The organism is Microbulbifer litoralis (assembly GCF_023634065.1).
In the GTDB taxonomy this organism is placed as follows: domain Bacteria; phylum Pseudomonadota; class Gammaproteobacteria; order Pseudomonadales; family Cellvibrionaceae; genus Microbulbifer; species Microbulbifer litoralis.
Genome location: NZ_JALKCV010000003.1, coordinates 115343 through 173013 on the forward strand (window position 1 = coordinate 115343; position 57671 = coordinate 173013).

The window sequence follows — 57671 nt, forward strand, 5'->3', positions numbered from 1 at the left end:
GCGGCCACCGGCCTGCATCGCGGCGACCAGGGCCGAGCCCGGCGTGACCGGGGGGGCGCTGTAGAAGGCGGTATTCGGCTCGATGGTGAGCTGGTACCAGGAGATATGTTCCGGCTGCAGGGCCACTGCGCGGCGCAGGTCCGCCAGCGCCTCGGCCTCGGTCTGTTGCGGCAGGCCGTGCATCAGGTCCAGGTTGATGTTGTCGAAGCCGGCGCGGCGCGCCATCTGCAGCGCGCCCGAGGCCTCGTCACCGGAGTGGATGCGGCCCAGGTTCTGCAACTGGCGCGGGTCGAAACTCTGCACCCCGATGGACAGGCGGTTGACCCCGGCGGCGTGGTAGCCGGCAAACTTGTCCTGCTCAAAGGTGCCGGGATTGGCCTCCAGCGTGATTTCGATATCCGCGGCAAAGCCCACCAGCTGCTCCGCAGCCTCCAGGATCGCACTGATCGCCGCCGGCGAAAACAGGCTGGGCGTGCCTCCGCCAAAGAAGATCGACGCCAGCCTGCGCCCCTGCACCCAGGGCAGCTGGCTGCGCAGGTCGCGCCGCAACTGCTCGACATATTCGCGTTCCGGCAGGCCGTAGCCGGCGGAGCCGGCTCCCACGGCCTCGTGCGAACCGGCTCGCGAAGTGCGGGAGGCGGTGTCGGTACCCGCTGCCACTTGATGGGAGTTGAAGTCGCAGTATGGGCATTTGCGCACACACCAGGGGATATGCACATAGAGCCCCAGCGGCGGCAGTGCCAGCTCCGCGACGGTGCCAGTCAAGGTTGCGCCCCGCCCTGCATCTGCTCGCGCCACAGGCCGGCAAACTGCCGCACCGCGCGGGCGCGGTGGCTGATCTCGTTCTTTACCTCGCGCGCCAGTTGCGCCGAGGTCATGCCCCGGCGCTCGACGTAGAACAGCGGGTCGTAGCCGAACCCCTGCTGACCGGCCGGCTCGCGCAGAATGCGCCCGCTCCAGCGGGCGCTGCACACCAGCGGCACCGGGTCCCCGGCGCTGCGCACGAACGCCAGCGCACAGTGAAAACTGGCGCCGCGCTCGCCGTCCGGCACCTTCGCCAGGGCCTCCAGCAACTTGCGGTTGTTGTCCGCATCGGTGGCGCCGGGGCCCGCATAGCGCGCCGAGTAGATACCCGGCGCGCCGCCGAGCGCATCCACCGCCAGTCCCGAATCGTCCGCCAGCGCCGGCAGCCCGCTGATGCGGCTTGCGTGGCGCGCCTTGATCAGCGCGTTCTCGATAAAACTGAGGCCGGTTTCATCCGCCTCGGGCACATCGAATTCGGACTGCGGCACCACTTCGATATCCCAGTCGGCAAACAGCTGGGAGAACTCGCGCAGTTTCCCGGCATTGCCGCTGGCCAGTACAATTTTTTTCAACGGTTTACTCATTTTCCTGTGCCAATAAAAAAGCGAGCGCGCTGCGCTCGCTTTTTGCGGTATCGCCTGAATTTACTTTTCCAGCTTGCGGCGGAAGCTGATCTGCTCGGTGTTGCCACCCGGCAGCTTCACGTCGATATTGAAGGTCAGGGTCTCCTCGTGGTCGAAGCGCAGCGGCGCCAGGTAGTAGACGGCATCCCCTTCATTGATCTCGACAAACTTCAGTGGCCTCGACTGCTGGATCAGGTTGGTGGCAGTGCCGGACATCTCCGAGCTCAACCCCTTCTGCCCCCCCTCCTTCTTCACCACCGAGACATTGACGAACACCCGGTCCGCAGCGCGCACCAGATTGTAGCGCTGCGCGATTTCCGGCTTGACAAACTCGCTGTTGAAAACCGAGTAGATCACCCGGTAGTCGCCGAAATCCTGGTGGCTCTTGATGACCCTGGCTTCCTGCTGCGCCGCGGCGCCGGCTGCCCACAGTAGCATCGCGGCGGCGGCGATCGCTGTCAGTATGCGCTTCACGGTTCACCTCCTGTTGAGAACTGGGACCGGTGCGACCGGGGGCCGTCCGGCTGGCGCCTGAATACTTTCACTAAGTTTAGTCTAGCGGGTGAGATGGTAAATCGCCGTCTCGCCAAACAGGTTGGGGAGAAGATCCTTGAAAGCGGCGCTGATGGCAGACTCGGATACTACCTGGCGGTGCAGAATAGTCCAGCCGTTCTCCCGACAGAGCACCTCGAAGTCGCGGAAAGTACAAAAGTGAATATTGGGTGTGTCGTACCATTCGTATGGTAATAAATCCGATACCGGCATGCGCCCGGAAAACGCCAGGTGCCAGCGCGCCTTCCACTGGCCAAAGTTGGGAAAGGTGATGATGCACTCGCGGCCGACACGCAGCATTTCCCGCACCACCAGATGCGGCTGGCGCAGTGTCTGCAGCGCCTGGGTCATGACCACGGTGTCGAAACTGTCATCGCCGAAGTTGCCCAACCCCCGGTCGAGGTTCTGTTCCACCACATTGACGCCCCGCTGCAGGCAGCGCTCAATCTGCCGGTGGTCTATCTCCAGGCCATAACCGCTGACCCGTTTGTTGTCTGCCAGTTGCTCGAGCAGCAGGCCGTCACCACAGCCCAGGTCGAGCACGCGGCTTTCGGGGGCAATCCACTCCTGGATGATGTCCAGATCAACGCGCATCAGTTCAATCCTCCCGCATTTTCCGCAGCGACACTGTCCATGTAGGCGGAGAAGACCCGCCAATAGCGCTCGTTCGGCAGCAGGAAGGCATCGTGGCCCATGGCGGACTCGATCTCCGCGTAGCTCACCGGCCGGTTGGCGTGCATCAGGGCATCCACGATTTCCCGCGAGCGCTCCGGGGCAAAGCGCCAGTCGGAAGTAAACGACAGCAGCAGGAATCTGCAGCGGGCATGGGAGAAGGCCGCCACCGGGTCGTGATCGTACTCCCGCGCCAGGTCGAAGTAGTCGAGCGCACGGGTCATCAGGATATAGGTATTGGGGTCGAAACTGCCGGAGAAGGTATCCCCCTGGTAGCGCAGGTAACTCTGCACCTGGAATTCCACCTCTTCTTCCGCTCCCAGGGCAAAGGACCCGGAGCGCAGTTCGCGGCCGAATTTCCTACCCAGGCCGTCGTCGGACAGGTAGGTGATATGGCCGATCATGCGCGCTACCGCCAAGCCGCGGCGCGGCAGCCGGTCCTGTTCCAGATAGCGGCCACCACAGAAGTCCGGGTCCGAGGTAATCGCCTGGCGCGCGGTTTCGTTGAAGGCAATATTCTGCGCGGACAGCTTCATTGCCGAGGCGATTACCACGCAGTGGCGCAGCCGCTCGGGGTATTCCAGCGCCCAGCGCATCGCCTGCATACCGCCCAGGCTGCCGCCGATCACCGCCGCCCACTGCTCGATACCCAACAGGTCGGCCAGGCGCGCCTGGCTGTGGACCCAGTCCCGCACCCGCAGCATGGGGAAATCCCGGCCCCACGGTTTGCCGGTATCCGGATTGATCGAAGAGGGCCCGGTGGAACCGTGGCAGCCGCCGAGGTTGTTCACGGAGACGACGAAGAACCTGTCGGTGTCGATGGGCTTGCCGGGGCCGATATAGTTGTCCCACCAGCCCGGGCGCTTGTCGTCGGGCCTGTGGCGACCGGCGGCGTGGTGATGCCCGGACAGGGCGTGACAGATCAGCACCGCGTTGCTTCTGTCCGCATTGAGCTCGCCGTAGGTCTCGTATACCAGCGTGTAATCCCGCAGGGTGCGCCCGCAGGCGAGCGCCAGGGGCCGGTCAAACCTGGCGCTCTGGGGGACGACAACGCCGACCGAGCCGGCGGGTTGGATCTGTTCGGATGGATTGACTGTTTCCGACGGCACTGAATGGTTCCGCAACGCTGAAAGGAGAAGCAGTGTACGGGAAAACACCCCGGGGAAAAATCCGGCGCTACCCGCGACAGCGCACCGCAAACAGCGGCAGACTGCGGCGCCAACATTAGAACATTTTGCTCACACTTTAAACCTGATGGCATTACCATCCGGAGAATCAAGGAAGGTCCCAGGCCGGAGAGGTACAATGCTGCACTACCAGAAAATCGATACGCCACTCTGCTCACTGATCGCCGTCGTCGACAGTGAAGTCCTGATTACGGTGCGCCTGGCACCTGCCGGCTGCCCGCCGGAGCCGGAGCCCGGCTGGGAAAATGGGGCTCCGCCATTACTGGCCCGCTGTATCGAACAGTTGCAGCAATATTTCCGGCGGGAGCGTCGCGAGCTGTCGATACCCTGTCGCCCGCCGGGCACGGATTTCCAGCGGAGCGTGTGGCAGGCCCTGCGGGAAATCCCCTTCGGCCAGACCTGGACCTACGGCCAGCTTGCCGAAAGGCTCGGCCGGCCAGAGGCCGTGCGCGCGGTGGGTCAGGCGATCCGCGCCAACCCGGCGCCGATTTTTATTCCCTGTCACCGCGTCGTCGGCAGTGACAACAGTATCAAGGGCCACCCGGGCGGCGCAGACATGAAAAGGGCACTGCTGGAATTCGAGGCATTCGGCTGAACGGCGATCCACCCGCACAGCGACAACCGGAGGGCCCGGGTCAGGCCGGGCGGTTCCGTCCCATGCGCTCGTGTGCCTGGGCAAACTGGTCCGAAGCCATCGCCGCCATGGTCGAGAGTTCCAGGCCCATACAATAGGCGGCGATACACTCCGCAAAACGCATTGCCTTGCCACTGCCCGCACATCCCATCAGCTCCAGGCACTCCCGCTGCTGCGGCACCCCGGTGCCCCCGCCGACGGTGCCGACAACCAGGCACGGCAGCGTGATACTCGCATAAACGCTGTCGTCGCCCTGCAGCTCCAGATAGAAAACCCCGATAGAGGACTCGTGCACGCAGGCGATGTCCTGGCCAGTGGCCACAAACACCGCGGCGATGGAATTGGCGATATTTGTAGAGCAGCCGATACTGCCGGCCGCCGCTTCGGAAGCGGAGATCAGGCGGAAATAGCGGTCGAGTGCCGACGGCTCCACCTTCAGTACATCGCGCACCACCTCCGCGGGCAGAGTACACTCGGCGGTCACCCTGGTGCCGCGACCGCGGGTGAAGGTCTGGCCGGTGACCCTCTTGTCGCCCGACAGCCCCGCCTCGATCGCAAAACCCGCCAGCGGCATGTCCTTGCTCGCCGCCAGCGCCTCCCTTATCCAGTTGCAGGCAGACCAGGTACAGGCGGTAACCATATTCTGGCCGCTGGCATCGCCACTGCGGTACGCGAATGTCAGGTGCACACAGCGCCCGATCGGCGTGGGTTCAAGGGACACCAGCTCGGCGTGGGAAGAGGGCTTAAGAGCCTGCTCACGGATTTCCGCTTCATTGTCCCCGACCCACTGGCAGAAGCGCTGCGCGGCCACCAGGTCGAAAAATTCAAAATAAGGGGCGCGCAACACCCGCTGGGAAATGGCCCAAGCGGTCACACCGCCGGCGCGGGTCAGCGCAGTGGCCCCCCGGTTGAGGGATGCCACCAGCGCACCCTCGGTGGTCGCGCAGGGCACATAGACCGTATCGTCCACATACGCTCCCCTGACCCTGACCGGCCCCACCACCGCCAGCGGCACTTCCACACTGCCGACCAGGGATTCGATATTGTTTTTCAGTGTTTCCGGTTCATAGGAGCAGCGCTCCACACCATCCAGCGCCAGCCCGCTCCTTTTGCGCAGGAACTCCAGGCGCTGCTGCCTTGCGACCTCCGAATACTCTCCCTTGGCGGGAATACGCAGTTTGTCCAACTTCTTTTCCGTTTCAAGCTTGGGATCCATATTGATTCACTCCTGTATAACAGCTACCCGGCAGCATTGCTGAAGATTCACGATAAGGGCCTATTTATTTCTCTGCGATTACCCTTCCAGATTTATTTCCAAAGCCCTATACGGTAAGCAGAACAGGAATGAATTTACCGCCGCTCTAAAAATGAACTGCCAAGAAATCCGGTATCGAATGATATCTCGGAGTCACTTTCTATTTTGAAATTTTTCGGTGATGGAAAGGTTTTCCAGTTTTACAAAAAATGACTAAATGGCATCTACCTCTAACTCTCGCATTATCCCATTCGATTTCTATCGATTTAGTCGACCCACATTTCCAGGAAAATTCATACAGGCCAACAACGACATTCAATAAACAGCCCCAGAACACCCTAAACAGTTAGCAATTTTTAAATGAGAAACACGCCTCAGGAAAAATAATACTTGCTCCATACATCCGACCTGCCGGTAGATAGCGTATGGCGGTATGAGTTGTTGTGAGGTCACGATATGAAGCAGGAAATCGGGGATCGCTATTTAAAAAAATTGGATGACCTGATTGAAAATGAATTCCCCCGGATTACCGATGGTGAAGCCGCATCCGTCGATTATTTTCCAATAGGAAATCCGTCGCTGAAACGCACTGGCATTGAAAGGGGAGGTCGTCCAGTTGCCATATCCGGTTTTGTACCGGCATCGCGCGCCGCACTGGCCTCGGTTCGCCGTGAGCTGGAGCAGGCAGATGACCTGGAAAGGGTCGGATCGCGTATCGATTCTCTGGAGTGCCAGTTGCTCTCGCGCACGGCCGATCTCCTCGGTTATGGCAGGCACGATGTCAGCGGTATTTTTTCTCTCAGCCATACACTCATCCAGTGGTATGGCTGCAGGCTGGTGACCGGCATGAGCCCGGCACCTGCCAAATCGCCCGAGCGCCGGATTCTTGTTTCCACGGGCAGCGCCGAACTGCTACAACCGGGCCAGCCACTCCACGGCCTCGAGGGTATCGACACGGCCTTGAGCCCTGCGAATTCAGACGGCAGTCTCGATCTGGACCGGCTGTGCACCTTTGTCGAAAACTGCTATCGACGCGGCTTGCACGCCGATGGAATGGTGCTGACGCTGGGCCAGAAATACACCGGTGTGTCGGACCCGGTAGCGACGATACAGCGGGAGATAACCCGCCTGCGACAGGCCTACGGTGTCCTCGACCGCCCGCATATCCATGTGGATATCCCGCTGCACTGGCCTCTGCTGCTGTTTGGCGACTACGACGCCGCTATCAATCCGCTGCATTTATCGCTGGAGTCCATCCAGCCATCCATGCTGACAGCTGCAGACGCCGCCGCCAGTGACAGCTGTTCGATCGACCTCGGCAGTTGGGGTTATACACCGTTGCCACTGTCGCTGCTGATCGTCAAAAATCACAAGGATCTGCTGCCGCTGCTGCCGGCCGCGGCGATACCCAGGCTGGAGACGGACAGCACTGCCGGAATCGCGCAGGGCGCTGACATCGCCAGGCTCTACAGCCTGCAGGCCCTGTTGGCGTCACTGGGGGCTCTGGGGGAGGGCGGCCTGCGGCTGCTGGCGGCCCGCAGTGTGGACAGTGCGGACTACCTGAAGGAGCGTCTGCGGGAATGCGGCAGTGCCGGGGTGGTGCACAGTGTCGGCAGCGGACCGGGCGTCAGTTTCCGGCGCTATCACCCGGACCTGGGGCCGGCTACCGACAGGATATATCGGGCGGAGATAGAGGCGGCCCGCGGCGGTGACTACGGTCCCCTGCACACCAACAGTCATTGGCACCGACGGCAGCTTGTACAGCGGGAACCCTGCGGCCTGCACACCGCCTGGCAACCGGCAGCCACTTACCTGCTTAACGAACCCACACGGCGCGGCGAGCCCCTTGCCGCCGAGGTGGCAATGCTGCTGCACCCCCACACCACTGCGGCAGATATCGATCTGTTTTTGCAGCAGTGGGTGGACCGACGGCGGGTGGCGGAGCCACCCGCGGACTACTGAGTGGCGGGAGCTTTCAGCGGGGTCACATTGCTGGCCCGCGGCGCGGGCGCCAGCGGCTGCGGTGCCGCAGCGCTCTGGCGCAGCAGGTCTTCCAGCGAGGCCAGGGCGCTGTCATTGCGCAGGATTTCCTCTTCCAGCGCACGCAGGTCGGTGCGCTTGGTCTGGGTTTTCTGCTTCAGCTCGGTGAGTTTGATCACATGCCGGTTGAGCAGGTGCTTCTGGTACTGCACATGCTGCTTGAGGGGTTCCAGCGACTGGTCCAGCCAGCCGTCCGCGGCGGAAATAAGCTGGCTGTAGAGGCGCCCCACTTCGCTCGCCAGTGTGGACAGGAAGCGCTCGGTCAGGCGGTTGCGCCGCGCCAGTAACAGCTGTGGCGAACGCCGCAGCTGCGCGGCCTGCCGGTGCAGGCCGCGCATCGCCAGGCGGAAACTGCTGATATTGAAATGCTGTTCGCTGGAATCCAGGTTACAGAGACTGGAACGCTCGAAAATCGCGTCCACCAGCCGGTTGGCCTGCTCCACTTCGCGCTCCAGGTTGGCCAGCTGGTGGTCGACCCCCTCCATAAAGGTATCGATGGCCTTGGCCAGACCCAGCGGCGTCCAGCGTTCGTGCAGGGCGCGACTGGTGTCGTCGATCAACAACTGCAGTTGCTGGCTGGAAACCGGTGCCAGCAGCGAGGTGCGCTGGCGGGCCAGCATGCGGTGACTGGATTTCAGTGTCAGCAGCTCCTGGTGGCAGACCTTGTGCTGCTCGCGGGCGGTCTGCTGCAGCTGCGCCAGCTCGTCGAGCTGTTCACTGCTGGTGGTGGCGTTCTTCTGCAGGTGGGTGAGCGCGGCGCGGCCGCTGTTCAGGCGGCGCTTGAGCAGGTCGCGGGTATCTGCCATCAGCGTCAGCGCCTGGTGCAGGGAGCGGTGTTCGGCCACTTTCTGGCGGTGCTCCATCAACCGCTGCACCAGTATCGTTTCAAATTCCGAAAAGCGGCTCTGGGTCAGCAGTGCCGGATCCTGTTGCTGGCGGGCCAGCAGCGCTTTCTTGGCCGATACGCCGACGACGCTCTCCTGCGGCAGCTCCAGCAATTTGGCCACCTGGGCGCGCATGCCGCGCAACAGCCCCTCCGGATCCTCATCCGGGTCGTCCCAGAGGGCATCGATCTTGTTCAGCAGTACCATCACCGCAGTGCCCCGGTGCTGCCGCAGCGGCACCAGGTGCGTCTCCCACATATTCAGGTCGGTGCCGCTGACGCCGGCGTCGGCCGCCAGCAGGAAAGCCACGGCCTGGGCCCCCGGCAGGGTCGACAGGGTCAGTTCCGGCTCGTTGCCGAGTGCGTTCAGCCCCGGCGTGTCGATGATACGCAGCCCCTGCGCCAGCAACGGGTGCGGCAGGCTGATCAGTGCGTAGCGCCAGGCCGGGATCTGCACCAGGTTGCCCTTACCGTCCAGGTGGCGGCGATCGAAACCGTAGCGGGCCGCCTCGTCCGGGGTCACGGACTTGCTCGCCGCGACCTTGAGCAGCGCTTCGCGGGTGGCATCGGCGTCCTGGGCATCGAATTCGTGAGTCACCCATTTCTGCGGTATGCGACGGAAACTCTCCAGGCTGGTATTGGTGCCCAGGGTCTCGATCGGCAACAGCCGCAGGCTGGCCTGCTCGCCGCCGTCGCTGAAGATCTCGGTGGGGCACATGGTGGTGCGGCCCGGCTTGGACGGCAGCAGCCGCTTGCCGTAGGTGTGCGACAACAGCGCGTTGATCAGTTCGGTCTTGCCGCGCGAGAACTCGCCCACCAGCGCCAGAGTGAACTGGTCCTCGGCGAGCAGAGCGCGCGCCTGCTGTACAACCTGGCGCGCACCGGCAGAGTTGGGGAAATGCTCCTGGAGCCAGTCATTGAAACTGGCGAACTGGCGATCCAGGGACTTCTTCCAGCGGTCGTAGTCGGCGATATGCTGGCGCAAGATGGCGTCTTCCATGTAATTGGATTCTTTTTATTACTGCACAATTTCCAACCGGCTATTGTCGGCCAGTCGCGGCGATTATAGAAGGTCTGGTCCGCCGAAAGTGCGAACCAGTACGGGAAGACGTGGACCGGCGTCGAATTAGAAGCCGGGGATATGCCAGAAGAGGTTGTAGACGAAACCGGGCATGTTCGCCATCTGGGCGAACCCGAGCAGTAGTTTGTCCGCCACCGTCAGCAGGATGAAGACGAAGATCGGGCTGATGTCGATCATGCCCAGCGGTGGTATCAGCCGCCGCACCGGCGCACAGAAGGGTTCCAGCAGCTGGCGCAGCAGCATCAGTGCCGGATGGCCGCTCTGCGGGGCGATCCAGCTGAACACGATGGAAATCAGCATACCGACGAAGACGATCGCAATCACCGTCGAGACGCAGCCGATCAGCGACCACAGCAGTGCACTGAGCGGATTGAACAGGCCCGCGCCAGCCAGCAGCCCGCAGCCGAGGATCATTATCCAGCCCACCAGCACCGCCAGCACCACCGACGCCATATCCACACCGAGCAGACCCGGTACCACCTTGCGCAGCGGCAGCAACAACGGATTGGTCACTTTTACGATGCCCTGGGAGATGGGATTGTAGAAATCCGCCCGCGCAAGTTGCAGCAGGAAGCGCATCAGCACTGCGAACAGGAACAGGATGCCGAGAGTGGCCGCCAGAAAGACGCCGATATTGCTGAAGGTATTGACCATCGAAAATCCCTTTTGGGTAACAGGAACACAGCACCTTTTCGAGGGCGCCGCACAATCAAATCAGTTATCCAGTTCTTTCGCCATTTCGGCTGCGCGCGCGGCGCAGTCACTCATCGCGCGCTCCACCAGTTCCGGCAAGCCGCCGTTCTGGAAGCGTACGATGGCGCGCTCGGTGGTGCCATTGGGGGACATCACGTTGCGCTTCAACTGGGCCACATCCACATCGCTGGCGACCGCCAGTTTCGCCGCCCCCAGGGCGGTTTGCAAGGTGAGCCGCTCGGCGTCCGCGCGCGCCATGCCCGCTTTTTCCGCCGCGTCGATCATGGATTCCATAAACTGGAAATAGTAGGCGGGACCGGAGCCGGAGACCGCGATCACCCGGTCGATGCCGGATTCCTCATCGACCCAGATGGCGATGCCGACCGCCTCGGCCATTTTTTCCGCAACCTGCCTCTGCGCGTCGGTGACGCCGTCACCGGCATACAGGCCGGTGACACCGGTACCCACCAGCGCCGGCGTATTGGGCATGGCGCGCACGATCGGCACGCCGGTGCCCAGCCAGCGACGGTAGGCCGCCAGCGGGATGCCCGCGGCCAAGGTGACGACCAGCGGCTTGCGCGCCGCAACCTGCGGGGCGATGGAGACGCACAGCTCTTTCATCATCTGTGGCTTCACCGACAGTACCAGCACATCCGCCTCCCCCACCGCGGCACCGTTATCGGTGCCGACCTGAACTCCGGTTTTGGCGGCGAAATCGGCCAGTTTCTGTTCGTCGCGGCCGGTGGCCAGGATCCTGTCCGCCGGGTAACCACTGGCCACCAGGCCGCCGATCACCGCGCCGGCCATATTGCCGGCACCACCGATAAACACCATTTTTGCTTCTGACATCTGATACTCCTGTCTGTTGTCCGCACCCGGCGCCGCGGGCAGCCTGCCCCGCTCCCGTTGTCAGTCCCGCGTCCCGAAAATGTCGGTGCCGACGCGCACCATCGTCGCGCCGCTGCCAATGGCCGCCTCCAGGTCTCCGGACATGCCCATGGACAGGGTGTCCAGTGGCTGACCCGGCAGCTCTGTGCGCAGCTGCGCCAGCAACTGCGCCAGTTGCTCGAAGGGTTCGCGCTGCGCTTCCGGGTGCCGCGGTGCCGGTATCGCCATCAGGCCACGCAATACCAACCCCGGCAGCGCCGCCACCGCCGCGGCCAGCGCCGGCAGCCCATCCGGCAGCACCCCGGATTTGCTCTGCTCGCCATCGATATTCACCTGCAGGCAGATATTCAGCGGCGGCCTGCCCCGCGGCCGCTGGGCGGACAGGCGCTGGGCAATTTTCAGGCGATCAACACTGTGCATCCAGTCAAAGCGCTCCGCCACCGCACGGGTCTTGTTCGACTGCAGCGGGCCGATGAAGTGCCACTCGATGGCCAGGTCCGCCAGCTGCCCCTGTTTCTCCAGCGCCTCCTGCAGGTAGTTTTCGCCGAAACACCGCTGCCCCGCATCGAAAGCGGCGCGCAGGTCCCCCGCCGGGCGGGTCTTGGACACGGCCAGCAGCTGTACCCCACCCGGATCGCGGCCACAGGCCTCGCAGCATGTGACGATCCGCTCACGCACGGCACGGAGGTTTTCGACGATGGTCCCTTTGCGCATATACTGGTGCCCTTACCGAACTAGGCGGGCAATTCTAACCGAGGCCCCCACAAGAACCATAAGGTAGCAGTATGGACATCACAGAACTCCTCGCCTTCAGTGCCAAGCAGAACGCCTCCGACCTGCACCTCTCCGCCGGCCTGCCGCCGATGATCCGTGTGGACGGCGACGTGCGGCGTATCAACCTGCCGCCGATGGAGCACAAGCAGGTGCACCAGCTGATCTACGAGATCATGAACGACAAGCAGCGCAAGGACTACGAGGAGTTCCTGGAGACGGACTTCTCCTTCGAGGTGCCGGGCGTGGCGCGCTTCCGGGTCAACGCCTTCAACCACAACCGCGGTGCCGGTGCCGTATTCCGGACGATTCCGTCCAAGGTGCTGACGATGGAAGACCTGGGCATGGGCCAGGTGTTCAAGCAGATATCCGACACGCCGCGCGGCCTGGTACTGGTGACCGGCCCGACCGGTTCCGGTAAGTCCACCACCCTGGCGGCGATGATGGACTACATCAACGACAACAAGTACGAGCATATCCTCACGGTCGAGGACCCGATCGAATTCGTGCACGAGTCCAAGAAATGCCTGGTCAACCAGCGGGAAGTGCACCGCGACACCCACGGCTTCTCCGAGGCGCTGCGCTCGGCGCTGCGGGAAGACCCGGACATCATCCTGGTGGGCGAGCTGCGGGACCTGGAGACCATCCGCCTGGCGCTGACCGCGGCCGAGACCGGGCACCTGGTATTCGGCACCCTGCACACCACCTCCGCCGCCAAGACCATCGACCGGGTAGTGGACGTCTTCCCGGCCGAGGAGAAATCCATGGTGCGCTCGATGCTGTCGGAATCCCTGCAGGCGGTAGTCTCGCAGACGCTGATGAAGCGCAGCGGCGGCGGCCGCGTGGCGGCGCACGAAATCATGCGCGGCACCCCGGCGATCCGCAACCTGATCCGCGAAGACAAGGTGGCGCAGATGTACTCCGCCATCCAGACCGGCGCCAGCGTCGGCATGCAGACCATGGACCAGTGCCTGCTGGAGCTGGTGGAGAAGCGCATCATCACCCGCGAAGTCGCGCGCGAAAAAGCCAAGATGCCGGAGAATTTTTAAAAACGGGACTCGGGACTCGGGACTCGGGACTCGGGACTCGGGACTCGGAAAAGGCTAAATCCCGGGGCCGCGGAGCTCCAGCTCGGCTCCCGGGCCGCAGGCCCGCCACAACACACGAATAACAAGCGGTAACACCATGGAAATCGAAAGACTGCTACAACTTGTCGTCGAAAAAGGCGCATCCGACCTCTTCGTCACCGCCGGCGTACCGCCATCCATCAAGGTGCACGGCAAGGTGATCCCCGCCAGCAGCAGCGCGCTGACACCGGAAAAGGCGCGCGAGTTGGTGGTCGGCATCATGAACGAAAAGCAGCGGCGCGAATTCGCCGAGAAGAAGGAGCTGAACTTCGCCATCGCCGTGCGCAACGTGGGCCGCTTCCGGGTGTCCGCCTTCTTCCAGCGCAACCTGGTGGGCATGGTACTGCGCCGCATCGAGACCAAGATCCCCACCGTCGACGGCCTGGGCCTGCCGGAGATCCTCAAGGAACTGGCGATGACCAAGCGCGGGCTGATCATCTTCGTCGGCGCCACCGGTACCGGTAAGTCCACCTCGCTCGCCTCCCTGATCGGCCACCGCAACGAAAACTCCAAGGGCCATATCATCTCCATCGAGGACCCGATCGAATTCGTGCACCAGCACCGCGGCTGTATCGTCACCCAACGCGAGGTGGGCCTGGATACCGAATCCTTCGAGATAGCCCTGAAGAATACCCTGCGCCAGGCGCCGGACGTGATCCTGATCGGCGAGGTGCGCTCGCGCGAGACCATGGAACACGCCATCGCCTTCGCCGAGACCGGCCACCTGTGCCTGTGCACCCTGCACGCCAACAACGCCAACCAGGCGCTCGACCGCATCATCCACTTCTTCCCCGCGGACCGCCACAATCAGTTATGGATGGACCTGTCCCTGAACCTCAAAGCCATGGTCGCCCAGCAATTGGTGCCGACGCCGGATGGCGACGGCCGCCGCGCCTGCCTGGAGATCATGATCAACACCCCGCTGATGTCGGACCTGATCCGCAAGGGCGAGGTGCACAAGATGAAGGAGTTGATGAAACGTTCCAACGAACAGGGTATGCAGACCTTCGACCAGGCCCTGTACGAACTCTACGACCGCGGCGAAATCACCTACGAAGACGCCCTCGCCCACGCCGACTCCGCCAACGACCTGCGCCTGATGATCAAGCTCAAGTCCGAGTCGGACGCCGAGTACCTGAACAGCGCGGCCGGGGAGCTGAGCCTGCAGAACGATTCTGAATATGGAGACGGTGGGCCGCAGTTGTACTGAGCTGCGCTGCACGGCAATCCCACCATGAAAGAAGTTGCACGGGTCACAGGCGGCCTCTGACAACACTACCGGAGACAGATGATGACTCTGTTCAGCGCCTTCTCACTGTTCACCGCCATGCTGTTACTGGCCGTCATCCCCGGCCCCGGGGTCATTGTGGTAATGGCGCGCTCGGTCAGTGGCGGGTTTGTACAGGGCGCGGTGACCACACTGGGTATCGTGCTCGGCGACTACGTCTTTATCGCCCTGTGCCTGTCCGGCCTGGCCTTTGTTGCCGAAGCCATGGGCGGGACCTTTGTCATCATCAAATATCTGGGTGCAGCCTATCTGATATGGATGGGCATCGGACTGATTCGCAGCCCAGCCGCTCCCGAAACAGCGGCAACGCCCCGGAAAAGCTCACTCAGCTCCGCCCTGCTGGTCGGCCTGGGCACCACCCTCGGCAATCCCAAGGCCATCCTGTTTTACCTGAGCATCTTCCCCGCTTTTCTGCCGCTGGAGCAGATCACGGCCGTCGATGTCTCTGCAATTCTGGCGATTACGGCGGTGTCCGTCGGCAGCGTCATGCTCTGCTACGCCTGGCTGGCGGCGCGAGCGGGCACAGTGTTGCAGAAGTCGGCCGGTGCGCGCTCTTTCAACCTGGTCGGCGGCAGCGTGCTGATCGGTGGCGGCGCCCTGCTGGCTGCCCGCGCCTAGTGGGCCAGAGCACGAAGCTCGCGCCGTCATTCACGCCATTTCCTCGATCAACGATTTCACCCCCGACAGCAGCCGCCGGCTGACCTGTGGCCGCTCTTCGACACCGTCGAGCAACACGCGGTAGTTGGCGCCGTCGCGCTGCAGGCCGCTGATGAAGGCTACCGCCACCAGCGCGTTGCGGTGTACACGCACAAAGCGATCGCCGAATTCACTCTCCAGTTCCTTCAGCGATTCGTCCAGGATCGTCTCGCCGCCGGCGTGGTGTGCGACCACGTACTTGCTGTCGGCGACAAAGCAGCGCACCGATGCCACCGGCAGCAGTTCCACGCCGCGGCGGCTGACCGCCTTGATCTGGCGGCGACCGACTGTGTCTGCCGGTGTATCGGTTGTCGACGCCGCTTTCAGTTGCGGCTTGCTGAGGCTGCGCGCGCGGCGGATCGCGGCGGCCAGCTGTTCGCCGGCAACCGGCTTCAGCAGGTAACCCACGGCAGCGGTAGCGAAAGCCGGCAGGGCGAATTCGTCGTGGGCGGTGCAGAAGATGATCGCCGGTGGCGCGGCCATACCCGACAGTGTTTCCGCGAGTTCCAGGCCGCTGCGGCCCGGCATTTCGATATCCAGCAACACCAGGTCGGGGTCCAGCCGCTGCACCTGCTCCAGCGCCGATTCCGCTTCGCCCGCCTCACCCAGCAGTTCGCACTCGTCCAGGTCCTGCAGCTGGCGCGCCAGGCGCGCGCGGGCCAGGGGTTCGTCGTCGACGATCAGTACTTTCAGCGGGCTCACTGCGCCACCTCCACTCGATCCATTGTCCGTTCCGGGGTTTCTGTCGCCGGCAGTTCCAGCGCCACACGATAACCTCGGCCCTCGCGGCCATGCTCAAAGCGGTAGCGGCCACCGTAATGGGCGGCGAGACGCTGGCGGATATTCTCCAGCGCCATGCCGTTGTGCGCGCGGCCGCTAACGCCCGCGTCCCCGGGCAGGGGGTTGTCGATGGTCAGTTGCAGGCGACCGCGCTCGAGCGACAGGTTGACGGCGATCTCGCCGCCGTCGCGCAACCGGGCGACGCCGTGCAGCACCGCGTTCTCGAGCAGCGGCTGCAGCAACAGGCTGGGCACCTCGATATCTGCCGTTCCGCCGGCGATCTCCCAACGTTGCCGCAGCCGCTCGCCCAGGCGCAGCCCTTCAATATCCAGGTAGCGCCGCGCCAGTGCCAGCTCCTGTTCCAGTGGCACCAGTTTGGGGTCCGCCAGGCTGGCGCGGAACAGGGCCGACAGGTCCTCCACCAGCCGCTCGGCACGCTGCGGGTCGATTGAAATCAGGCTGGCGAGACTGTTCATGCTGTTGAACAGGAAGTGCGGGCGGATGCGCGACTGCAATGCCTCGATACGCGCACCCAGCTCGGCGCGCTGCTGGTTGTGCAGCTGCTGCTGTACATAGGCGTAACGCAGTACCACCCCGGCACAGATGGCGCCCACCAGGCAGTCGCCAAGCCAGCGCCAGTAGTCGAACGGCAGTTGCGTCACATAGGCAAGCCAGCCGCGCTGGACCGCCATCACCGCGACCAACACGGCCATCACCGCGGCGAAACTGAGCCCGCCGGCCAGCCTGGCAGGCATGCCCGCCAGGCGCGGTCGCAGCCGGCACAGCAGCGCCGCGGATGGCAGTATCACCCACTGGATGGTCAGGGACACCAGCCCCAGGCGCTGCCAGCTGAATGCGGGCAGGCCGTCCACGCTCAGCACCAGCACCAGCGCCAGCAGCTCTCCCATCAACACCAGCGCCGCCAGCGCGGAGACGCTGCACAGGTTCGGCAGGAAAGGAGCGGGCACGGCAGAAGGTGACGCAGAATCTTTGTCTTCTGCGCCATTTTCGCGAAGCTGCTGCGTTATAATGCCCGCCGGCCGCACGGGCTGTGGGGAATTCATACCACTTGTTATTCTTGCTTTCCCGAATAGATAACCGGGAAGATACCACCAAGCCCGCATAGCTCACAAAGATCCGTAGCGAGGCGGTTCCAGAGTGTGGCATTTCACCCTTCCATTCAGCGATCCAGGGACACCATGAGCAACGACAACGCCTCCCCAAATTCCGCCGCCAACCCCGCTGCCAAGCTGTGGGGCGGCCGATTCAGTGAAGCCACCGACGCCTTTGTGGAGCGCTTCACCGCCTCCGTGATGTTCGACCAGCGTATGGCGCAGGAGGATATCCGCGGCTCCCTGGCCCACGCACAGATGCTGTCGGAAGTGGGCGTGCTAACAGAGGGCGAGTACCGGCAGATCGCCGACGGCCTGCAGGCGATTGCCGCCGAGATCGAGGCCGGCGAATTCCCCTGGTCGGTGGAGCTCGAAGACGTACACATGAATATCGAGGCGCGCCTGACCGACCGTATCGGCGCCACCGGCAAGAAGCTGCACACCGGCCGCTCTCGCAACGACCAGGTGGCTACCGACATCCGCCTGTGGCTGCGCGGCCGTATCGACCAGATCGCGGCCGAGCTGACCCGCCTGCAGAGCGGCCTGGTGGAACTGGCCGAGCGCGAGGCGGACACCATCATGCCCGGCTTCACCCACCTGCAGAGCGCGCAGCCGGTCACCTTCGGCCATCACCTGCTGGCCTGGAACGAGATGCTGGGGCGCGACTACGAACGGCTGATGGACTGCCGCAAGCGCGTCAACCGTTCGCCGCTGGGCGCCGCGGCGCTGGCCGGCACCAGCTACCCGATCAATCGCGCGCGCACCGCCGAGCTGCTGGGATTCGACGCGCCCACGGAAAACTCGCTGGATTCGGTCAGCGATCGCGATTTCGCCATCGAGTTCTGCGCCTTCGCCGCGCTGCTGCTGACGCACCTGTCCCGCGCCAGCGAGGAGCTGGTGCTGTGGACCTCGAGCCAATTCGATTTCATCGACCTGCCGGACCGCTTCTGCACCGGTTCCTCGATCATGCCGCAGAAGAAAAACCCGGACGTGCCGGAGCTGGTGCGCGGCAAGACCGGCCGCGTCAACGGCCACCTGGTTTCACTGCTGACGCTGATGAAGAGCCAGCCGCTGGCCTACAACAAGGACAACCAGGAAGACAAGGAGCCGCTGTTCGACGCCGCCGATACCGCGCTCGACTGCCTGCGCGCCTTCGCCGATATGGCGCCGGCACTGGAAGCCAAAAAAGAAAATATGTACGCGGCCGCGGCCAAGGGCTTCTCCACCGCCACCGACCTGGCGGACTACCTGGTGCGCAAGGGTGTGGCCTTCCGCGATGCCCACGAGATCGTCGGCCAGTCGGTGTCGTTTGCGATCGAACAGGAAAAGGACCTGGCGGAACTGGGCCTGGCGCAGCTGCAGCAGTTTTCCGACCAGATTGGCGAGGATGTATTCGATGTGCTGACGCTGGAAGGGTCCGTGGCCGCGCGCGACCATATCGGCGGCACGGCGCCGGCTCAGGTGCGCGCGGCCTGCGCGCGGGCGAAGAAATTGATCGCGGGGCGCTGAGTTTCGGGAACCTGTTGCCGTCGCCACCACATCCCGGATTCCGGCGCTGCGCGCCTGCATCCGGGCTACGAACTGGGTATCGCGGCTCGGGCAATGGGTAGCCCGGATGGAGCGAAGCGGAATCCGGGAACCTGGCCGTCGCCACCGCTACGGACCGCGGACGGGGTGCCGGGCTTACTCCAGGTTGAGGGAAACGGTTTCGCCCTGCTGCTCGGTGAGGACGCGATCCAGCAGCGTCGGCAGGTCCTCGCCGGTGGTGGTGCACTTCCAGCCCGGCGGCTTGACCCCGGTATTGTCAAAGGAGAGGTGGTAGCCGCCGGAGCGGGCCGCCACCCACAGCTCGCGGTTGGCGGTCTGGCGGGACAGGATCACCTGGCTGCCGTTATCTTCCAGCGTCAGGGTCAGCACTGCGTCCGCGCGCTCGTAATCGATATCCCACTCGCACTCGTCGAGCGCATCTTCAATCGCGATCAGGGTGCGTTCAATGGCCGCTTCGAATTCCGTCTGGCTCATAAAATCGTTACTTCTGTTACCGTTGGCTGTGCTGGGCTCGAGAGCCCGTTATACTAACAGGCTTTTCTTCAAACCACGCCGCAGGACGCTGTCGATGTCGAAAACTCTGCTCCTCTGTCCGGCCCTGGCCCTGCTGCTGAGCGCATGCGGACAGAAAGGCCCCCTCTACCTGCCCCAGGAAGCCGCCTCGCCGGCGCCCGGCGCCGCCACAGTGCCCGCGGCCGCCCCTCCGGCAGCCACCGGGACAAAACAGTCAACCCCATCCGCGGACAAAGAATCCGACCCCGAAAACGAAGAGGAGCCGGCAGTCGAGGAGCCTAAAGTAGAAAAATGAGCGATTTCCATTACCGAGAAGGCGGCCTCTGGGCCGAAGCAGTGCCACTGACGCAGATCGCAGAACAGTTCGGTACCCCCACTTATGTCTACAGCCGCGCGCACTTTGAAAGCCAGTACCGCGCCTACGCCGATGCGCTGGGCGACTATCCGGGGCTGATCTGCTACGCGGTCAAGGCCAACAGCAATCTCGGCATCCTGTCGCTGCTCGCGCAGCTGGGTGCCGGTTTCGACATCGTCTCCGGCGGCGAGCTGGAGCGGGTACTGATGGCCGGCGGCGACCCGGCACGGGTGGTCTTTTCCGGTGTGGGCAAAACCGCGCAGGAAATGCGCCGCGCGCTGGAGGTGGGCGTGCACTGCTTCAATGTCGAATCCACCGCGGAACTGGATCGCCTCGAGGGCGTGGCCGCGGAGATGGGCGTGAAGGCCCCGGTATCCCTGCGGGTGAACCCGGATGTGGATGCCAAGACCCACCCGTACATTTCCACCGGTCTGAAGGAAAACAAATTCGGCATCGCCATCGACAGCGCCCTGTACGCCTACCGCCGCGCGGCGGCATCCGGGCATCTGGACGTGGTCGGCGTGGACTGCCATATCGGCTCGCAACTGACCGAACTGTCGCCGTTTCTCGACGCGCTGGAACGGCTGCTGCTGCTGATCGACCAGTTGGCCGAAGAGGGGATCAAGCTGAAACACCTGGACCTGGGCGGCGGCCTGGGGGTGCGCTACCGCGGCGAGGAGCCGCCGCCGGTAAGCGACTACCTGGGCGCGGTAAAAGAGCGCCTCGACGGGCGCGACCTGGCGCTGGTGCTGGAGCCGGGCCGCTCCATCGCCGCCAACGGCGGCCTGCTGCTGACGCAGGTGGAATTTCTCAAACGCACCGAGGAGCACAACTTCGCCATCGTCGACGCGGCCATGAACGACAACCTGCGCCCGGCGCTCTACCAGGCGTGGCAGGATATCGTCGCCGTGGAACCGGACAACGGCGAGGTGGAGAGCTGGGATATCGTCGGCCCGGTCTGCGAGACCGGCGACTTCCTCGGCAAGCGCCGCGAGCTGGCGCTGCAGCCGGGGCAGCTGCTGGCCATGCTGTCCACCGGGGCCTACGGTTTCAGCATGAGTTCGAATTACAATTCCCGTCCGCGCGCCGCGGAAGTACTGGTGGACGGCGAGCGAACCTTCCTGGTCCGCGCCCGCGAGAGCCTCGCCGACCTGGTGCGCGGCGAGAGTCCGGTACCGGAGAAGAGTTAAAAACGGGACTCGGGACTCAGAAAAGAATACCGGCAGCGGGGCCGACACCGAGTCGGCTTACTGGCTCGGAATTAACAACCCGGCCTTCAAGCGCGGCCATCCGCAGAATACAAGAGAAAGGGAATGCGCCTCAGATTCACCAAAATGCACGGCCTCGGCAACGACTTCGTAATGCTCGACGGCATCAGCCAGCGGGTCAAACTGTCGCCGGAAAAGATCCGCCACCTGGCCGACCGCAACCTGGGCGTGGGCTGTGACCAGGTATTGCTGGTGGAATCGCCGCGCAACCCGGACACCGACTTCCGCTACCGCATCTTCAACGCCGACGGCGGCGAGGTGGAGAATTGCGGCAACGGTGCACGCTGTTTTGCCCGCTTCGTGCGCGAGCGTCGCCTGACCGGCAAGAGCCGGCTGCTGGTGGAAACCGCCGCGGGCATCCTGACCCTGAACCTGCTCGACGACGGCCAGGTCGGTGTCGATATGGGTGCACCGGTACTGGAACCGGAGCAGGTGCCCTTCGCCGCCGATGTGCGCGCCGACAGCTATCCGCTGGAAGTGGACGGCGAGACCTATATGATCGGCGCCGTATCCATGGGCAACCCCCACGCGGTACTGCTGGTGGACAATGTGGACTCGGCACCGGTCGCCGAGCTGGGCCCGAAGATCGAGCACCACGAGCGCTTCCCGCAGCGGGTCAATGTGGGCTTCCTGCAGATCCAGTCCCGCACCGCGGCGCGCCTGCGGGTATTCGAGCGCGGCGTCGGCGAGACCCGCGCCTGCGGCACCGGTGCCTGTGGCGCCATGGTGGCCGCGCGCCTGCGCGACCTGGTCGACGAGGAGGTACGGATCCAGCTCCCCGGCGGCACCCTGACAATCCACTGGAGCGGACCGGGGCAGCCGGTTACCATGACCGGACCTGCGAGTACGGTGTTCCACGGGCAGATAGTGCTCTGACTTCCACCGGTTCAAACCGGAGACGAGAGTCCCGCAGGCAAAACAGACAGGAGTCATCGCAGTCATTCGCCTGCGGGCGGGCTCCCATACAGCGCAACGACAGAATTCTTATGACGGATCACAGCGACGCCACCCAGTCTCCTGACAGCTCGACACAGGCCGGCCCACAGGCAGACCAGCGCAGCAAGAAGCTGCTGGCGCGCCAGGTGGCCCGTTACCTGATCCAGAATCCGGAGTTCTTCGCCGACCATCTGGAACTGCTGGAAACCATCAAGCTGCCGCGGGAAGACGGGCGCACCGTGTCGCTGATGACACACCAGACCAACCTGCTGCGCGAGCGCAATATCGAAATGCGCCAGCGCCTGGACCAGCTGCTGCACAACGCCCGCGACAACGACCAGCTGTTCCTGCACAGCCGCCGCCTGATACTGGCGCTGCTGGAGGCGGAGAATGTGTCCGAGGCCAGTGGCGCCCTGTACCAGAGCTTTCGCGAGGATTTCGGCGTCGAAGTCACCTCGCTGACCCTGTTCGGTCCGCTGCCCGACGGGCACGGCCCCACCGGCGATGTGCGCACCAGCTCCCGCGCCGGCGCAGAGGCTGCCGTCGGCGCCATCCTGCGCAACGGCCGCACCGTGTGTGGCGTGCTGCGCCCGGCGGAAAAGGACTACCTGTTCGGCCGGGACGCGGAAAAAGTCGCCTCCGCCGCCGTGGTGCCGCTGGCCAACCAACTGGGTATCCTCGCCGTGGGTTCCAGCGATCCACAGCACTACCGCTCCAGCCTGGGAACCCTGTTCCTGTCGTATATCGGCGAAGTGCTCGAACGGCTGCTGCCGCGGCTGCTGGAGGGCTGACCTTCAATCCGCGTGCCGGGAAATACGGTGCCACTCGCTTCCCGGATTCCGCTGCGCTCCATCCAGGCTACACGGCCAAGCCCGCTGCCAAGCTGTGGGGCCCACCTCCATGACCGTATCGGCGTAGCCCGGATATAGGCATGCATCGCCGGAATCCGGGAATACGCGGCATTGGTACTCGGGCGTGTATCAGATAGGGCGGCTGCCGTACTTGGGCTGGGGCTTGCGCGGCGGGTCGGCGGTGACTTCCGGATCCACCTCACTGATGGCGCCACCCCGGGCGAGAAATTCCTCGACGTCGGAGCTCAACTGGCTCCTGGCGCGCTGGCGGGAAGTGATACTGCGCTCTTCGGCAAAGTCTTCGGTATCCTTGGTGCGGGAGCTGTTGCCGTGTTCCTGATTACCATCTTTCATAGTCGAGACCCTGTAACTGCTACTCCTGTTACAGAGGAAGTACCCCTGTGCCGGTCAGACCGGGCGCTGTCTGTTTCTGGATAGCCTGAATGCGTTTCGCCGCCGGCGATTCGCTTTCCGGTACGCGCCTCAGTAAGTCGCGGCGAATAATATATAGGCACTGCACGACAGTGCCGCCAGCGGATGGCGGCATCGAGCGTAGAGTTTTTTGTTGCGGAAACCCGGCGATTTATTGCACCTGGTTATTAATTGCACAATGGTGGATATTACCGCCAATGGCGCCCGGGTGAATCCTGCCGACAGGTCTCCGCAGGGAGATGTTTTGTGGCTCCAATACAAGCCACAGAAACAGAAAAAGCCCCGGATGGGGCTTCAGGGAGGGTGCGGCGGTGTTTTCCTCCGCCGCACAGACACCGCGCGGGGTGGCCTATACCGCCTCGCTGCCGGTCTCGCCGGTGCGGATACGAATGACTTCTTCCAGCGCGGTGATGAAGATTTTACCGTCACCGATCTTGCCGGTCTGCGCGGCCTTGGTGATGGCCTCCACGGCGCTGTCCACCATGCTGTCGTCCACCGCCAGCTCCAGCTTGACCTTGGGCAGGAAGTCCACCACATACTCGGCGCCGCGGTAGAGTTCTGTGTGGCCCTTCTGGCGACCAAAGCCCTTGACCTCGGTCACTGTCATGCCCTGCACGCCCACTTCGGAAAGCGCGGTGCGCACGTCATCCAGTTTGAAGGGCTTTACCACAGCCGTTATCAATTTCATTTTGCACTATCCCCTTTTTATGAGGCTCTGGGTTGTTCGCGGTTTGCGGGAGCCCGGGCGGGCCCCCGCTTCGATGAGCAGACTTATTTACCCATGAATTCCGGGTAAGCTTCCATTCCACACTCGACCAAGTCAACACCTTCCTGCTCTTCCTCTTCGCTGACGCGAATACCGGTGACGGCCTTGAGCAGGAACCATACGGCAAAGGAGGCGGCGAAGACCCAGACGAAGATGGTGGCGGCGCCGATCAACTGGCCACTGAAGCTGGAGCCGTCGTTGGTGAGCGGCACCAGCATCAGGCCGAGGAAGCCGACTACGCCGTGCACGGAGATGGCACCCACCGGGTCGTCGATTTTCAGCTTGTCCAGGGTGACGATGGCAAAGACCACCAGCACGCCGCCCAGGGCGCCGAACAGGGTCGCCTGCAGTGCAGTCGGCGTGGACGGCTCGGCGGTGATCGCCACCAGGCCGGCCAGCGCGCCGTTCAGCAGCATGGTCAGGTCGGCCTTGCCGAACAGGATGCGCGCGGTGATCAGCGCGGCGATGGCACCGCCGGCGGCGGCGGTGTTGGTGTTCAGGAACACCATGGCCACGGAGTGCGCACTGGCGGCATCGCCCAGTTTCAGTACGGAACCGCCGTTGAAACCGAACCAGCCCATCCACAGGATGAAGGTACCCAGCGTCGCCAGCGGCAGGTTGGCGCCCGGAATGGCGTAGACCTCGCCGTTGGGACCGTATTTGCCCTTGCGCGCGCCCAACAGCAATACACCGGCCAGGGCCGCGGCGGCGCCCGCCATGTGCACGATGCCGGAACCGGCGAAATCGGAGAAGCCCAGGTCACCCAGATTGTACAGGCCGAAAACTTCCTGGCCGCCCCAGGTCCAGGAACCTTCCAGCGGGTAGATGAAACCGGTCAGCACCACGGCGAATACCAGGAAACTCCACAGCTTCATGCGTTCGGCCACGGCACCGGAGACGATGGACATGGCGGTGGCCACGAACACCACCTGGAAGAAGAAATCGGAAGCGCCGGAATAGACGGAATCACCGTCAAAACCGTTGTCCGCCGAGTCTGCCAGCACGCTTTCCAGGCTGAACGCTTCGATACCGCTCAGCGCCAGGGTGCCGTCATACATGATCGCGTAGCCGCAGATCAGGTACATCACACAGGCAATCGCAAACAGCGCGACGTTCTTGGTGAGAATTTCAGTGGTGTTCTTCGAGCGCACCAGGCCCGCTTCCAACATGGAAAAGCCCGCGGCCATCCACATGACCAGCGCACCGCACACGAGGAAATAAAACGTATCAATTGCATACTGCAATTGAAAAATTTGATTTTCCATCTTTCGCTCCGTTCAATCCCGAGAATTTTGAAAGTTCTAGTTTTTTTCGATGGGCCCGGATATCGCTTCCGGCCCAGCGGTTAAATTGCCTCCGCGCCGGTCTCGCCGGTGCGGATACGTACAACCTGTTCCAGGTCGGAGACGAAAATCTTCCCGTCCCCGATCTTGCCGCTTTGCGCACCGCTGCCCACGGCTTCGAGAACGGCATCCAGCTGGCTGTCTTCCACTGCGATCTGCAGCATGGTTTTGGGCAGGAAATCGACCACATACTCGGCGCCCCGGTAGAGTTCGGTATGCCCTTTCTGTCGGCCAAAGCCCTTCACTTCGCTGACGGTGATCCCGTTGACACCGGCCTCGGCCAGTGCGTCGCGGACAGCGTCCAGCTTGAAGGGTTTGATGATTGCGGTGACCAGTTTCATCTGTGCTCCCCCATAGTAAGGTGGCCCCACTCCGCAAAGCAGGGCCCGCTGTTTACCAGGTGTAAGTGGCCCCGGCGACGACCGAGGGTTCACACCAGTCCGTGTTCCAGCACTCTTCCTCGCTGGCATCGGTACCCACCAGCGAGGCACTCAGGCTCAGGCCGCCGAAGTCCTTGCCGACGGAAACCGAGTAGTCAATGTAGGAATCCGAGCCATCCGACATGAAGGAAACTTCATCGAACATGTTCGCGCCCACATGGAAGCCCAGGCTCACATCCGCCGGCAGGGCGAAGCTGTACTCGGCGTAGGGATAGTAGAACTCCCCGGTAGCGGCCCAGTAGTCATCGGAATAGGCGAGGCCGAGCGTCAGGTCGGAAAAGCTGACACTGCCGTAAACCTCCTGGTAGTCCTCATCCCAATCACTGCCGTGATAGGCATAAAAGATGTAGCCGACATCGAAGCTGACACTGTCACTGAGCTCGCCGGCATAGCCGCCGTATATGTCGTGCTCGAAGTCGGTTTCATCGGCGCCGTAGGCGAAGTCCACCTGCGAGGCCCAGGTTCCCAGGTAAAAGCCGTTGCCGAAATCCAGGTCGACGCCACCCTGTACCGCCGGGCCGCCGTCGCTCTGGGAAATACCGCGGAACTTGTAATCGGTGACCGCGCCCAGGTTCGCGCTGGCGGAGAGGCCGCCGTCGGCCGCATAGGTTGCGACGGTCATGCCCAGGGCCAGTGCCCCGCCGGTCAAAACAGTAGCGATCTTTTTCGTAGTTGTGCCCACCATTGTTCTCCTTGGTCTCTGTGTCTCGTCATAATTTATTATTCGTTCGCAGTCCGCTTCGGGGGGCCGGTCACTGCGGGTTGGTGACGGCCGCTTTCTCGCCTTGTGAGCCTGTAGGAGCCCGGCGGCTGGCGCGGTCCGCAGTGGACCCGATGCACCAAGCTGCACAGGTTTCAGTGCAGGCTTGATGCCAACTTTGCAATCTAATGAAAAATCAACGATTTAACGCAGATCCGGAGACGTCATGGACGGAAGGGAAAAGCAGTGATCGCAGGCGAGACGCACCAAAATGGAACCTGCCCATTAAGCGCGCACAGATGTGGTGATTCATTTAACGCCAGTGAACCAATGCGGAGCACGCATCCGGCATACCAGTGCAAAGTGCGGCCACGGCAATGTGCGGGCGGATAAAATGCGGCGCCGCTTTAGTGTTGCAGGCCCGGGGGGTACAATCTCTTGCCAGGATAGAGCCCATTTTTAGTGAGGGATTGCCGGTGTCAGCGGACAAACTGCAAGAATTATTGCGCGAACTGCAACAACAGGGGGCAGTGGTCACCAGCGACCTTCGCGACGCCCTGGCCGTGGCCCTGGGCCGGCTGCCGCTGGTGTCCCAGCGCGAATTCGACATCCAGTCAGAGATACTGCAGCGCACGCGCGAGAAACTGGCCCGAGTCGAGGCGCAGGTCGAATCACTGGAACAGGCCCTGGCCGAACAGGAAAAAAGGACCCCGCCTCCCGGCGACTGACCGGGCCCCACGGAAGAAGCAGCGCAAGGATGCAATTTTGAGTCTCTCCGTCACCTACAGCCGCGCCCAGCTCGGTGTCTCCGCACCGCTGGTTACCGTTGAAACGCACCTGGCCAACGGCCTGCCGGCTTTCCATATTGTCGGCCTGCCGGAAGCGGCTGTGCGCGAGAGCCGCGACCGGGTACGCAGCGCACTGGTCAACAGCCATTTCGAGTTCCCCCAGCGGCGCATTACCGTCAACCTGGCGCCGGCCGACCTGCCCAAGGAGGGCGGTCGCTACGACCTGGCGATCGCCATCGGCATACTCGCCGCCTCCGGGCAGGTTCCCTGCGAGTCGCTGGAAAACTATGAATTTATTGGCGAGCTGGCGCTGACCGGCGCCCTGCGCGATGTCAGCGGCGCCCTGCCCGCCGCCATCGCCTGCGGCGCCGCGGAGCGCAGACTGGTAGTGCCGCGCGACGGTGGCGCCGAGGCGGCGCTGGCCGGCGGCCAGGTGAAAATCGCGGAATCATTGCTACAGGTATGCGCAGAGTTGCACAACCGCGAATCCATGCCCGCGGCGACAATCGAGACAGGCAATACCGAAGTGGACTGCGCCGACCTGGCGGACGTGCGCGGCCAACTGAAGGCCCGGCGCGCACTGGAAGTGGCCGCGGCCGGCAACCACAACCTGCTGTTCTACGGTCCGCCCGGCACCGGCAAGACAATGCTGGCCAGCCGCCTGCCCGGCATACTGCCGCCACTGCAACAGGATGAGCTGGTCGAAGTGGCCGCGGTCTACTCCAGCGCCGGCCTGTCGCGCCTGCAGTATCGCCCTTTCCGCGCCCCGCACCATTCGGCCTCCCCCACTTCGCTGGTCGGCGGCTGTAAGATCTAAAGTTAATTGCAAATGGACATTGGTAAGTGTAAATATGAGGCAAATAATGTGAAATAAGCCTGAGATATGCTTCGGAAGACCTTTTCTAAGCTTAGAGACCGTGGTGGCAGTAGTATATGGCGTGTGGACGGAATCCGAGAGGTATACTTGCCTCCCGATCCCACCAAAAGTAGGGCAAGGGTTAAAGCGTGCTTTTCAGAGGTGTATGACCACGCTAGAGAGAACCCTTATCATCCGGACAGTACAACAAAAAGAACACTTCTCCTAAATGTTCACTCGGCTGCTTTAGTGCACTTCAGGGTTGGCTCTCTCTGGAAGAACGGCGAGCTCTTCTTTGACCCTCAACCACTTCCAGACTATTTCGAGGTAGACACTAGGGAGGCGAAATTCGTAAGACTTTCCTCCCCCATAAGCATGGACGGGGTGGAAGTAGAAAGATCCATACCATACAGCTGCTTTAGACTTGGAAAGAATTGGCACAAATTATCAGACACCTATTATGTACACCTTAAAGTTCTAAACTCAAACAACAGAACTCCTCTATATATTACTCTTCCTGCATCTGAGGTATACCGGTTTTATGTCGGTGTAAGTGAGCGATTCGCTAGTGCAGCTCTTACTAGGACTCTTCACGAATACTTTGATAAAGGGAAAAGTGTTTCCAGCTCGACGTCACCACTACTGCATGTAAACGGGCCCATCAGCAAGTATGAATCCTTCACTCTACTAAGAGCATTATCCTCAGAGTATGCTTTAAGCTCACTATATGCAGCTCACCAACATCTATCACAAACCAGTGAAAACAACAAACTTAGAAGAAAAGAAGATCAGGAACCTTTAGTTTTAATCCCAAAGTTCCCTTTTGCCGGCAGAACAAAATTAAGAGTTGCAGGTACAAGCGGCTACCATCAAGAAATAGATCCAGTAACTGGACAGCGCATCCAATCCATATTCGCGATGCAGATACTTCACTGTACTCACCCAACAACCTTTTTTGATCCAACCATCCAAAAGGATGAAGTCATATCAAACAAGAGGCCGGGGAGAGGGATCTACGGTAGCAGTGTAGATTTAGAAGAGCTTGGCATCCAAGATGGTGACGCGATCCTTATTGAGGATGGCCCTGCTGACGCCAACATTAGACGCATCAGTATGCGTACGATTTCAAATCGTTTTTTAGCACTTAAGCACCTAAAGTATAATTACCAGAATATCAACAAGATAGGGAAGAAGTCTTTCATGCCAAAGAGTGAAGCTGATCCTGAGGGTTTCACTCTAGGTGATGGCAATTATTCGTCTGAATCTGAGGGGAAAACTGGAGTCTCTGGGCACGAACATCCTGATGAAGGATCAAGTAGAGATATCTCACTTTTCATAAAAACTATTAAAGAAATACAGCTCTTTACTAAGAGTAGAGGATGGAGCATTACCACCCGAACACTTGAAGAAAAGATTACTCCGGGAGAATACAATTTCACGTCATTCCCAGAGAAAGAATTAGCAGGGAAACTTTCTTGGTACAAAATTAAGCATGAGCCAGGAGGACCTAGATCAAGGCATGTCGTATGGGTAGAAATAAACCTACAAGATAATTATTATATATATTTATCCGAACTTGAACTCAGACCAAAAGAGGGTGGCCATAGCACAGCTATAATGCAAACATTAGATTTTTCGAAAATGGAAAACTCTACATTTTCGAAATTTCTAAAATTAACTGCCATCAACAACCGATGGCCCGATGAAAGCACCTATTGGAGCAACGCCAAAGATACGAACGCTGCCGCAAAATTTTTTGACGAAATCTTTCTTAGAAAGGTCAACCATCCTCCGTTCATTAAAAAATTTCAAAAAGAAGACGCACAAAATGACAAAATCCTAAATTCCACTGAAAACGAAAGCTTGCCCTCAAAATGGGCGGAATACATAGTTGAGCAAATTGACAACTTCATTAACTACCAATCAACAAATGCACTTTAAAAAAATGAAATACATTGACTAAGAACTTTCATATCCAGACAGCGCTAAATTGGCAGAGATATTTACTACCACCTCTTCTGGATGGACATTTTTACTGTCAAAATACTTCTGAAATCCTCTAACAAAGATGTACTTTCGCATCAGATGAATGTGCCTCCACTCTGTTATCGAGTATTTCCAATTCTTTTCTTGTTTACCACATTGGCGTTCCCAAGAATAAGCCTTTCGTCATAGTGCTTAGAAAAATAGTAGTCTCCATTAAATGCGAGGAACCAAGCGAACCTCCCATTCGGATACCGTCTAATCTGAAGCTCTCCGACGTTCGCGTGGTTGGCAAGACTTAGATATGCGCGCCACAGCGTTCTAGTATGGCGATCATATGTACCAAAGAGATATTCACGCTCGTCTGCAAAGGACAGATTGCTGAATAGCAGGACCGCCGAAAGCTTGACTTTATGCCCGCTGGTAATTTCCCAGTTGCTTCCGCTATACCAATAACTTAGTGCCTGGAAGATACCTTTTGAAGATTTCCCGTGAAAACCTTTGTCGCTCCTGGGATCAAGGAATTTTACTTCGACACCCATGTACTGGTCGGCAAACCCGGCGCGCTGCAGGATCGGCTTTGGCCGGATCACAAAATCAATCCTGAGATTTTTTTGCTCTTGATCAATAGTGCCGACGCCGTCAACTTCCTCGTAAATCTCAAACCACCGGGAAAAATTCTGCCTAAACCAGTACGAAAGCTCTGACTCCGAAGACCATCGGCTTTCCAGTGCGTCGATATGCGTAATCCGCTGCTTTACGAGATAACTTTCAAACAGCCGGTGAATCTCGCAATCGGGGTGTTCGGCCCTAAAGTCCTTGATCACTTGATTAATTTTTCTCGAGAAAGAATCATTTAGATCGACGCTACGTGGGCGCGGAGACAATGAAGGGCGGTTTTTGGCCCATTCTTTCTGTATTTCCTCCAGAAACCCGAGCCTGACGCTGGAATAGTACTCAGCTATATCCTCGTCAAATGGCCTTGGCGGTGCAGAGACGCGCTTCTTAGACACTTCACTTCCCACGGCCTGCCCGCAAATCAGACACTGATAGGCGTAAGCTGTCCCTCTTCCTTTCTGCCGTTCGCGCAATTCTCGGTGATTGCGGCAATCGTGCTCAAGGTCCTCAATGCACGTCGCATTGGCTAGATACTGTGTGCCCATAGGATTTGCCATTTGTTATGTTTGGTTTATCTCATGGATGTTGAAGCAATTAATCTGGATCCGGAGGAAACAGAACTGGGATTTAGGGGCTCACCAAACCTGACAGCCGGGCCATTTCCTCTCGGTGCCAACGCAGGTACTCTCGGTGCCCAGCGGTCAACTTCGCGAGTGGCGTGACACACATATCCCCGTCCAAATGCAGAGCAGGGTCCGGATTAAAGTGGTTGGCGAAGACAATGGAGCCGTCCTCCTCGAAAGAGAGCAAGAAGGCGTCAAAGGCTGCATCCAGGGTCGGGCTCAGGAGTAAGCCATTGTCTGGATCGGTTTTCTGGTCTGGCTCGCATTGGGCCCATGGCCGGATATGTGCCGCACGAAGCAGCTGAGTCCCGCCGGTGATCGCACATCGCCCTTCCCAGTGCCTTTCTACTGCCCGCTTAAACCGGTAGTGTCCTACACGTCGGCTACCGGTTGCTTTAACGTCACCCCCCGGACGGTGCTGGCCCAAAGAGCCAGGCCCTTGCGGTTCGCTAGACCAATGCGCATAGACCGACCTGAGCTCTTGCGAAAAGAATTCTAGCTGCCCCTCCTCACTCGTTCCGCGAGCCAAGCGCCCCACATTCACAGCGAGACGAAAAAACCCCGGACCCGGCATGTGTGAATCCTCCCTGGTTACCAGAACCGAAAGCAGCGGGGCACCGGCGCTGTGTTCCTGCCGGGAAATTTCGTCGAGCAGCCTGAAGAAATAATTGCGGTCATCGTCAGTCTCCATGGACAACCCGATCCGAGTCGCCAGGGAGAGGTAGTGTGGCAGCTGCAAGGCCTGCTGGGTCCGCGGATCCCGCGCTATCGCCTCCAATGCACCGCGGAGTCTCTTTAGATCGAGCTGTGGAACTCGCCGGCTAGGCACTGGCCGATCTCCGGTTGGTTTGCTGCTGGACTTGCTATCCCGCGGTCTCTTACGCGATTCATGCCAGGCTGGATCGGTCAGGCTCTTGCCGCGGATACGCGAAACCTCATACCGCAGCTCCTCTGCCTTCCCAAGGCAGGTATCCAGGGCCTGCTGCCACTTTTCCGGGCCCGGCCAGTGATCGCTTAACAGATCCTCGAGCTGCATCTGGTACAGCCATTTGCCACTACCCTGATCACCAGCGCGTAGCTCCGCGTTTTTCGCGGTCCAGTTGAGATTGATACAGGCTTTTCTCATTTCCCTACCCTAAAGATTCGGGACGCGACTCAACTTGGTGTGGCACCTGCCAGCGGAGCCGCCCCGGACCAGCCGCAGCTGGTATTCGCGCCCAACGTGCTGCCTCGAAGGCCGAGTGCCTTGACATGTCGGACCCTATGGTAAACTGTTTACGCAACGATAATTAAGATTGGGTACGGAATACAGTGAGCAGGGCTGCAGCAACCCTTTCCTGGGTCGACCTGACCTGCGATGACCGTGATAAGGTTCGTCAGGTGCTGGATCTCTTCAACGAGCAAGGCACCGTTGACGAACTGGGCCTGGGCAGCCTGCGGGATATGCTCTCGGACGCCCTGTTTCCAGGGACCTCCAGTCTGCACACTCGCCTGCGCTACTTTCTTTTCATTCCCTGGATTTACCGCGAAATAGAGTCATGGGGCCCTGGCTATGATGTCGCCGAGACAGCTCGGGAGGATGAACTGTCGCTCATCGACGCCTTGGACGAGTCGGGCGATAGGGACGGCCTAATCGGCATCCAGGCCCGCCACACCCTCGCCCGCTTACCCAGTACGGTCTATTGGGCCGGACTGGTACGCTGGGGCATTTTTATGCCGCAGCGCTCCCAGGCTTGGTACCACAAGAACATCGACCGCCTGGCTGGGAATCACCCAGCGCTCAACCCGGTGGATGACCCGGGCATCATGGACGAACGGGAATGGACCTGGCACCCGCGGCTACCAAAGGCACCCGATGGTATGCCTGAAGAAGGTTCGTTTCAGCTCACCTCCGAAGAGGCCGAATTCCTGCGCGGGCGCATCGCCGAGCGTTGCGGGGATACCCTTCTGGACTGGCTGGCCCACGAAGGCAGCGTAGAACCGGCAACAGAACTTTGGGAGGATCCCGATGCGCTTCGCGCAGGTCCCGAGATCAGCAAGGTGTTCCAGTTGGCTCGGCGCTTCTCCCTGCATGTAGAGGGTGCCCCGCTACTGTACAACCTGATGCTGGCCGAAAAGCGCCATCAGCTGGAAGGTAATGAGCGCGACTTGGAGCTGATAGAGTCCTACCGGACTGAGCTGCAGGAATGGGCCGCCCGTGAACTTGCCGAGGCCCCCTTCGAGCCCGCCAATCTTTGGTCCTTCGCTGCCAGCCGGACTGCCCGACAGGTACCGGCCCAGCAACGCAACTTCGTCGAGACCTGGTCGCACCAGGTCACTGCCATCGGCGCAGACCAGGTGGCCGGAGACCTCTACCTGCGCCGGTTGATCACCACACGCGAGCAGGACCTGAAATCTCCCCGCCGTGCCCGTCTGATCAACTCCGGACGATTGCTGGATTGGCGCGGCCGCGTCGGCGTAGGGCGTATGAACTTCCGCTGGCCGAAGGTGCGGCAACTGCTGATCGACCTACACCGGGGGCTGCAAGGCTGATGCTGTCGCCGGATGTCCGAACCGTTGCCCTGGATGCGCTGCGCCCGCCGGCAGGATATCGGCTGGATGGCGTCGTGCTGACCACCTACAGCCTGGACCTGGAGGTGCTGCTGGCGCTGCCACTGGCCGTCCTGACCCATGCCGATAGCGCCATCGACCAGTTGCTAGATAACCCCTTGCAGGTATTGGAGGCTCTGCGCCAGGCCGGTGAGAGAGTGCAGGTATTCGTGGATGAGGCCGGCATCGATATCCCGCGCACCAGTCGCCCACTCTATGCCGCCCTTGAGTCCTGCGTACACCCCGTTAAGGCACCCAACGGCGGCGCCTTTCATCCAAAGCTCTGGCTGGCACGCTTCGAGGGAGAGGACGGCGCTCACCTGTTGCGGGTAACCATTGCATCGCGCAACCTGACTTTTGATCGTTCCTGGGATGTGGCGCTGACCAGTGAAGCGGCGCCGGGACGGCGCCAACTACCGGAAAGCCGGGACCTCGCTGAATTGCTCAAACGCTTGCCCCAGTGGTCCACCGAACGCCTGGAGTCAAAACTGCAGGCGTGGCTCGCCGAAATTGCCAAAGAGGCGGGCCGGACAGCTTTCCCGCCTCCTGAAGGATTTGATCAACCCGTGCGCTTCCACGGCCTCGGCCTATCTACGGGGACACGCAAACCCTGGCGCCCCGTAGAAGGGGGATCGCGCCTGCTCGCCATTTCGCCCTTTGTGAATCGCACCGCTTTGTCGGCACTGGCTGGTGGCATCGAGGGCGAGTGCACGATGATCAGCCGCTCTGAGGCGCTTGACGCCCTGCCCGACGATGCCATAGAGGAATGGGGTGACAATCTGTGGGTGCTCTCGGAAGCGGCAGCGGGTGAGCCTGATGACCAGACCGCTGCCAGGGCCTCTGGCCTGCACGCCAAACTGTTTGCGGTAGAGCATGGGCGCTTGGTGAGCTGGTTCCTGGGATCGGCGAATCTCACTGCGGCTGCCTTTACCGGCGATAACGTGGAGATGATGGCCGCACTAGTCGCGAGCCGGCGCCGGCGCAAGGCCGGCAGCGGTTCTTCCATTGAGCACTTTCTGGAAGGTGGTTTTTTGCAACTCTGCGCACCCTACCAACGCAGGCCCTGCGAACCGGAGGATCCGGAGCTGGCAGCAGCGGCGCAGGCTCTGGAGCAAGCTCGTGAGCAGCTGCTGCGCAGTGAACTGCAGATCCTCTGTGAGCCGAATGAAGAAGAATGGCGATGGACATTGCACGGCGAACTCATATTGCCTGATGGGGTGGAGGCCAGCGTCTGGCCGGTAACGGTGGAAGAACAAGCACAGCGGAAGCTGAAACTGCCGCTAACATGGCAGCTGCCGGCACCGCGATTGACAGCCCTTGTCGCCTTCCGCCTCCATCACCGGAGCGGGGGCGAGGACCTGCGCCTCGCTGTCAAGCTTCCCGCCCGGGGACTACCCGAAGGCCGCATCAACCTAGTGCTACGAACCCTGGTGGACAGTCCGGAACGCTTCCTACAATTCCTGCGTGCGCTGCTGGGGGGCCTCGAGGGCCTGTCGAAATGGGTCGTCGAGGGCGGCGATCGCGGAAACAGGTCCCCCTGGCGCCCCGGGCTGGGCGGGGAGACTTTGCTGGAAGATCTGCTGCGCACTGCATCGAGGGAACCCCAGCGGCTGCAGCCCATTCGGGAACTGGTCGAGGACCTGCGCAACGGTGCCGAAGGCCGTCGCATCATCCCCGACGACCTCTATGCGGTATGGAAAGTAGTGCACGATGCCGTGAACCTGGAGGAGGTATAGGGTGAAACGCCCCGATCCAGCGCAGGCGATCAAGCCGCTGAAGGCCTTTCAGCGTCGCACAGTCGAGCATGCCTTTCGTCGGCTGTTTACCGAACCGGACAGCACCGGCCGCTTTCTGGTGGCCGATGAGGTGGGGTTGGGGAAAACGCTGGTGGCCCGGGGCATCATTGCCCGCACCATTGACCACCTGTGGGACCACGGGCAACGAATCGATATCGTCTATATCTGCAGCAATCAGAGCATCGCCCGCTCCAACCTGCCCAAGCTCCAGGTCAACGGTGGGGCGGAGCGCGCTTTCTCCCTCGCCACCCGCCTGACCCTGCTGGCCACGGAGCTGGCACCGAAGGCCGGGGAGGTGGGGCTGGCTGACAGCAGGTTGAACTTTATCAGCTTTACCCCGAGCACCTCCTTCGACATGGGGCGGGCTGGTGGAAAGGCGCCCGAGAGGCGTGTGTTGTTTCACCTCCTGGACGGACTGGTGGAACCGCGCGTGGGTCTGATGAATCTGCTGCAGGGTGCGATTCGGGACTGGAGGCGCTGGCGCAAGCGGTTGAACAACGAGCCTCTGCCCCTGGAGCCCGGCATCCGCCGCAGCTTTCGCAAAGCGTTCCGGGGCGATAGGAAGCTGCGCCGGGAGCTGCAGCTGGTGGTCGACAAATGGTACCTGCGCCGCCGAGATGCCCTACCCAGCGAAGCTCGCCGCAGCCGCGATCGCGTGGTGGGCGAGTTGCGCCGGATACTGGCGGAAATCTGTGTCCACGCCCTAAAACCAGATCTTGTTATCCTGGATGAGTTTCAGCGTTTCAAGGGGCTCATTGAGGAGCATAAGGAATCGGGAGATCCCGCGGCAGACCTGGCCCAGACTCTGTTTAACGTCCCAACACTCGATGGCCAGCGGGTTCGATCCTTACTCCTGTCAGCCACTCCATACAAACCGTTTACCACTGATGGGGAGATCGATCGAGAGAATCACTACGAGGACTTTTTGGCCACCGCCCGTTTTCTGCTGGGCGGCGACGAGCAAAAGGTGGATCAGCTCAAGTCGGCACTGGCAAACTTCGGCCGTTCGCTGGCGCGCATAGCGAGTAGCGGCGCTGACGGGGTTTTGCCCGCGAAAGCGGCGGTAGAACGGTTACTGAAATCCATTATGGCACGTACAGAGCGCGTAGCGGCCAGCGCGGCGCGGGATGCCATGGTCAGCGAGGCGCGCATCGACCTGGATTTGCAGGTCAACGATATCCACCAGTACCTGGCCGCGGATGATCTATTTACCGCTGTGGGCGCACAGGATCCCCTTCCGTTTTGGAAGTCAGCCCCTTACCTGGCGCATTTCATGCAAACCTACAAGGTCAATGAGCGCCTCACCGACACCCTCGCTCGCGAACCACGAAAACTTGCCGGGGTAATGTCGCGGTACCCACAGGCATTCCTCCACGTTGACGAGATCGAAAACTGGAAGAAAATCGATCCAGGCAACCCCAAGCTCCGCGTGTTGGTTAGTGAGCTGTTAGACACCGAGCTATGGAAGTTACTGTGGATGCCGCCCACAATCAGCTACTGGCCACTGGATGGCGCCTTCAGTGGCCAGGCGGGACGCAGCAAGACACTGCTGTTTTCCGCCTGGAATCTGGTACCAGATGTCGTCAGCGCAGTGCTCAGCTACGAAGCTGAGCGCCGCATGCTCGGTGGCGGCATGACCTCCTACCAAGACCCGGATCGCCAGCAAAGCCCGCTGCTACGCCTATCCCAAGGCGCCGACCATACCCGCTCCCGCCACCGACTACTGTTACTCCTGCTGCCCTGTCTGCGCTTGGCGGACGAGGCGCACCCGCTGAACGCCCCTCCGGGCGTGGACCGCCGAGAATGGGTTCGTCAGCGCATCGATGTCCTGCTGGCCGAACCCACTTTGCCTGATCCGCAGCAAGGCCCGGTGGATGATCGCTGGGAATGGATCGTCCCCCGGCTACTGGATCCGGGCATGCACAGCTTCCTGCTTCAATGGCGAGAGGAAGATACCGAGGACACAGGGAGGCCGAATCCCGAGTACCTGCCCGCATATATAGATGACCTGCTGTGCCTGGACCCCGCAACCCTGGGCCGGCGGCCGCCGGGACTAGCCGATTTAATTACAGAGCTGGCACTAGGCGCCCCCGGTATACTGGCGGCACGCACACTGGCCATGGCCGGCATCAGCGACGAGGAGAGACGCAAACAAGCAGTAGAATTGGCCTACGCCTTCTGGAAGCTCTTCAACCGTCCGACAACCATTAAACTGCTAGGTCAGTTGGCTAATGCGAAAGATCACGTTTATTGGCGCGAGGTGTTGCGATACTGCATTCAGGGCAACCTACAGGCAGTGCTCGATGAAACTTGGCACCAAGTTTGGGAACAGCGCGCCTGGTCAACAAGCGAGGCGCCAGCAGCGATCAGCCTCAGTTGCATTCGGGACATAGCCCATTCTGTCGAACCGCGCCCCTCCCGGGTACACTCTAGACTCTACCAGTTCAACCGTAAGGGCCGTCTCGAGGACAAGGTCCAGCGCCTGCGCACCGGCTTGGCCCTGCGGTTTGGGAACCTAGCCTCTGAGGAAGGAGCGGGAGCCCTAAGCCAAGACGCCGTGCGTACTGCCTTCAACAGCCCCTTCAGGCCGTTTGTACTCGCCACTACTTCGGTAGGGCAGGAAGGATTGGATTTCCACCCTTGGTGTCACCAGCTGGTGCACTGGAATCTACCAAGCAACCCTGTGGACCTCGAACAGCGAGAGGGTAGGGTACACCGCTACAAGGGGCACGCTGTGCGAAAAAATGTCGCCGAGCGTTTCGGCGAAGCCGCCATGCAGCAATGGAAGTTGGGGGAGGACCTTTGGCAATGCACCTTCGAGCTGGCTGATATCGAATCTCGAGCCAACAACGAGCCTGACCTCGTACCCTACTGGATTGCGACAGGTAGACACAAGGTTGAACGTAAGGTGCCAAACTTGCCCTACAGTCGAGAAGTAGAGTCTTTCCGGCGTCTGAAACGCCAACTGGCCTCCTACCGGGTAGTCTTTGGCCAGCCTCGGCAGGAGGAGCTGCTCGCGTTACTGGACCAAGCGGAGCTGAATGAGGGAGACATACAAGCATGGGCTATAGACCTGAGCCCAGATGGTAACAATTTATAAATTACTGCATCTATGCTTTTGGCTTTTCAGGCCCCAACCTTATCTTTCTGCAAGCGAACAACTCGAACGTCGGAGCACCATGGTACCAATTTCCTAACAAAATCAATTGCTCGGTCCAGAGATCTAAAAGTCCTCAAGCCAGGGCGCTGTGTCTTGGCGAGGTGAAATACCTTTTCTACTGGCTGAGAAAGGACTTTAATGATCAGGTGGTATCGCTCAATTTCAAATTCCCGGAGCTCGAATTCCAGCTTCGCACCAGAAGCTGCGATCGTGCGTAAAGCGCCCTCCTCAATCCCAAAGGTCAGCTGTGATTTCTTCATCTGCATATCCTCGCCTTTTTCTGTGTGGGCACTCCATCCCTTCTGTAGATTTTCCCGCGGATGATCTAGAAGCAAGCCATGGTCATCATAAGCAATGAAATATATCTGGTAATACAATAAATCTAAAGCCTTACGGAGCCCCTCTAAGTGGCGGCAAATTCTCTGATCAACCTTTGCGTTCAAAACATGACAGCTCGTACAATAGGATAGAGGGACATACATGAGGGGGGAGATTGGCATGCACCTAGCAAAGTTGAGTATTCGAAACTTCCGCAACTTTGCGGCCATTGATATTCCGCTTACGAGAAACGTTGTTTTGTTGGGTGAGAATCGCGTCGGAAAAAGCAATTTGCTTTTCGCCATTCGCCTGATATTCGATTTGGCGCTTCCCGACTCCGTGCGACAGTTGAAGCTTTCGGACTTCTGGGATGGCTGTGACTTGGCGGAGAATCCGCAAATTGAAGTTCACCTCGATTTCGCAGATTTCGACAACGACGATGCGCTAGTCGCCTTGTTAACTGACTTTCGTACAGCCGATGATCCCGAAGTCGCGCGGCTGAGTTATGTCTATCGAAAGAGACCGGAGATCAGCGGCGCACCGCAATCAAGTGAGGATTGCGAGTTCATTATTTATGGCGGCGGAGACGAATCTCGCTCTGTGCCATACACGGTGCGTCGCAGGATCGCCCTCGACATACTCAGCGCCTTGCGCGACGCTGAAGGACAGCTTGCCTCTTGGCGCAGTTCTCCACTTCGACCACTGCTCGAAGAAGCGGTCGCTACAGTCAGCCAGAGTGAGCTGGACAGTGTAGCCGCCGATCTCGAGGAGGCGAACAGTAAGGTCGAGAGCTTCCCGTCTGTGAAAGAACTCGAGGAGGCGCTGCGTTCTGGCATTCTTGAATTGGCCGGCACCGCACATGATATTGACACTCGGTTGCGATTTGCGTCCACCGATCCTCAACGATTGTTTCGCTTGATTTCGATTTTTATTGACGGCGGTAAGCGAGGTATCAGCGAAGCAAGCTTGGGTTCCACCAATGTCGTGTTGATCGCGTTAAAGCTGGCCGAGTTTGCTTGGCGGCGTCAGAAAAACGAGCGCAATTACTCGTTGCTCTGTATTGAGGAGCCGGAGGCTCATCTTCATCCCCAACTTCAGAGAGCTGTCTTCGACAAGCTCTTCCAAAATGCCGATGACTCACAGGCCCTGTTTGTCACTAGCCATTCCCCGACCCTCGCCGCCGCTGCGCCACTGCGGTCGATCGTGAACTTACGATCGGCAAATGGTGCTTCTCAGGCCTTCTCCCTCGCCGCACTGCCCGTGACAGACGATGAACTAGACGACATAGAGCGCTATCTAACCTCCACGCGATCCGAGCTGCTTTTCGCACGGGGAGTCATCTTCGTCGAGGGCGACGCTGAGGAGGCACTACTGCCTGGGTTCGCAGATGCGGAGGGCCACAATCTGGATCAACTGGGAATTACCGTGTGTAATGTCGCCGGCACCAATTTCACTCCATACGTGAAGCTCGCCGGTAGCCTCGGGCTGCCGTTCGCGGTCGTCACCGACTGGGATCCGCTCGACGGCACCAAGCCGCCACTCGGTAAAGCGCGGACGCTGGGGATCTACGATGCTTATTGCGAGGTGTCTGGAGCTCCTCCATTGACGCCTGAAAATCGGATGTGGTGTGAAACTGCCGATTTCGCCAGTTTCAACGAGTGGTGGGCAGAGGCTGGCATCTTCCTGAATGAGCAGACTTTTGAAGTCGCTGTCGCGAACACACCCAATCTGCTTCAGGCGTTGCTAGATATCCTCGACGAGCAAGGTTTTGGCCCTAAGCGAACTGCACGCATCGCCAACTGGCGTTCAGGAACGAAGGTCGACCCCGACCAGCTATTAGCTATGATTGCCGATATTGGTAAAGGCCGCTTGAGCGCGAAGCTCGGGAAAAAACTGATGGGGTTATTCACGCCACCAACCTATATTGCCTCAGCCATTCAGTTTGTGGTGTCTCGTGCCTAATCATATGGCGCTAGCCAAAGCGTTGACAGATCTTGAAGGCAATACGGAGCAACACCATGCCGTGCATGAGCGCGGACATTGTGTGGTTCTGGCAGGTCCAGGCAGCGGTAAAACCAAGACTCTCACTACCGCAATGGCGCGGACGCTGATGGAAGATGTTGTCGAACCGCGCGGAGTTGCCTGCATCACTTACAACAACGAATGTGCGATGGAGCTTGAGACACGCCTCGCCAAACTCGGCATCACAAGCAGCGACCGTAGTTTCATCGGCACCGTCCACAGCTTTGCGCTCACTCAAGTCATTACGCCCTACGCGCGCTGTATCCCGGGACTTCTCCCTTCTGACTTTCGTATCGCGACTCGAGACGAGTGTCGTGTAGCAGTTGAGGATGCTTATGGGACCGTTTTCGATGACGTAGACGATCCACATAGGCGCTGGCGATTCGCTGTGCATAAACGCCTTACAGAAGTCGATCGCAACCTGCCTTACTGGCGAGAGCGAAATCCGGATCTTGCTGACTTCATTGAGGCTTATGAAGCTGAGTTACGCAGCAAAGGGTTGATCGATTTCGATGACATGCCTCTTATCGCCTTTCGCATGATAAAAGAGCATAGCTGGATACGTGATGCGTTACGCGCTAGATTTCCCGTCCTATTCGTCGACGAGTATCAAGATTTGGGTTATGCGCTTCACGAACTAGTGTTGCTGCTTTGTTTCGATGGCGGTGTACGCCTATTTGCTGTCGGTGATGTAGATCAGTCAATTTATGGCTTCGCGGGCGCTAATCCAGCGCTGTTGCAAAGTCTCACCGACCAGGACGGTGTCGAAGTAATTCGCCTACGTTTCAATTATCGGTCAGGTACGCAGATTATTCGGGCATCAATGGGAGCACTTGGAGAGGAACGTGACTATCACGGGATTGATAATACCATCGATGGGGAAATAACCTATTGGCCCGTGCAGGGCAACCTTGACCAGCAGGCGCAGCATATCGCTGAAATTGTCTTGCCAACACTACTCAATCGAAGCTTTCAACCTGAACAAATAGCGATCCTCTATCGCACCGCTCCTCGGTTTGGTGACAAGATTGCCGGAGCACTCGAGTGCACAGATACTGCCTTTGTTCGAGCTGACAGCAAAGCACTGGTGAGACGAAGTTCCCGTCTTGCTCGTTTCATCGAGGCTTGCGCCAGCTGGGTGACAGGTGGGTGGCGAGAGGCAGATCCGCCCTATAGACGACTTCTCACCCAGGCGCTCAATATTGTCTATGGTCGACGGGCGAGCGAGGAGGAGGAGCGGGCACTGTCACATCAACTGATAGTTTTTCTCCGTAGCAGTATTGGCGTGGGTGAATCCACTCACACTTGGCTACAGCGGTTTTTACACGAGCTTATCGAAACATGGCGAGTAATCGCCCACAACACTCACCAGGAATGGGAAGTGTGTTCGGAAATGATAGAGCGTACTGACCCGGCACACGACCTCGATATGCCGCTCAGCATGTTCTCTGGCCGCACTGAGCACACCGGCCGGGTTACCTTGAGCACGCTGCACAGCGCCAAAGGCCGCGAGTTCGACGCCGTTATCCTATTCGGCATAAACAATGGTGATCTTCCTAGCTGGCATGACAATCAGAGCAGTCAATCTATGCGAGAGGCAAGACGACTCTTTTATGTTGGGGTAACAAGAGCCCGAAGGGAGCTTTGCCTAGTCTACAGAGAAGGCCATCAGTCACCCTGGCTTGCTGAACTCTATCAACGTAGCCAGCAGAGTTGAGACTTGACCAGATCATTTTTTAAACAGAAGAGCAATTCTGGCCGAAGTCACGCATGTGTGATTATGCGAATACTTTCTATGAACCTGGATCTTCGATCTTCCTCCATTGATATATCTTTAGAGGATCCCATTAGCTTTCGGCCAATACAGTAAAGGAAGCGAGCGGTAACTGGATTGAGTGTGCCGTGAAATTAAATTACAGTATGGCCGCATACCAAACCAAGACCATCAGAAAAGGAACTTAACGATGGATGGCTTGCTACAGCCCCCTGCTCCAAACGCGCCCCCTAAGGCACCCTCACCTCTTGAACTAGCCATTTACCAGTTCGAGCAAAAGTGTCAGGAATATCACCTGGGAAAAGCCAAGGCCGCCCCTAATGACGAGACCCCCGAGCAGGCGAAAGCCCGGAACGCAGCCTTTCATCGGGACTGGGAGCATCTGCAAAGCGAACGAACCAGAATTGTGGCCCTCACACAAATACAAGCCGAGCTAGAACAGTATAGGGAGAGCAACAAGAGTAAATCGGCCCGGGAAATGAGCAAGGAGGCGCACCATCCAACGGATGATCTTGCCAAATACTTGGCAGCCGTGGCAGAGCCGAAACCCAGCCCGTACCACGACGCTCACCATGTTATCCCCGGCAAAGGTCGCTGGCTGCAGGATCGGATAGCAAACGCCCGGCTCAATATGCACCTCCATGGAATCGGCGTCAGCGACCCCAAAAACGGAGCTTGGCTCCCACGAAACATTGAACACAAGGGCCATTGGGCCACCCCGAAAGCACCCGCTCACAAAGAGATACACCGTTATAACTATGAGACGTGGATATCTGTAAAGTTTGAGCGGGACGGGCTTCCTAAGATTGCTTTTGAGGCAGAACTCCGAGACATCAAAATGAAATTGAAATATGGCGGCTATCCGCCTGAAATCACTATGCCGAAGGACTCCTCTTGGAGAGGTGAAGAAGTATGAAGGTCTATCAGCTCAAGAGCATTCCGGAGCGCTTCATGGCGTTCAAGCTGGACGCATTAACTCTGTGCGATCAGCTTGGGAATGACGACCTTCTACCACTGTTCTTGGGCCACTCTGGGGGCGGTGAGCCGCTGACACCCCACTGGGGAGAGGGAGTCTCCAGTACATTTTCGCCTTTGTCCCCCAGCAGCACCGAGATTCCCGACATCTCCCTCTGGGGCGGGGCCAAACTGATCCTGAATGCCAAGGCATATGACCTGCTGAAGGAGCGCTTGGCGCCTGAGGGGGAGTTTCTACCTGTATCTGCGGATGGTCAGCGGATGTACGCCTTCAACTGTCTCTCATATGGCAAGGAGGACGAGGAACTGTGCGTCAGGAAGTACCTGGATGGAGAATTTGTTGGTCTTGAGACGCTAGTCTTCGACGATAATGATGTAGCCGGACGATTCCTATTCAAATCAAAGCTCCAGTTCGGTGGAGCTTTGTACTGCTCCTCTGCGTTCAAGGCACTATGTAATGAGCTGGGACTGGAGGGACTTCGATTTGATGAGGACTTAATTAATCCTTTCTAATTTAGCCACATATAATAAGGGGAGACAGTATTCAGCGAAATATTTGTTGGCGCCGCGACGTCGCTTTAAGCTGTGGCACACCCCCTAAATTCTGCTAAAGCTAAACAATCCATCCATAAAGTTACGCAAATGTTTCAGCTATATCCGGTTGCCTAGCCTGTGCTTTAACTTTACAACTAGTATTTTCACATGGCCTATCAGGAAAGAGCCAAAGGTGATGCAGGCTGATCCTAGCATTTTCGATGCGAGCCGGCGTAGTGCTTTTTTCCCGGCCATGAACAGTATAGTAAACTGCATCTCCAGATGCTGTTTTACCAAGTGGAGATAATGATCCTTGAATTTTATAGTCTTCCTTAGCGGCACTATCATCTAGCACATAAGCTAATCCCTCGGGTAAAGGGCATGTGTTGCGAACATATGCAAGCATGATCGCACGGTCCACAGCCCAAGCGTAATTATTGCTAATGAACCGGCTAATCCCTTTTTTACAATAAGTACCGGAAACAGGATGTCGAGAATCTATTGGTTTGCACTCCACAAATATTGCTGTTGGCGCGCTATTTATCGTAGGTATTATGCCCTTGAGAGGCCGAAATGTCAGATCAGGCTGATTATCTAACTTCGTTCCCTCTAGATTTCGCATATTTCCCTCTCGAACCGGGGTCTCAAATTGTGAAAATCCTTCTATAACCTCCTGCTCTGAGGTGTACAGCTCGCAGAGAATCATATAGAGCTGTTCGGTGATTACATCTTCATCTTGATTGCAAATAGAAAACCGGCCGTTAGCCACCTCTATTAAAAGAATGCGCCATGCATAGCTGAGAGCATTTTGAATGACTGCCATTAAAGACAAAGATATAGGACGAGGGTCCTGAGCTAGAATTTTGTTTCCATACATCAAACCACGCATTGCTGGCTTAACTCCTCTAACTGAGCACCAAACTCCCAAATAATATCCGATGCTAATAAACGAGCTTGGCTCTTTGTCCAGTAGCGATAACTGTCTAAGAGTCCAACCGTGAGACTGGGAAAATTATCATTTGAAAAGGTAATCCGACTTGTACTGAGATCCCCAGCGCGCTCAATCCAATGAGCTGGTAGGCCAGGCAACGAATCGCAATCACCAAGGGAAATCGAGAAAAAACGCCATGGCAGGGACTCGCTGACACCTGCCAACTCCCGAACCTGCACGAAATGCCCACCCGCACTGAAAACACTCGCCAGCTCTTTTTCTAGATGACTGATAAATTCCTGAGCTTGTTTTTTTGTTATAGCGCTAAGGCCTCTATTGCGTGCAGAAGCGTATGGAGCACCAACAGCCAAAGTATCGGACAGGACCTGCTGGTCGCGCGTCGACAAACCATAAAGTCGAGCAATCGTGCCGTCTAGCTTAAGCCAATCCGGTTGATTATTAACTAGTAGATCAGCGCAATATTCTATCGACTCTCTTTCGTTATTTGATAAATTCTCTGGAGGTATAAATGGAAATCGATCGATATCAATTACCTGCTGTGCTTCACGTTCAACCCCGAACTCTCCACTAGTCATTAAAGTGAAGTATTCAAAAAGTTGACTGTGAATAACAACAAGAAGATAACGAGTGAGAAAATCCCCCTGAAAGTGACTTTCGGCCGAGTAACCGTAGTAGGATTCTGAATAGGCTAAATCTTCGGTGCCCAATAATGCCCGGCCACGGCTTCGATCATCCCGGAAAGCTTTTCTAATTAGAAGTATCGGGGCTTTGTAAATTTCAGGTTCCCGCGGCCGATGAAGACCTTGACTAGTATAAGTCTGAAGTTGCCGGTTAATCACCCTAAATGGGTGGCAATCATAGTCTGCCTGCAGACTTGGCTTCCCGACAAGGAAGCTATCATCTCGGGTTCTTCCTGCCACCTGGAAACCCTGCCCCTTGTGAAGCCCTGGTTGCTCTGCCCAGTAATCGCGAACAGTATACTTCGTCTTTTTTCTAACCTTATCAACTATAGGGATATCTAGAACTGTACCCCTATATAGCGCCTTCAGTGCCAATGAATTGTTTCTTACCAATTCAAAAGGAATTGGGCGGGCATCGCTGGCATCTATTCTCAGCAACCCTTTATCGTTTAAAGTAGGCTCGTAAGACGGACTGACAAAAACAAATTGGCCATCTGGATTTGGCAGATGATTGTCCGCAAATAGTAGACAGAAAGGCTGGCTAACGTTTGGCCATACACGGGTCTGCCGTAGCGAGGCTCCATTAAGGATACCAGTCACGGTCAGCGCTTCAAATATGGCATCACGGGCTGCACATCCTTTGGCCGATTGTTTAAACAACCAGCGCCCAGCCAGTGCCAGCGCAATCCTTCCTCCAGGCTTGGCCCACTCCATAGCTCCCCATATAAAGGGCAAGTCTGGCACACGATCTGGATTATGGTAGCTCAGCGCTATCTCTTTGAGCCCTTTACTAGCAGCAATGGCACGACACCGCCTAGTAAAAGTTGCATCAATGGATGCATATTTGGATGTTAAGCTCGTCCAAGGCGGATTGCCGATCACTACGCTAAAAGCGCCACGATATTTATCAGGTACATGGTCACCCAGACTGCCGGCCATGGGAACGATTTCGTCGGGATCGCAGTCAGGATCCCTGACATCAATCAGGACACTACCTTCCAACTTCTTAAATCGTAGAGCTTCTACAGGAGCAGGATGTGGATCCAGCTCAAGTGCCGTTAAGTATAGGGCCAGCGCCGCTAAGGTACGGGCATGGGTGTTAATATCGAAACCAGTCAGCTGGCTGTGAAGAATACTCCGGATCTGCTGACGCGAAGGTCGCCTTCCAGTTTCGCGAAAGCGTAATTCCACCAGCTTCCGTAAACTCGCGACCAAAAACACACCAGCCCCACAGGCAGGATCCAGTATACGTGCTTTGGAACCCTCCGAATGCTCATGGAGCGCCTCTTCCACCATGTATTCGGCGATGTGATAGGGTGTGTAATATACGCTTGTGGAGCGCCGCGCTGTTGCATCAAACTGATACATCAACTCTTCATAGGTTTCACTCAGCAGCCCGATTGGCAGGTGATCAAAATCTAAATCACCCCAATCTAATTTCTGCTGTGAAGCGCCAGGAGCAATAGCGGTGTCCAGCGACATTATTGCGCTCAAAGGCTGAGTAACACCCCTCCCATATTGGCGAATCAACTTACGGAAGTAACGCGGATAATCCGTTGTTGGCAATTCTAGTAGGTCACCATTAAAGGTTTGATCTAGCCAACTATTGGTTTCTGCTAGCGCGGCGCTGGTATCAAAGCACGCTCCCAAAAATTTGGAGCTAGGCGCAATGCTCGGTAAGTGGTTGTCACGAACGATTTTTCGGCCGACCAAATAACGAAAGAAAAGTGCTCGCCCCGTCAAAGCGATAGTCTCGCGTGTTGACAAGCCGAGCTCCTGAAGAGCCTCTCCAGCATCAGTCATAAGGCGAAGAAGTTCATCACGCAAGCGTAAGCTGGCGGGCGGCGCAAGATTTTCGCCTTGCGCTAACCGTGGAAGGACAGTCTGGGCGTCGTGAGTATTCTGTGCGAACCAAACAGGCTCTGTATTAGGAGCTGGCTTCAGGTCTGAGGCATATATATCCAAACGCCCTGGCTTCAATATTCCAAGCCAAGCCGACTCGCCCCGCATAGCGAGAGTACGTCGCAGATCAGGAATAGAAACATCTCTGCTTTGCAGACGGATTTGGTCTACGACGTATAACAGTGCCTGAGACTGCTGCTCCACAACACAGTCCACAAGAGGGGCCTCTCGATTCCTGACCAAGTCGGTGTATCGCAGGCATCGAGCATCTTTATTATTATGTAAATCGACACAGCTACCGCTTGGTGCGCCGAAGTCCCGTAGTAAATCCATAAACCGGCCTATTTCCGACCCGACTTGATGTCTGCGATCAAGTGAAGTTCCTTTTGTGACGGTTCAGCCCCCAGGAAAATATCAATTCGTTCGCGTTCTTTGGCCATATCAACAATCCACCCTTGGCAAGTAATGCTTTGTACCTGTACCCAGTGGGCCTCTCCAGACTTCAGAGGGATGAAAACCATTTCTTCAGCAGGCGCCTGACGTGGTGCACTCAAATATTTATGAATAGCGCCCGAAGCACGCCCCAAATCTCTCCCCTTTGCACCAAAGGTGTCCTCAAGTGTTTGCAGTACAGCAAACGTCAGCAGGTCAGCTTTCGTAAAGCGACGCGCACTTCTCTCACGTGTTGGCCTTTCGGAGAATGGCGGCAAATGAGCCCAGACATGCAACCTCGAGCGGCTAATTCCACCCAAAGCCGCACAAATATCTTTCGCGGTGAACGACCTGATTGTCGACAATTTCCCCAAAACTGCTTTCATCCGCAAACAAAACTGTTTTTATTTTAGAACAGATTCTAGCTAAATAATACCCAAATCAATCAAGGGAAGGCTATAGAGCCGCTAAATCCGTCTAACTCGCCAGTTGGCGCACGAATCCTCTGCTGGACGCATGGCCGCGGGGCGGAAGAGTAACCTATCGGCGAGAGTGCAGCACCCCGCGGTGTGAGTCATAGAGTACACTTCTATGACTCACATCTAGGTCGCTTTATGAGTCATAGAATCTTGGCGCGCACTTCGAGGGGGCTGGAGGGCGGGCTGACCTAAAAAGTCAAACTAGGCAGTATCCTGGCAATATTTCGAGCGTCATCCTCACCGCGATGTTGCTGCCCTTCGAAAGTCAGACCAAGGGACTGAAGGGCTCCACCGAGACCCGAGCGACGCTTCTTGCCAGTCTTTTCTTGCCACACGGCTTTCAGGTTAATATGAGGCTTGGCGAAGAATTCAGGCGCACAGCGGTGTCGCGATTGTTCTACGTCAATTTGACTCCAGTCGTATTGCCCCCAACTGGCCCAAGCTTGGTACTCGTGCTGAGACAGCCACACGTCAAGAAGACTCGTAGCCTCCGCAAAGTCAGGCGCACTCGCCACCAGATCGCGGGCAATACCAGTGAGCTGACAGCAAAAATCGCTGAGCTCCGGATTAATCGTTGGCCTCACCAACTGACTGTGGCTTGCTAGAGTCTCGCCTTTCAAAGTGGCCACAACTAATCCGAATTCTATGACTTCCATAACCTCGACAGACTGTGGGCGATCATTCCAACAGGTGGCCTCAAGATCTACAATCAGCAGATGCTGGATGTCATCAAAGTAATCTCGATAGGGCATGAAAACTCCGTCTATACGGTGTAAGGGATTGCTCGGACGAGCTGGAGGCAAAGCCAGTCAGCGCTCATTGACGCAGAGAATACTTAGCGCTTCCCCCGGATGTCCGCGAAAGGTATCCAGAAAGTGGCAATTGCCCACTTGGATTGCAGTTGGAACGAAATTGTGCCCTAGATACACATCATCGATTCCATTAATTTGATAGGGCGCCAGTAGTTTTCCGGGGGCCTTAGCTATTCTATCTTGGCGCTCTGTGAAGAGCTTTTTGTACTCAGCCAAGGTGCGCTTAGCGTCACCCAAGGCCAAAATTCTCTGGTATAGGTGCACAGCTAAGAATCTGTCCCAAAGGAATTTCCGGGCGGCATCGGCCACGCTGCTCTGGATAAATGCGGCGCCAGCTTCCCAAGCCTCCTCAATGGCTCTTAGATTCTGAACCGCTGTTGTCCAGCTATTGGCTGGGAGGCCTGCATGGATCAGACCGACACGTCGGGTCCCGACATCCAACTCAATAGCCCAGGGCAGTTTTCGCGCCCATTCAACGCAGTGTCGCTGCTCTGCTTCCGAAAGACGGTAGAACCACAAGCCTCCGTTAGCTTTATGCATTGGTACAGCGCTAGATCTCTCAAATCCGGCAATCATCATCGCCTCGTGATTGCCCAAGATAGAGAAGTAGGATTGCTGATCAATTAGAGACACCAGGGCCTCACTGTCAGGTCCCCGGTCTATTAAGTCGCCAAGGCAAAACAACCGATCACAACTCTCGTCAAACTGTAGATTTTGCAGTTGCTTGTTTAGCTGGTCGAAATGGCCGTGTACATCCCCGACCACATAGTCCCGCCCCTTCGGGTTACTGCCCACCTTGAGGACTGTAGCCATAACAACTCCCACAGGCCCATCGCCCGCTTCAAGCTCATTTCTTCGCTAGATAAACGAACGCTCCGAGCAGAGTAAGGGCAGTAGCCACCTGCTTGACTTGCTTGCTCTCCCTCATACCAGTCGCTACTTCGCGGACAAAATGCTCACAATTGTAATAGGCCAAGCTATAGCGCACTTTACCGACAAGTGATCTTGCCGTAGAAATTACGCTGGTTGCTGACTCCAGTGTAGGCATCCAAATGACCTTGAATGGCCGGCCAGCCACTACGTCATCCCAAGGCTCCTCTACCACTGTTCCATTGCGCAATGTGTTTGAGATCAGCATGGGCTTACCTCGCTGATACCTATCAGAGACCAATGCCCAATGATCATACAGACCCAGATCGATTTTCAGCACTTTTATCATCGCAAATTTCCTTATGGTATCCTTTTGCTATTTCATCTTATTTGCTAAATTAGCAATATTGATATAAGCACAACTTTGCGAAGGTGTCAACATGCGCCCAGGTATAGTTTTTGATCAAGTAGTTGGTGCCGTACTTGCGCACTACCGAACTCAGGCAGGCCTCAGCCAACACCAGGCAGTGGAGGGTATCAGCATAGGAGTTTCAAGCCTGTCAAGGCTCGAAAAGGGCGATTACTCACTAACCATGGAGCAGCTATTTGAGCTGTCACAACGCTATAACGTCTCCATGATGCAAGTAGCAGCGAGTATCGAGCGGACATATGCGAATGCCAGAAAGCATGGCGTGCACATAGAACGGGAAAAGAAATCAAAATCCGGATTACTGCTATTGGGTGCTGCAGCGATCGCTGCCTTTGTGATTGCCTCCCAGTAGGGCATTCTGCTCCCGGAGCGCCTGCCGTTTCTGTATGCTCCCAAACTGCACGATGGTACCAATAACATTGCTGCTCATAGACTTCACTACCCATCATTTTTATGCCTTATCGAAAATGATATGTAGACTCTAGAAAACACATATAGGTATCTAAGTACACTGAACAGCCTCCTAGTGATAGCCCCAGCCGTCATCGTCGCAGAAGTCATCCTCAGGCAGCATTTCTGGCTTACCATCAACTATCTTTCGATCCTTAAAATTATGCTCAATCCGGGCCACTTCGTGAACTACCAGCGTGTTTGGCTTAATGCGGATGGCGGAATCCTCGATCATAAAATCAATCGCACTATGATTTTCATTCCTCAGTACATGTGGGAAGAGCACTATATTCTGCCCGCCTTCTCGCTGAACTGATTTAAAGATGATTCCGTCCACTCGAGGGCTTGTGCGCCGAGCCAGATACTCAGACATGGCCTGAGTGGGTAGATACTCGAACTCATCGCCATCCAATACCGGCTGAGCAATCAGCCAGTGCAGCTGGCGAAGCAATTGCATATGTACCAGCCTATCCAAGTAATCATCATCAAACATGCTCTCAATGCGTTGATGATGCGCCCGTGAGAGTAAAGTAAGGTCCAGCAGTCGAATCGGCTCAATTAGCTCAAATTCAGAAGAGATGATTTTTTCAGATATTGACGGGCGCAGCTCGGCCACACATGTTTCACGATCTGCTGCCCCATAGAAATAGCTGATCCCCTTCGGATTCATACGTCCCTCTGCGGCCAAACGATCAGGCGGATTACTGAGTTCTGTGTCGGGCGACTTAATGATTTCAGACTGGGTCACAGAGTTTCCAACCTTCCTTGCTCGAAAGACCGCCAAGGACCCAGGTTCAAACTCCCGAACGACTAACTTACCAGCATCAATTCTTCCCTGTATTGGCAGTGGGACATCCATTGAGATCTCAGGAACGCGAATTTCGTTCAAGTTAGTAAAAAGCTTATCGAAAAGCTCTATCGCCCTCGAATTGAAATATCGAGTATGGTGCTTGAGGTCCAACACGAAGTTATTCCAGCGCTCTTCTCCTTCTGCATGGTCAAGCTTGCGCTTCTGATAAAGCTGGCAGTCATCTACAAGAGGTTCTCCTCCCTGCATCACCTCATATTGATCCCCGCGTGACATGAGCTCTATCAATGACTTAGTAACATCTTCCTCTTCAACTTTGCACTGAATAATCTCACCGATAAGAAGCTCCGGTTCATCGCCGACCTGTTCATATTCAGGCTTATCAGAGTCAGAATAAAACACAGGTCGTTCAGCACCGATATGGAACCACTCACGCCATATTCTCTCAAGCCAGTCCGCTAGTTGATCGAAGCGGACAGCGTACTCAGCTTCTTCTTCGCAGACATTGCACAGCCCATTTATGCCATGCTGTCGGATTTTGTTTTTCAGCCCAGGATCTTCCGTACACTCACTGCAAAACAAAGATTCTTCTTCATATACTTCCATCATCTATAGAACCATATCTTCTTGCTCAGACAGACGGATCATAGCACCGTTGTGCACTATTCTCGTATAGGTTTAGCGATAAAAATCGATGAGTATTCATTTATATAGCAAAGTTACTGTATCAGCGATTTCTAGTATTGCTGTTTGGAACAGCTCTGCTTTATTCACTCGTCTACTGGGAAATTGAACAACATTCTTTTTTCTAAAGAATCCAGCCGTACGATGAGATCAGATCTTTTAGTAGCCGATCAGATCGGTTTTGGATCGATACATATATTTAATTGTTATCCCGATGAATTGCACTAGCCTTGTAGGCTTGGTAAGCGGCACTGGCTGCTGTCTTTGATGTTCCCAGTACAGTCGAGAAAGTTTTTTTCGTTAGCGGAAAATTGTTTTCTTCTATGTATTTCCCAGCATTAATCATTTCTTCAGTAGTTGGAATGTAGACTCTATGATCGAGTCCTGTATCAATAACCTTCGATAACCAAAATGGACTGTTGAGAATATTGTCAGAAAATGCAGATCTAGAAATCCCGGTCGACTCACAAAACTCTATGAACCTTTGCGGCCACTCTTCAATTAGCCAGGAAACGGCCAACAAACAATGTAATCTTTCAGGGGCAGGTAAATATTCCAAGCTCATGCCCCTCTTACGATCTACGTAACTTAAATCTAAGCCCAATTCATCTTTAATTTTCTTCCTTGCCAACTTGCCTCTATGCCCCAATATAGCACTCGCAATAAAATGCAACCCAGAATAGAATAGAGGTGCGCATGGTATAACATTGTTGTCAATGCCCCATAGTTCAACAATAAAATCTCTAATAATAGAAATATATTTATTGATTATACTGCGTTCTGTAGTCTCGAAGTAGACTGGCTCTACGCCACTTAGATCCGTGTGGCAGTTGTAACAATTTTCTATTCCATCTATCGGAAAAGATAACCCTCTTTTCCCTATTCCATTTCTATGAAAAGACACTGATGCTTTGCATTCAGGACATCTATCAAAGAGTAGACATCTATGTTTTTCGCACATAGAGAATAATGCCAACCTCCAGCGTTTTCTATAGAAAGTATCCTCAGAGAGACACTCAGGGCAGAACTGTAATCCGGCTCTTTGACGCTGGCGATGATAAATACCTAACGGCAAAATCCATCTTGAATTTCCATTAACAGTCATTGAATCAAAGAGATATCCTTGATAATCGGACAGCGTTAGCTGCTTAAGCCTCTCTAATGCTTGTCCAGTATTTATTGCCAAAACCTCCAACAAACCGTCTGGCTGGTGTCGATCTAAATCTACATTCCACAGTGGCAATTTATATCCGAGTAAAGTCGAGTAGAAAGAATGAAGAAAGTAACCATTACTGAAAGCTAGTCGCACCATCCACGACGACAGTAATTCATCTTCCTTAGGCTGAGGATGGACAGGTAACACATTTATACTCTGGACGCTTTCAGCTTTCTATCACTGGGCGGGGTATAGTCACAACCATCTAAAATTTTATCTGATATTTTTTCTTTACCCTTCTCGACTGCATATATTGCTGCTGAATTTAGTAAACTTGAGATCTCGCCAATTGAACCCTCTGTCATAGCCAGTATTTTCCCTGCCAGAACTGGATCATAAATCTTGGATTGCTCTTTAAGTGGCAAGAGCGACTCGAAAGAAGCCAACAACTGCCTATACTCACTATTCATTCTCCACGCAGATAGAACTTCTGGTATAAAGCGATTTTGAATTTGTGGATCAACGCTTACTGCACGAAGTAGATCACCAGTTCCACATCCAACAATAGAAATTTGTAGTTTGTTGCTCAAGTACTTAATCATATTTAAAAACTTATGCTGCCCAACAGACGCGCCAGCCAGCATATTGTGAAGCTCATCAATGATTAACACCTTAACTTGGATTTCCCCCAGAATATGGACTACTTTCGCACGTTTTGCATCAACAGAAGATGCTGGAACCGTTTCAAACAAGCCTGTCAGTATTTCTGAATAGAACCCGCCCTCACTGGGTGACGGAGGGGATTCAACATAAATAACCGGAGCAACGATGTGCTCACCACCTGGATTTTCAGAAGCCAAATGTTGCCTGGCAAAATGTTTTACTATCTCCGTCTTTCCATTATTTGTAGCGCCGACCAACAACATATTAGGCATTCTGGAAACCCTTGGGTGATGAAGTAAATCATCAAGTTTCGCCAATATTTCCTGCGCCTTAGGATAACCAATCCAGCGGGGTTCTTTCAGCCATTTAATCCTTTCACCTTTCTCCCTCACAACGATATCTCTTACACTGGGGTGTAGGTGTGAAAGTGGCATACTCATTCCCCCCCCAGCTGAATATCCGAAAATGGCTTTATCTCCTCACCTTCCTCACCGGGATCATTATCGATAGCCACTTCTTTATGTTTATTATCTTTTTTAGGGTGCACACCTTCCCACCCAAGCCGGCGGGCAGCCATTCGCCTCTTCCGTTTCTCAGAAGCCCGTTGCTGTCTAGCAAGGCGAGTTTTTTCTATCGCCTCCTCCTCGACCTCTCGCATCTTTCTTATTCCTTCAAAAATAATATTTTCATCAATATGGTTATATTCCTCTTCATTTAATTTTTTCATAACAGCCCTTAGCTCCCACAAACTAATGGCCGGCCTCGTATTATTAAGGTAAGGTATTTGGCAGTAGGTGTTTGTCGTGGGATCAAGAAAGTATACGATGCTTATATCCCTAGGATCTCTAGCAAATATGAAGCTTCTTGACTTGTTATTTTTATCAGAACTTCCCACCCACTTTCGAAGAACCGGGGAGTAGTATTTAACGCGATCAATAGTAACCCCGTCACGCTGAATGGTTCTTTCAACGTAGGGAGTGAAATTTAATCTAAATGTTTCTTCATCATCTATAGGAGCTGGAAGACCAATTCCTGGTTGATCAGCAGTTCCGTGAACATACTTCTGATATAGCTTTATTGGCGCTATGCTATTAATTCCTTTGTGTGGCCTATGGTGATAACAATAAACAATAAAAATTGTAAACCACAGCTCCAACTCAGATAGAGTTATACAAGCCTTCCCTTCGGAGTTATACCCCATCCGGTCTTTGACACTAGAGAACGTGGTTCCGGGCAAGTCATGACTTTCTTTCATGAAGGTACGGAAAGCCCTTTCTACATGGGGTCCGTAGTTGGGCTGCCCCTTAGGTCTGTGTTCTATAATTATCCCATATTCTTTGCACGCTCTTTCTAGCATTTTTCCTCGAAACTCTTTCGCATTATCTACATGAATCATCTCCATTCTTCCATAAATTGGCCATTCTGAATGAATATCTCGCTTAGCCAACCAGTGCTCTTTTCTCATAACTGCATGCGCAATACACAAACCAGCCGAGGATGCACTTGGTGGATCAAGAGTCATCCTAAATCCGGAAATCATCTTTGTTGCCACATCGATTGCTATCGTTAGGTATGGTCTTCCAATAGGAAGCCTGTGCTCTTCATCTACAATAATTACATCTACGGGCGTGTGATCTATTTGAACTATCGCATTTGGAAATTTTCCACCAGGGAACTGCCCCTTTATTGGCTCATACTTTTGTTTAGCAGGCTTCGGGCCATAGCGCTTTCTCATGTGCTCCTTCTCATCTATTTCTCGCGCTCTGGCATATACAGTATTTTTGTGTGGAGGCTCTAAATCTAGTTCTCTGCATTCATTTTTTATTAGCCTATGTAATTTAATTACAGATGGACGCTCTCTCTTCAAGTAATAGCTTTCGATGAAAATTTCTATTATTTCTTCTACTTCTTTTGATAGTTTTGTTTGACCTTTGTCAGATCTCTCCACTCTTAACAGAGACGAAACCAACCCGGTTTCTTCAAACCTATTTATCCATCTGTATATGGTCGTTATGCTTTTTCCCGCTTTATCGGAAATTATTTTTACGTCTTCTGCCGTTCTTCCTCTTTTATCTAGTAAGGGTTTTATAAGTTCATATCGATCAACAGCTTTATCCCACTCCTTTTCCCCAGCTAAGAGATGTGCTGCTTGCGAAGAATGGACAGTTGAAGACGGAGACAATGAAATATCTTTGATGCTAGCTATTTCTGTTTTTTTCTCATCTACTGTCCGGATTATCACTTCAGAAAAGCCTTTTAGCTCTAGTACAATAGCGGCCTCATTTCGCCAGTAAATCAGCTGACCTGGTCTTATAGTTTTCATTTCATGTATCCTCCACTGGCCAAAGGGGAGTGCGCATATTCAGAGGCTTGTTTAGGTCACATCCAATTACCCCCATACCAACCAAACGCCATATCAATGGAATCATGCGGGCTCTATTATTCCGGTCCTTACACAATGCGCAGAGAAGTAAATCAGGGTCAGCCTCATCCAGATCCCATAAAATTTTTAATATATGAGCCGTCATTTCTTCTGAAACTTCTCTATCATGGAACGATCTTAAAAATTTCACATTGTCTAGATAAGGAGTTCTTATTTCTCTCTCTGTGAATACCTGAAAGCGCCAACCACGATTGAAGCACTCCGCTTTCGCTGCTCGAAATTTAGGCAATAGATTTTTCCAGTCATCTCGGAAGGCTTGTCTGAACTTCACTTCATATAAGACGGGCAACTCTCCAGAGGTACGGTCGAAGTAAATTAAACCATCGGGTGTGTAATGAGATAGGCGCCCATCCCTACCGACATAGTCAATAGTAAGAGGCTGAGCTTTGAAGTTTGAGACCAGTGGATCAAACCTCAGTATCTCCATTAGGTCTCTCTCCAGCGAGGATTCATAACGTCCCTTTCCGGGTACAAGGCCTGATACACTGCGATTGGTAATGCCTATTTTTCGAACAGGCTCATGCTTGAGTATGGCGCTCATTTTCACTTACCTATGTAAACTGGAACCATATTGGCATTTTTCAATGTATCTTACAGCGGCGGCAGCAACCCGCGCCCGGGGGAAATTTCCCTGGC

General features: G+C 56.8%; 53 protein-coding genes and 2 pseudogenes (2 of these 55 running past the window's edge). 22 read left to right on the forward strand and 33 right to left on the reverse strand.

Features of this window, described 5'->3' with window-relative positions; translation table 11 throughout:
- The 5 genes from hemW to metX all read right to left on the reverse strand — a co-directional run.
- A protein-coding gene (gene hemW, locus MWN76_RS06170) for a radical SAM family heme chaperone HemW (RefSeq protein WP_250460244.1) crosses the window boundary here: on the reverse strand, window positions 1-765 show its 5' portion. 522 nt of this gene lie to the left of the window's left edge; the window shows 765 of its 1287 coding nt (coding positions 1-765); it begins with the start codon at window positions 763-765; the stop codon falls past the left edge of the window.
- Entirely contained in the window at window positions 762-1376 is a 615-nt protein-coding gene (gene rdgB / locus MWN76_RS06175) for an RdgB/HAM1 family non-canonical purine NTP pyrophosphatase (RefSeq protein WP_250460246.1), read from the reverse strand. Before rdgB ends, hemW begins: the two co-directional genes overlap by 4 nt.
- Window positions 1377-1448: 72 nt before the next feature.
- A complete protein-coding gene (locus MWN76_RS06180; RefSeq protein ID WP_250460248.1) occupies window positions 1449-1901 on the reverse strand; it encodes a DUF4426 domain-containing protein in 453 nt (150 codons plus the stop codon).
- Window positions 1902-1982: 81 nt separating this feature from the next.
- Window positions 1983-2573 (reverse strand): methionine biosynthesis protein MetW, encoded by a 591-nt coding sequence (gene metW, locus MWN76_RS06185; protein ID WP_250460250.1) that lies wholly within the window; start codon window positions 2571-2573, stop codon window positions 1983-1985.
- Window positions 2573-3727, reverse strand: coding sequence for a homoserine O-succinyltransferase MetX (gene metX / locus MWN76_RS06190; RefSeq protein ID WP_250460707.1), 1155 nt, complete (start codon window positions 3725-3727; stop codon window positions 2573-2575). Before metX ends, metW begins: the two co-directional genes overlap by 1 nt.
- Window positions 3728-3956: 229 nt before the next feature.
- On the opposite strand from metX, the gene MWN76_RS06195 reads away from it, so the two are divergent.
- Window positions 3957-4433 carry a methylated-DNA--[protein]-cysteine S-methyltransferase gene (locus MWN76_RS06195; protein WP_250460251.1) on the forward strand — a complete coding sequence of 159 codons (477 nt, stop codon included), beginning with the start codon at window positions 3957-3959 and terminating at the stop codon, window positions 4431-4433.
- A gap of 40 nt (window positions 4434-4473) precedes the next feature.
- On the opposite strand, the gene MWN76_RS06200 is transcribed toward MWN76_RS06195, so the two are convergent.
- A complete protein-coding gene (locus MWN76_RS06200) occupies window positions 4474-5688 on the reverse strand; it encodes a hydroxymethylglutaryl-CoA reductase (RefSeq protein WP_250460253.1) in 1215 nt (404 codons plus the stop codon).
- A gap of 522 nt (window positions 5689-6210) precedes the next feature.
- Window positions 6211-6534 (reverse strand): hypothetical protein, encoded by a 324-nt coding sequence (locus tag MWN76_RS06205; protein WP_250460255.1) that lies wholly within the window; start codon window positions 6532-6534, stop codon window positions 6211-6213.
- A gap of 39 nt (window positions 6535-6573) precedes the next feature.
- Between MWN76_RS06205 and MWN76_RS06210 the strand changes: the two genes are divergently transcribed.
- Complete coding sequence (locus tag MWN76_RS06210) at window positions 6574-7689, forward strand: hypothetical protein (RefSeq protein WP_250460257.1); 1116 nt, start codon at window positions 6574-6576, stop codon at window positions 7687-7689.
- Here the strand turns inward: MWN76_RS06210 and MWN76_RS06215 are convergent.
- The 4 genes from MWN76_RS06215 to MWN76_RS06230 all read right to left on the reverse strand — a co-directional run bounded on the left by MWN76_RS06215 (window position 7683) and on the right by MWN76_RS06230 (window position 12026).
- The gene (locus MWN76_RS06215; protein WP_250460259.1) at window positions 7683-9650 is read right to left on the reverse strand and encodes a dynamin family protein; all 1968 of its coding nucleotides are present in this window, start codon (window positions 9648-9650) and stop codon (window positions 7683-7685) included. The two genes, MWN76_RS06210 and MWN76_RS06215, sit on opposite strands and share 7 nt — an antisense overlap.
- A 126-nt stretch (window positions 9651-9776) precedes the next feature.
- Window positions 9777-10385, reverse strand: a complete 609-nt coding sequence (locus MWN76_RS06220; protein WP_250460260.1) for a YggT family protein — start codon at window positions 10383-10385, stop codon at window positions 9777-9779.
- A 60-nt stretch (window positions 10386-10445) separates the two neighbouring features.
- The gene (gene proC / locus MWN76_RS06225) at window positions 10446-11273 is read right to left on the reverse strand and encodes a pyrroline-5-carboxylate reductase (protein WP_250460262.1); all 828 of its coding nucleotides are present in this window, start codon (window positions 11271-11273) and stop codon (window positions 10446-10448) included.
- A gap of 60 nt (window positions 11274-11333) precedes the next feature.
- A complete protein-coding gene (locus MWN76_RS06230; RefSeq protein ID WP_250460264.1) occupies window positions 11334-12026 on the reverse strand; it encodes a YggS family pyridoxal phosphate-dependent enzyme in 693 nt (230 codons plus the stop codon).
- A 71-nt stretch (window positions 12027-12097) separates the two neighbouring features.
- On the opposite strand from MWN76_RS06230, the gene MWN76_RS06235 reads away from it, so the two are divergent.
- The 3 genes from MWN76_RS06235 to MWN76_RS06245 all read left to right on the forward strand — a co-directional run bounded on the left by MWN76_RS06235 (window position 12098) and on the right by MWN76_RS06245 (window position 15116).
- Window positions 12098-13132, forward strand: a complete 1035-nt coding sequence (locus tag MWN76_RS06235) for a type IV pilus twitching motility protein PilT (RefSeq protein WP_250460266.1) — start codon at window positions 12098-12100, stop codon at window positions 13130-13132.
- Between the two features lie 136 nt (window positions 13133-13268).
- Complete coding sequence (locus MWN76_RS06240; RefSeq protein WP_250460268.1) at window positions 13269-14420, forward strand: PilT/PilU family type 4a pilus ATPase; 1152 nt, start codon at window positions 13269-13271, stop codon at window positions 14418-14420.
- 78 nt (window positions 14421-14498) lie between these two features.
- Window positions 14499-15116 carry a LysE family translocator gene (locus tag MWN76_RS06245; RefSeq protein WP_250460270.1) on the forward strand — a complete coding sequence of 206 codons (618 nt, stop codon included), beginning with the start codon at window positions 14499-14501 and terminating at the stop codon, window positions 15114-15116.
- A gap of 30 nt (window positions 15117-15146) precedes the next feature.
- Here MWN76_RS06245 and MWN76_RS06250 read toward each other — a convergent pair whose 3' ends face one another.
- Together MWN76_RS06250 and MWN76_RS06255 are read right to left on the reverse strand one after the other, a co-directional pair.
- Window positions 15147-15896: a LytR/AlgR family response regulator transcription factor gene (locus MWN76_RS06250; protein ID WP_345780055.1), complete on the reverse strand. Its 750-nt coding sequence runs from the start codon at window positions 15894-15896 to the stop codon at window positions 15147-15149.
- Window positions 15893-16942, reverse strand: coding sequence for a sensor histidine kinase (locus MWN76_RS06255; RefSeq protein WP_250460272.1), 1050 nt, complete (start codon window positions 16940-16942; stop codon window positions 15893-15895). Before MWN76_RS06255 ends, MWN76_RS06250 begins: the two co-directional genes overlap by 4 nt.
- Window positions 16943-17173: 231 nt before the next feature.
- On the opposite strand from MWN76_RS06255, the gene argH reads away from it, so the two are divergent.
- Window positions 17174-18595, forward strand: coding sequence for an argininosuccinate lyase (gene argH, locus MWN76_RS06260; protein WP_250460274.1), 1422 nt, complete (start codon window positions 17174-17176; stop codon window positions 18593-18595).
- A gap of 174 nt (window positions 18596-18769) precedes the next feature.
- Here argH and cyaY read toward each other — a convergent pair whose 3' ends face one another.
- Window positions 18770-19108, reverse strand: a complete 339-nt coding sequence (gene cyaY, locus MWN76_RS06265) for an iron donor protein CyaY (protein WP_250460275.1) — start codon at window positions 19106-19108, stop codon at window positions 18770-18772.
- 94 nt (window positions 19109-19202) lie between these two features.
- On the opposite strand from cyaY, the gene lptM reads away from it, so the two are divergent.
- From lptM to MWN76_RS06285, 4 genes are all read left to right on the forward strand, one after another.
- Entirely contained in the window at window positions 19203-19442 is a 240-nt protein-coding gene (gene lptM, locus MWN76_RS06270; RefSeq protein WP_250460277.1) for an LPS translocon maturation chaperone LptM, read from the forward strand.
- On the forward strand, window positions 19439-20692 hold the full coding sequence (gene lysA, locus MWN76_RS06275) for a diaminopimelate decarboxylase (protein WP_250460279.1): 1254 nt from the start codon (window positions 19439-19441) through the stop codon (window positions 20690-20692). The genes lptM and lysA overlap by 4 nt, the downstream gene beginning before the upstream one ends.
- Before the next feature lie 123 nt (window positions 20693-20815).
- The gene (gene dapF, locus MWN76_RS06280) at window positions 20816-21646 is read left to right on the forward strand and encodes a diaminopimelate epimerase (RefSeq protein ID WP_250460281.1); all 831 of its coding nucleotides are present in this window, start codon (window positions 20816-20818) and stop codon (window positions 21644-21646) included.
- A gap of 110 nt (window positions 21647-21756) precedes the next feature.
- Window positions 21757-22497 (forward strand): DUF484 family protein, encoded by a 741-nt coding sequence (locus MWN76_RS06285; RefSeq protein WP_250460282.1) that lies wholly within the window; start codon window positions 21757-21759, stop codon window positions 22495-22497.
- A 189-nt stretch (window positions 22498-22686) separates the two neighbouring features.
- Here the strand turns inward: MWN76_RS06285 and MWN76_RS06290 are convergent, their stop codons facing one another.
- The 5 genes from MWN76_RS06290 to MWN76_RS06310 all read right to left on the reverse strand — a co-directional run bounded on the left by MWN76_RS06290 (window position 22687) and on the right by MWN76_RS06310 (window position 26220).
- On the reverse strand, window positions 22687-22911 hold the full coding sequence (locus MWN76_RS06290) for a hypothetical protein (protein ID WP_250460284.1): 225 nt from the start codon (window positions 22909-22911) through the stop codon (window positions 22687-22689).
- A 427-nt stretch (window positions 22912-23338) separates the two neighbouring features.
- Window positions 23339-23677: a P-II family nitrogen regulator gene (locus MWN76_RS06295; protein WP_043319767.1), complete on the reverse strand. Its 339-nt coding sequence runs from the start codon at window positions 23675-23677 to the stop codon at window positions 23339-23341.
- Between the two features lie 83 nt (window positions 23678-23760).
- On the reverse strand, window positions 23761-25020 hold the full coding sequence (locus tag MWN76_RS06300) for an ammonium transporter (RefSeq protein ID WP_250460285.1): 1260 nt from the start codon (window positions 25018-25020) through the stop codon (window positions 23761-23763).
- A gap of 80 nt (window positions 25021-25100) precedes the next feature.
- On the reverse strand, window positions 25101-25439 hold the full coding sequence (locus MWN76_RS06305) for a P-II family nitrogen regulator (protein WP_250460286.1): 339 nt from the start codon (window positions 25437-25439) through the stop codon (window positions 25101-25103).
- Between the two features lie 52 nt (window positions 25440-25491).
- Window positions 25492-26220 carry a TorF family putative porin gene (locus MWN76_RS06310; RefSeq protein WP_250460287.1) on the reverse strand — a complete coding sequence of 243 codons (729 nt, stop codon included), beginning with the start codon at window positions 26218-26220 and terminating at the stop codon, window positions 25492-25494.
- Window positions 26221-26714: 494 nt separating this feature from the next.
- Here MWN76_RS06310 and MWN76_RS06315 point away from each other — a divergent pair, with 494 nt between their 5' ends.
- The 3 genes and pseudogenes from MWN76_RS06315 to MWN76_RS06325 all read left to right on the forward strand — a co-directional run bounded on the left by MWN76_RS06315 (window position 26715) and on the right by MWN76_RS06325 (window position 29823).
- The gene (locus MWN76_RS06315) at window positions 26715-26966 is read left to right on the forward strand and encodes an accessory factor UbiK family protein (protein WP_250460288.1); all 252 of its coding nucleotides are present in this window, start codon (window positions 26715-26717) and stop codon (window positions 26964-26966) included.
- Window positions 26967-27003: 37 nt separating this feature from the next.
- Window positions 27004-27831: pseudogene (locus tag MWN76_RS06320) on the forward strand (YifB family Mg chelatase-like AAA ATPase); the annotation flags it as partial.
- Between the two features lie 135 nt (window positions 27832-27966).
- Window positions 27967-29823 (forward strand): hypothetical protein, encoded by a 1857-nt coding sequence (locus tag MWN76_RS06325; protein WP_250460289.1) that lies wholly within the window; start codon window positions 27967-27969, stop codon window positions 29821-29823.
- A 164-nt stretch (window positions 29824-29987) separates the two neighbouring features.
- On the opposite strand, the gene MWN76_RS06330 is transcribed toward MWN76_RS06325, so the two are convergent.
- Both MWN76_RS06330 and MWN76_RS21260 read right to left on the reverse strand, forming a co-directional pair.
- Entirely contained in the window at window positions 29988-31028 is a 1041-nt protein-coding gene (locus tag MWN76_RS06330; protein ID WP_250460290.1) for a hypothetical protein, read from the reverse strand.
- An 82-nt stretch (window positions 31029-31110) separates the two neighbouring features.
- The gene (locus MWN76_RS21260) at window positions 31111-32232 is read right to left on the reverse strand and encodes an HNH endonuclease (protein ID WP_425606600.1); all 1122 of its coding nucleotides are present in this window, start codon (window positions 32230-32232) and stop codon (window positions 31111-31113) included.
- A gap of 185 nt (window positions 32233-32417) precedes the next feature.
- On the opposite strand from MWN76_RS21260, the gene MWN76_RS06335 reads away from it, so the two are divergent.
- From MWN76_RS06335 to MWN76_RS21140, 3 genes are read left to right on the forward strand one after another with little or no spacing between them, the layout of a single operon-like run.
- Entirely contained in the window at window positions 32418-33638 is a 1221-nt protein-coding gene (locus MWN76_RS06335; RefSeq protein WP_250460291.1) for a DUF6361 family protein, read from the forward strand.
- Window positions 33638-35431: a phospholipase D family protein gene (locus tag MWN76_RS06340; protein WP_250460292.1), complete on the forward strand. Its 1794-nt coding sequence runs from the start codon at window positions 33638-33640 to the stop codon at window positions 35429-35431. The genes MWN76_RS06335 and MWN76_RS06340 overlap by 1 nt, the downstream gene beginning before the upstream one ends.
- Before the next feature lies 1 nt (window position 35432).
- Complete coding sequence (locus tag MWN76_RS21140; RefSeq protein ID WP_250460293.1) at window positions 35433-38591, forward strand: C-terminal helicase domain-containing protein; 3159 nt, start codon at window positions 35433-35435, stop codon at window positions 38589-38591.
- A 26-nt stretch (window positions 38592-38617) separates the two neighbouring features.
- On the opposite strand, the gene MWN76_RS06350 is transcribed toward MWN76_RS21140, so the two are convergent.
- On the reverse strand, window positions 38618-39094 hold the full coding sequence (locus MWN76_RS06350; protein ID WP_250460295.1) for a hypothetical protein: 477 nt from the start codon (window positions 39092-39094) through the stop codon (window positions 38618-38620).
- Window positions 39095-39149: 55 nt separating this feature from the next.
- On the opposite strand from MWN76_RS06350, the gene MWN76_RS06355 reads away from it, so the two are divergent.
- The 4 genes from MWN76_RS06355 (at window position 39150) to MWN76_RS06370 (ending at window position 44253) form a co-directional block, all read left to right on the forward strand.
- Complete coding sequence (locus MWN76_RS06355; protein ID WP_250460297.1) at window positions 39150-40931, forward strand: ATP-dependent nuclease; 1782 nt, start codon at window positions 39150-39152, stop codon at window positions 40929-40931.
- A gap of 4 nt (window positions 40932-40935) precedes the next feature.
- On the forward strand, window positions 40936-42708 hold the full coding sequence (locus MWN76_RS06360; RefSeq protein ID WP_250460298.1) for an ATP-dependent helicase: 1773 nt from the start codon (window positions 40936-40938) through the stop codon (window positions 42706-42708).
- Between the two features lie 247 nt (window positions 42709-42955).
- Entirely contained in the window at window positions 42956-43681 is a 726-nt protein-coding gene (locus MWN76_RS06365; RefSeq protein WP_250460300.1) for an AHH domain-containing protein, read from the forward strand.
- The gene (locus tag MWN76_RS06370; protein ID WP_250460301.1) at window positions 43678-44253 is read left to right on the forward strand and encodes a hypothetical protein; all 576 of its coding nucleotides are present in this window, start codon (window positions 43678-43680) and stop codon (window positions 44251-44253) included. The genes MWN76_RS06365 and MWN76_RS06370 overlap by 4 nt, the downstream gene beginning before the upstream one ends.
- 121 nt (window positions 44254-44374) lie before the next feature.
- On the opposite strand, the gene MWN76_RS06375 is transcribed toward MWN76_RS06370, so the two are convergent.
- From MWN76_RS06375 to MWN76_RS06400, 6 genes are all read right to left on the reverse strand, one after another.
- Window positions 44375-45163 (reverse strand): hypothetical protein, encoded by a 789-nt coding sequence (locus MWN76_RS06375; RefSeq protein WP_250460302.1) that lies wholly within the window; start codon window positions 45161-45163, stop codon window positions 44375-44377.
- A complete protein-coding gene (locus MWN76_RS06380; RefSeq protein WP_250460304.1) occupies window positions 45151-47673 on the reverse strand; it encodes an HsdM family class I SAM-dependent methyltransferase in 2523 nt (840 codons plus the stop codon). Before MWN76_RS06380 ends, MWN76_RS06375 begins: the two co-directional genes overlap by 13 nt.
- 476 nt (window positions 47674-48149) lie before the next feature.
- Window positions 48150-48626: a hypothetical protein gene (locus MWN76_RS06385; protein ID WP_250460306.1), complete on the reverse strand. Its 477-nt coding sequence runs from the start codon at window positions 48624-48626 to the stop codon at window positions 48150-48152.
- Window positions 48627-48907: 281 nt separating this feature from the next.
- The gene (locus tag MWN76_RS06390; RefSeq protein ID WP_250460307.1) at window positions 48908-49471 is read right to left on the reverse strand and encodes a 3'-5' exonuclease; all 564 of its coding nucleotides are present in this window, start codon (window positions 49469-49471) and stop codon (window positions 48908-48910) included.
- A 57-nt stretch (window positions 49472-49528) separates the two neighbouring features.
- Complete coding sequence (locus MWN76_RS06395) at window positions 49529-50344, reverse strand: metallophosphoesterase (protein ID WP_250460308.1); 816 nt, start codon at window positions 50342-50344, stop codon at window positions 49529-49531.
- Between the two features lie 34 nt (window positions 50345-50378).
- Entirely contained in the window at window positions 50379-50750 is a 372-nt protein-coding gene (locus MWN76_RS06400) for a lecithin retinol acyltransferase family protein (protein ID WP_250460309.1), read from the reverse strand.
- Between the two features lie 91 nt (window positions 50751-50841).
- Here MWN76_RS06400 and MWN76_RS06405 point away from each other — a divergent pair, with 91 nt between their 5' ends.
- Window positions 50842-51183 carry a helix-turn-helix domain-containing protein gene (locus MWN76_RS06405; RefSeq protein WP_250460310.1) on the forward strand — a complete coding sequence of 114 codons (342 nt, stop codon included), beginning with the start codon at window positions 50842-50844 and terminating at the stop codon, window positions 51181-51183.
- A 171-nt stretch (window positions 51184-51354) separates the two neighbouring features.
- Here the strand turns inward: MWN76_RS06405 and MWN76_RS06410 are convergent, their stop codons facing one another.
- The 5 genes from MWN76_RS06410 to MWN76_RS06430 all read right to left on the reverse strand — a co-directional run bounded on the left by MWN76_RS06410 (window position 51355) and on the right by MWN76_RS06430 (window position 57576).
- The gene (locus tag MWN76_RS06410; RefSeq protein ID WP_250460311.1) at window positions 51355-52698 is read right to left on the reverse strand and encodes an RES family NAD+ phosphorylase; all 1344 of its coding nucleotides are present in this window, start codon (window positions 52696-52698) and stop codon (window positions 51355-51357) included.
- A 274-nt stretch (window positions 52699-52972) separates the two neighbouring features.
- Window positions 52973-54136 carry a TniQ family protein gene (locus tag MWN76_RS06415; protein ID WP_345780056.1) on the reverse strand — a complete coding sequence of 388 codons (1164 nt, stop codon included), beginning with the start codon at window positions 54134-54136 and terminating at the stop codon, window positions 52973-52975.
- 2 nt (window positions 54137-54138) lie between these two features.
- Window positions 54139-55026, reverse strand: a complete 888-nt coding sequence (locus tag MWN76_RS06420) for a TniB family NTP-binding protein (protein WP_250460312.1) — start codon at window positions 55024-55026, stop codon at window positions 54139-54141.
- Window positions 55027-55028: 2 nt separating this feature from the next.
- Complete coding sequence (locus tag MWN76_RS06425) at window positions 55029-56915, reverse strand: Mu transposase C-terminal domain-containing protein (RefSeq protein ID WP_250460313.1); 1887 nt, start codon at window positions 56913-56915, stop codon at window positions 55029-55031.
- 1 nt (window position 56916) lies between these two features.
- Entirely contained in the window at window positions 56917-57576 is a 660-nt protein-coding gene (locus tag MWN76_RS06430) for a TnsA endonuclease N-terminal domain-containing protein (protein WP_250460314.1), read from the reverse strand.
- A 57-nt stretch (window positions 57577-57633) separates the two neighbouring features.
- Here MWN76_RS06430 and MWN76_RS06435 point away from each other — a divergent pair.
- A pseudogene (locus tag MWN76_RS06435) lies at window positions 57634-57671 on the forward strand (ATP-binding protein); its annotated part runs 625 nt beyond the window's last position; the annotation flags it as partial.

Excerpts from the sequence above, each read along its gene's own strand:
- MWN76_RS06200 (WP_250460253.1), bottom strand. The coding sequence starts at position 5,688 with ATGGATCCCAAGCTTGAAACGGAAAAGAAGTTGGACAAACTGCGTATT.
- MWN76_RS06340 (WP_250460292.1), top strand. The coding sequence starts at position 33,638 with ATGCTGTCGCCGGATGTCCGAACCGTTGCCCTGGATGCGCTGCGCCCG.
- MWN76_RS06285 (WP_250460282.1), top strand. The coding sequence starts at position 21,757 with ATGACGGATCACAGCGACGCCACCCAGTCTCCTGACAGCTCGACACAG.
- MWN76_RS06290 (WP_250460284.1), bottom strand. The coding sequence starts at position 22,911 with ATGAAAGATGGTAATCAGGAACACGGCAACAGCTCCCGCACCAAGGAT.
- MWN76_RS06390 (WP_250460307.1), bottom strand. The coding sequence starts at position 49,471 with ATGCCCTATCGAGATTACTTTGATGACATCCAGCATCTGCTGATTGTA.
- MWN76_RS06220 (WP_250460260.1), bottom strand. The coding sequence starts at position 10,385 with ATGGTCAATACCTTCAGCAATATCGGCGTCTTTCTGGCGGCCACTCTC.
- MWN76_RS06410 (WP_250460311.1), bottom strand. The coding sequence starts at position 52,698 with ATGATGGAAGTATATGAAGAAGAATCTTTGTTTTGCAGTGAGTGTACG.
- MWN76_RS06330 (WP_250460290.1), bottom strand. The coding sequence starts at position 31,028 with ATGGGCACACAGTATCTAGCCAATGCGACGTGCATTGAGGACCTTGAG.
- MWN76_RS06195 (WP_250460251.1), top strand. The coding sequence starts at position 3,957 with ATGCTGCACTACCAGAAAATCGATACGCCACTCTGCTCACTGATCGCC.
- dapF (WP_250460281.1), top strand. The coding sequence starts at position 20,816 with ATGCGCCTCAGATTCACCAAAATGCACGGCCTCGGCAACGACTTCGTA.
- MWN76_RS06395 (WP_250460308.1), bottom strand. The coding sequence starts at position 50,344 with ATGGCTACAGTCCTCAAGGTGGGCAGTAACCCGAAGGGGCGGGACTAT.
- cyaY (WP_250460275.1), bottom strand. The coding sequence starts at position 19,108 with ATGAGCCAGACGGAATTCGAAGCGGCCATTGAACGCACCCTGATCGCG.
- MWN76_RS06205 (WP_250460255.1), bottom strand. The coding sequence starts at position 6,534 with ATGGCTGAGAGAAAAAATACCGCTGACATCGTGCCTGCCATAACCGAG.
- MWN76_RS06405 (WP_250460310.1), top strand. The coding sequence starts at position 50,842 with ATGCGCCCAGGTATAGTTTTTGATCAAGTAGTTGGTGCCGTACTTGCG.
- MWN76_RS06245 (WP_250460270.1), top strand. The coding sequence starts at position 14,499 with ATGATGACTCTGTTCAGCGCCTTCTCACTGTTCACCGCCATGCTGTTA.
- MWN76_RS06365 (WP_250460300.1), top strand. The coding sequence starts at position 42,956 with ATGGATGGCTTGCTACAGCCCCCTGCTCCAAACGCGCCCCCTAAGGCA.
- lysA (WP_250460279.1), top strand. The coding sequence starts at position 19,439 with ATGAGCGATTTCCATTACCGAGAAGGCGGCCTCTGGGCCGAAGCAGTG.
- proC (WP_250460262.1), bottom strand. The coding sequence starts at position 11,273 with ATGTCAGAAGCAAAAATGGTGTTTATCGGTGGTGCCGGCAATATGGCC.
- MWN76_RS06230 (WP_250460264.1), bottom strand. The coding sequence starts at position 12,026 with ATGCGCAAAGGGACCATCGTCGAAAACCTCCGTGCCGTGCGTGAGCGG.
- MWN76_RS06305 (WP_250460286.1), bottom strand. The coding sequence starts at position 25,439 with ATGAAACTGGTCACCGCAATCATCAAACCCTTCAAGCTGGACGCTGTC.
- MWN76_RS06385 (WP_250460306.1), bottom strand. The coding sequence starts at position 48,626 with ATGAAAGCAGTTTTGGGGAAATTGTCGACAATCAGGTCGTTCACCGCG.
- MWN76_RS06355 (WP_250460297.1), top strand. The coding sequence starts at position 39,150 with ATGCACCTAGCAAAGTTGAGTATTCGAAACTTCCGCAACTTTGCGGCC.
- MWN76_RS06420 (WP_250460312.1), bottom strand. The coding sequence starts at position 55,026 with ATGCCACTTTCACACCTACACCCCAGTGTAAGAGATATCGTTGTGAGG.
- MWN76_RS06360 (WP_250460298.1), top strand. The coding sequence starts at position 40,936 with ATGGCGCTAGCCAAAGCGTTGACAGATCTTGAAGGCAATACGGAGCAA.
- MWN76_RS06300 (WP_250460285.1), bottom strand. The coding sequence starts at position 25,020 with ATGGAAAATCAAATTTTTCAATTGCAGTATGCAATTGATACGTTTTAT.
- MWN76_RS06400 (WP_250460309.1), bottom strand. The coding sequence starts at position 50,750 with ATGATAAAAGTGCTGAAAATCGATCTGGGTCTGTATGATCATTGGGCA.
- MWN76_RS06370 (WP_250460301.1), top strand. The coding sequence starts at position 43,678 with ATGAAGGTCTATCAGCTCAAGAGCATTCCGGAGCGCTTCATGGCGTTC.
- MWN76_RS06210 (WP_250460257.1), top strand. The coding sequence starts at position 6,574 with ATGAGCCCGGCACCTGCCAAATCGCCCGAGCGCCGGATTCTTGTTTCC.
- metW (WP_250460250.1), bottom strand. The coding sequence starts at position 2,573 with ATGCGCGTTGATCTGGACATCATCCAGGAGTGGATTGCCCCCGAAAGC.
- MWN76_RS06240 (WP_250460268.1), top strand. The coding sequence starts at position 13,269 with ATGGAAATCGAAAGACTGCTACAACTTGTCGTCGAAAAAGGCGCATCC.
- MWN76_RS21260 (WP_425606600.1), bottom strand. The coding sequence starts at position 32,232 with ATGAGAAAAGCCTGTATCAATCTCAACTGGACCGCGAAAAACGCGGAG.
- MWN76_RS06430 (WP_250460314.1), bottom strand. The coding sequence starts at position 57,576 with ATGAGCGCCATACTCAAGCATGAGCCTGTTCGAAAAATAGGCATTACC.
- MWN76_RS06425 (WP_250460313.1), bottom strand. The coding sequence starts at position 56,915 with ATGAAAACTATAAGACCAGGTCAGCTGATTTACTGGCGAAATGAGGCC.
- MWN76_RS06235 (WP_250460266.1), top strand. The coding sequence starts at position 12,098 with ATGGACATCACAGAACTCCTCGCCTTCAGTGCCAAGCAGAACGCCTCC.
- argH (WP_250460274.1), top strand. The coding sequence starts at position 17,174 with ATGAGCAACGACAACGCCTCCCCAAATTCCGCCGCCAACCCCGCTGCC.
- MWN76_RS06295 (WP_043319767.1), bottom strand. The coding sequence starts at position 23,677 with ATGAAATTGATAACGGCTGTGGTAAAGCCCTTCAAACTGGATGACGTG.
- MWN76_RS06215 (WP_250460259.1), bottom strand. The coding sequence starts at position 9,650 with ATGGAAGACGCCATCTTGCGCCAGCATATCGCCGACTACGACCGCTGG.
- lptM (WP_250460277.1), top strand. The coding sequence starts at position 19,203 with ATGTCGAAAACTCTGCTCCTCTGTCCGGCCCTGGCCCTGCTGCTGAGC.
- MWN76_RS06375 (WP_250460302.1), bottom strand. The coding sequence starts at position 45,163 with ATGCGTGGTTTGATGTATGGAAACAAAATTCTAGCTCAGGACCCTCGT.